Origin of the sequence: Candidatus Clostridium radicumherbarum, from assembly GCF_045310525.1 — a bacterium.
In the GTDB taxonomy this organism is placed as follows: domain Bacteria; phylum Bacillota; class Clostridia; order Clostridiales; family Clostridiaceae; genus Clostridium_AT; species Clostridium_AT radicumherbarum.
Genome location: NZ_JBJHZY010000001.1, coordinates 403,701 through 461,371 on the forward strand (window position 1 = coordinate 403,701; position 57,671 = coordinate 461,371).

At 32.9% G+C, this 57,671-nt stretch carries 57 protein-coding genes (1 of these 57 only partly in view); 34 read left to right on the plus strand and 23 right to left on the minus strand.

What is annotated here, in order from left to right; all coding sequences use genetic code 11:
- The 4 genes from ACJDUH_RS01975 to ACJDUH_RS01990 form a co-directional block, all read left to right on the plus strand.
- Positions 1-561: the 3' end of a sensor histidine kinase gene (locus ACJDUH_RS01975; protein ID WP_406763475.1), read on the plus strand. The gene continues 567 nt to the left of window position 1, outside the view; the window shows 561 of its 1,128 coding nt (coding positions 568-1,128); the start codon falls outside the window, past its left edge; the stop codon is at positions 559-561.
- Positions 562-731: 170 nt separating this feature from the next.
- Positions 732-1,250, plus strand: a complete 519-nt coding sequence (locus tag ACJDUH_RS01980; RefSeq protein ID WP_406763476.1) for an AAA family ATPase — start codon at positions 732-734, stop codon at positions 1,248-1,250.
- Positions 1,251-1,432: 182 nt separating this feature from the next.
- Positions 1,433-2,050, plus strand: a complete 618-nt coding sequence (locus tag ACJDUH_RS01985; protein WP_406763477.1) for a DUF1062 domain-containing protein — start codon at positions 1,433-1,435, stop codon at positions 2,048-2,050.
- Positions 2,051-2,264: 214 nt separating this feature from the next.
- Entirely contained in the window at positions 2,265-2,558 is a 294-nt protein-coding gene (locus tag ACJDUH_RS01990; protein ID WP_406763478.1) for a CD3324 family protein, read from the plus strand.
- Positions 2,559-2,595: 37 nt separating this feature from the next.
- On the opposite strand, the gene ACJDUH_RS01995 is transcribed toward ACJDUH_RS01990, so the two are convergent.
- Entirely contained in the window at positions 2,596-3,780 is a 1,185-nt protein-coding gene (locus ACJDUH_RS01995) for an MFS transporter (protein WP_406763479.1), read from the minus strand.
- A gap of 228 nt (positions 3,781-4,008) precedes the next feature.
- On the opposite strand from ACJDUH_RS01995, the gene ACJDUH_RS02000 reads away from it, so the two are divergent.
- The gene (locus tag ACJDUH_RS02000) at positions 4,009-4,581 is read left to right on the plus strand and encodes a TetR/AcrR family transcriptional regulator (protein WP_406764995.1); all 573 of its coding nucleotides are present in this window, start codon (positions 4,009-4,011) and stop codon (positions 4,579-4,581) included.
- Positions 4,582-4,674: 93 nt separating this feature from the next.
- Here the strand turns inward: ACJDUH_RS02000 and ACJDUH_RS02005 are convergent, their stop codons facing one another.
- Together ACJDUH_RS02005 and ACJDUH_RS02010 are read right to left on the minus strand one after the other, a co-directional pair.
- Positions 4,675-4,995 (minus strand): ArsR/SmtB family transcription factor, encoded by a 321-nt coding sequence (locus ACJDUH_RS02005; RefSeq protein WP_406763480.1) that lies wholly within the window; start codon positions 4,993-4,995, stop codon positions 4,675-4,677.
- Between the two features lies 1 nt (position 4,996).
- Positions 4,997-5,413, minus strand: coding sequence for an SRPBCC family protein (locus ACJDUH_RS02010; protein WP_406763481.1), 417 nt, complete (start codon positions 5,411-5,413; stop codon positions 4,997-4,999).
- A 356-nt stretch (positions 5,414-5,769) separates the two neighbouring features.
- On the opposite strand from ACJDUH_RS02010, the gene ACJDUH_RS02015 reads away from it, so the two are divergent.
- The 3 genes from ACJDUH_RS02015 to ACJDUH_RS02025 all read left to right on the plus strand — a co-directional run bounded on the left by ACJDUH_RS02015 (position 5,770) and on the right by ACJDUH_RS02025 (position 8,543).
- Positions 5,770-7,164 (plus strand): L,D-transpeptidase family protein, encoded by a 1,395-nt coding sequence (locus tag ACJDUH_RS02015; RefSeq protein WP_406763482.1) that lies wholly within the window; start codon positions 5,770-5,772, stop codon positions 7,162-7,164.
- 80 nt (positions 7,165-7,244) lie between these two features.
- Positions 7,245-8,117 carry a DUF1002 domain-containing protein gene (locus ACJDUH_RS02020; RefSeq protein ID WP_406763483.1) on the plus strand — a complete coding sequence of 291 codons (873 nt, stop codon included), beginning with the start codon at positions 7,245-7,247 and terminating at the stop codon, positions 8,115-8,117.
- 36 nt (positions 8,118-8,153) lie between these two features.
- Positions 8,154-8,543 carry a DUF2750 domain-containing protein gene (locus tag ACJDUH_RS02025; protein WP_406763484.1) on the plus strand — a complete coding sequence of 130 codons (390 nt, stop codon included), beginning with the start codon at positions 8,154-8,156 and terminating at the stop codon, positions 8,541-8,543.
- 102 nt (positions 8,544-8,645) lie between these two features.
- Here ACJDUH_RS02025 and ACJDUH_RS02030 read toward each other — a convergent pair whose 3' ends face one another.
- On the minus strand, positions 8,646-9,755 hold the full coding sequence (locus ACJDUH_RS02030; protein ID WP_406763485.1) for an MGDG synthase family glycosyltransferase: 1,110 nt from the start codon (positions 9,753-9,755) through the stop codon (positions 8,646-8,648).
- A 326-nt stretch (positions 9,756-10,081) separates the two neighbouring features.
- On the opposite strand from ACJDUH_RS02030, the gene ACJDUH_RS02035 reads away from it, so the two are divergent.
- The 3 genes from ACJDUH_RS02035 to ACJDUH_RS02045 all read left to right on the plus strand — a co-directional run bounded on the left by ACJDUH_RS02035 (position 10,082) and on the right by ACJDUH_RS02045 (position 13,745).
- The gene (locus ACJDUH_RS02035; RefSeq protein ID WP_479723043.1) at positions 10,082-11,479 is read left to right on the plus strand and encodes an MFS transporter; all 1,398 of its coding nucleotides are present in this window, start codon (positions 10,082-10,084) and stop codon (positions 11,477-11,479) included.
- Between the two features lie 155 nt (positions 11,480-11,634).
- Entirely contained in the window at positions 11,635-12,549 is a 915-nt protein-coding gene (locus ACJDUH_RS02040) for an ABC transporter ATP-binding protein (protein WP_406763486.1), read from the plus strand.
- Positions 12,546-13,745 (plus strand): ABC transporter permease subunit, encoded by a 1,200-nt coding sequence (locus ACJDUH_RS02045; RefSeq protein ID WP_406763487.1) that lies wholly within the window; start codon positions 12,546-12,548, stop codon positions 13,743-13,745. The genes ACJDUH_RS02040 and ACJDUH_RS02045 overlap by 4 nt, the downstream gene beginning before the upstream one ends.
- A 158-nt stretch (positions 13,746-13,903) precedes the next feature.
- Here the strand turns inward: ACJDUH_RS02045 and ACJDUH_RS02050 are convergent, their stop codons facing one another.
- The gene (locus tag ACJDUH_RS02050) at positions 13,904-14,455 is read right to left on the minus strand and encodes a VanZ family protein (protein WP_406763488.1); all 552 of its coding nucleotides are present in this window, start codon (positions 14,453-14,455) and stop codon (positions 13,904-13,906) included.
- A 220-nt stretch (positions 14,456-14,675) separates the two neighbouring features.
- Entirely contained in the window at positions 14,676-15,476 is an 801-nt protein-coding gene (locus ACJDUH_RS02055) for a COG4705 family protein (protein WP_406763489.1), read from the minus strand.
- A 279-nt stretch (positions 15,477-15,755) separates the two neighbouring features.
- Here ACJDUH_RS02055 and ACJDUH_RS02060 point away from each other — a divergent pair, with 279 nt between their 5' ends.
- On the plus strand, positions 15,756-16,583 hold the full coding sequence (locus tag ACJDUH_RS02060) for a class I SAM-dependent methyltransferase (protein WP_406763490.1): 828 nt from the start codon (positions 15,756-15,758) through the stop codon (positions 16,581-16,583).
- Here the strand turns inward: ACJDUH_RS02060 and ACJDUH_RS02065 are convergent.
- Positions 16,567-16,776: a hypothetical protein gene (locus ACJDUH_RS02065; protein WP_406763491.1), complete on the minus strand. Its 210-nt coding sequence runs from the start codon at positions 16,774-16,776 to the stop codon at positions 16,567-16,569. The genes ACJDUH_RS02060 and ACJDUH_RS02065 overlap by 17 nt on opposite strands.
- A 155-nt stretch (positions 16,777-16,931) precedes the next feature.
- Between ACJDUH_RS02065 and ACJDUH_RS02070 the strand changes: the two genes are divergently transcribed.
- Positions 16,932-19,841: an Ig-like domain-containing protein gene (locus tag ACJDUH_RS02070; protein ID WP_406763492.1), complete on the plus strand. Its 2,910-nt coding sequence runs from the start codon at positions 16,932-16,934 to the stop codon at positions 19,839-19,841.
- 91 nt (positions 19,842-19,932) lie between these two features.
- On the opposite strand, the gene ACJDUH_RS02075 is transcribed toward ACJDUH_RS02070, so the two are convergent.
- Entirely contained in the window at positions 19,933-21,126 is a 1,194-nt protein-coding gene (locus tag ACJDUH_RS02075; RefSeq protein WP_406763493.1) for an MFS transporter, read from the minus strand.
- 222 nt (positions 21,127-21,348) lie between these two features.
- On the opposite strand from ACJDUH_RS02075, the gene ACJDUH_RS02080 reads away from it, so the two are divergent.
- Genes ACJDUH_RS02080 through ACJDUH_RS02090 form a run of 3 tightly spaced genes read left to right on the plus strand, consistent with a single transcriptional unit; the run spans position 21,349 to position 23,282 of the window.
- A complete protein-coding gene (locus ACJDUH_RS02080; RefSeq protein WP_406763494.1) occupies positions 21,349-21,915 on the plus strand; it encodes a TetR/AcrR family transcriptional regulator in 567 nt (188 codons plus the stop codon).
- 23 nt (positions 21,916-21,938) lie between these two features.
- Positions 21,939-22,727 (plus strand): sulfite exporter TauE/SafE family protein, encoded by a 789-nt coding sequence (locus ACJDUH_RS02085; protein ID WP_406763495.1) that lies wholly within the window; start codon positions 21,939-21,941, stop codon positions 22,725-22,727.
- Positions 22,728-22,787: 60 nt separating this feature from the next.
- Positions 22,788-23,282 (plus strand): DUF2127 domain-containing protein, encoded by a 495-nt coding sequence (locus tag ACJDUH_RS02090; RefSeq protein ID WP_406763496.1) that lies wholly within the window; start codon positions 22,788-22,790, stop codon positions 23,280-23,282.
- A 189-nt stretch (positions 23,283-23,471) separates the two neighbouring features.
- Here ACJDUH_RS02090 and ACJDUH_RS02095 read toward each other — a convergent pair whose 3' ends face one another.
- Together ACJDUH_RS02095 and ACJDUH_RS02100 are read right to left on the minus strand one after the other, a co-directional pair.
- Complete coding sequence (locus ACJDUH_RS02095) at positions 23,472-23,933, minus strand: phage tail protein (protein ID WP_406763497.1); 462 nt, start codon at positions 23,931-23,933, stop codon at positions 23,472-23,474.
- Between the two features lie 58 nt (positions 23,934-23,991).
- Entirely contained in the window at positions 23,992-24,471 is a 480-nt protein-coding gene (locus tag ACJDUH_RS02100; protein WP_406763498.1) for a GyrI-like domain-containing protein, read from the minus strand.
- Positions 24,472-24,580: 109 nt separating this feature from the next.
- Between ACJDUH_RS02100 and ACJDUH_RS02105 the strand changes: the two genes are divergently transcribed.
- The 8 genes from ACJDUH_RS02105 to ACJDUH_RS02140 all read left to right on the plus strand — a co-directional run bounded on the left by ACJDUH_RS02105 (position 24,581) and on the right by ACJDUH_RS02140 (position 31,504).
- Positions 24,581-25,543, plus strand: a complete 963-nt coding sequence (locus ACJDUH_RS02105; protein ID WP_406763499.1) for a helix-turn-helix transcriptional regulator — start codon at positions 24,581-24,583, stop codon at positions 25,541-25,543.
- Positions 25,544-25,836: 293 nt separating this feature from the next.
- Positions 25,837-27,117: a neutral/alkaline non-lysosomal ceramidase N-terminal domain-containing protein gene (locus ACJDUH_RS02110; RefSeq protein ID WP_406763500.1), complete on the plus strand. Its 1,281-nt coding sequence runs from the start codon at positions 25,837-25,839 to the stop codon at positions 27,115-27,117.
- Between the two features lie 35 nt (positions 27,118-27,152).
- Positions 27,153-27,869 carry an SIS domain-containing protein gene (locus ACJDUH_RS02115; RefSeq protein ID WP_406763501.1) on the plus strand — a complete coding sequence of 239 codons (717 nt, stop codon included), beginning with the start codon at positions 27,153-27,155 and terminating at the stop codon, positions 27,867-27,869.
- Between the two features lie 132 nt (positions 27,870-28,001).
- On the plus strand, positions 28,002-28,724 hold the full coding sequence (locus ACJDUH_RS02120) for a GntR family transcriptional regulator (RefSeq protein ID WP_406763502.1): 723 nt from the start codon (positions 28,002-28,004) through the stop codon (positions 28,722-28,724).
- Between the two features lie 103 nt (positions 28,725-28,827).
- The gene (locus tag ACJDUH_RS02125) at positions 28,828-29,031 is read left to right on the plus strand and encodes a hypothetical protein (RefSeq protein WP_406763503.1); all 204 of its coding nucleotides are present in this window, start codon (positions 28,828-28,830) and stop codon (positions 29,029-29,031) included.
- 378 nt (positions 29,032-29,409) lie between these two features.
- Positions 29,410-29,784 carry a GntR family transcriptional regulator gene (locus tag ACJDUH_RS02130; RefSeq protein WP_406763504.1) on the plus strand — a complete coding sequence of 125 codons (375 nt, stop codon included), beginning with the start codon at positions 29,410-29,412 and terminating at the stop codon, positions 29,782-29,784.
- Positions 29,777-30,859 (plus strand): DUF1648 domain-containing protein, encoded by a 1,083-nt coding sequence (locus tag ACJDUH_RS02135; RefSeq protein ID WP_406763505.1) that lies wholly within the window; start codon positions 29,777-29,779, stop codon positions 30,857-30,859. Before ACJDUH_RS02130 ends, ACJDUH_RS02135 begins: the two co-directional genes overlap by 8 nt.
- Before the next feature lie 15 nt (positions 30,860-30,874).
- Positions 30,875-31,504, plus strand: coding sequence for an alpha/beta hydrolase family protein (locus ACJDUH_RS02140; protein ID WP_406763506.1), 630 nt, complete (start codon positions 30,875-30,877; stop codon positions 31,502-31,504).
- Between the two features lie 162 nt (positions 31,505-31,666).
- On the opposite strand, the gene ACJDUH_RS02145 is transcribed toward ACJDUH_RS02140, so the two are convergent.
- Positions 31,667-32,959: a DUF4317 domain-containing protein gene (locus tag ACJDUH_RS02145; RefSeq protein WP_406763507.1), complete on the minus strand. Its 1,293-nt coding sequence runs from the start codon at positions 32,957-32,959 to the stop codon at positions 31,667-31,669.
- Positions 32,960-33,305: 346 nt separating this feature from the next.
- Here ACJDUH_RS02145 and ACJDUH_RS02150 point away from each other — a divergent pair, with 346 nt between their 5' ends.
- The 6 genes from ACJDUH_RS02150 to ACJDUH_RS02175 all read left to right on the plus strand — a co-directional run bounded on the left by ACJDUH_RS02150 (position 33,306) and on the right by ACJDUH_RS02175 (position 38,006).
- A complete protein-coding gene (locus ACJDUH_RS02150) occupies positions 33,306-33,683 on the plus strand; it encodes a GNAT family N-acetyltransferase (protein ID WP_406764997.1) in 378 nt (125 codons plus the stop codon).
- Positions 33,684-34,147: 464 nt separating this feature from the next.
- Entirely contained in the window at positions 34,148-34,351 is a 204-nt protein-coding gene (locus ACJDUH_RS02155; RefSeq protein ID WP_406763508.1) for a DUF4177 domain-containing protein, read from the plus strand.
- 145 nt (positions 34,352-34,496) lie between these two features.
- The gene (locus ACJDUH_RS02160) at positions 34,497-35,591 is read left to right on the plus strand and encodes an alkaline phosphatase family protein (protein ID WP_406763509.1); all 1,095 of its coding nucleotides are present in this window, start codon (positions 34,497-34,499) and stop codon (positions 35,589-35,591) included.
- 95 nt (positions 35,592-35,686) lie between these two features.
- Complete coding sequence (locus ACJDUH_RS02165; protein WP_406763510.1) at positions 35,687-36,193, plus strand: hypothetical protein; 507 nt, start codon at positions 35,687-35,689, stop codon at positions 36,191-36,193.
- A gap of 178 nt (positions 36,194-36,371) precedes the next feature.
- A complete protein-coding gene (locus tag ACJDUH_RS02170) occupies positions 36,372-37,130 on the plus strand; it encodes a DUF4304 domain-containing protein (RefSeq protein WP_406763511.1) in 759 nt (252 codons plus the stop codon).
- A 135-nt stretch (positions 37,131-37,265) separates the two neighbouring features.
- Entirely contained in the window at positions 37,266-38,006 is a 741-nt protein-coding gene (locus ACJDUH_RS02175; RefSeq protein ID WP_406763512.1) for a DUF169 domain-containing protein, read from the plus strand.
- 175 nt (positions 38,007-38,181) lie between these two features.
- Here ACJDUH_RS02175 and ACJDUH_RS02180 read toward each other — a convergent pair whose 3' ends face one another.
- From ACJDUH_RS02180 to ACJDUH_RS02200, 5 genes are all read right to left on the minus strand, one after another.
- A complete protein-coding gene (locus ACJDUH_RS02180; RefSeq protein WP_406763513.1) occupies positions 38,182-39,009 on the minus strand; it encodes a carbohydrate ABC transporter permease in 828 nt (275 codons plus the stop codon).
- Positions 39,009-39,929: a carbohydrate ABC transporter permease gene (locus ACJDUH_RS02185; RefSeq protein WP_406763514.1), complete on the minus strand. Its 921-nt coding sequence runs from the start codon at positions 39,927-39,929 to the stop codon at positions 39,009-39,011. Before ACJDUH_RS02185 ends, ACJDUH_RS02180 begins: the two co-directional genes overlap by 1 nt.
- Positions 39,930-40,036: 107 nt before the next feature.
- Positions 40,037-41,320 carry an ABC transporter substrate-binding protein gene (locus ACJDUH_RS02190; RefSeq protein ID WP_406763515.1) on the minus strand — a complete coding sequence of 428 codons (1,284 nt, stop codon included), beginning with the start codon at positions 41,318-41,320 and terminating at the stop codon, positions 40,037-40,039.
- Between the two features lie 114 nt (positions 41,321-41,434).
- The gene (locus ACJDUH_RS02195; RefSeq protein ID WP_406763516.1) at positions 41,435-42,508 is read right to left on the minus strand and encodes a response regulator transcription factor; all 1,074 of its coding nucleotides are present in this window, start codon (positions 42,506-42,508) and stop codon (positions 41,435-41,437) included.
- On the minus strand, positions 42,508-44,331 hold the full coding sequence (locus ACJDUH_RS02200) for a sensor histidine kinase (protein ID WP_406763517.1): 1,824 nt from the start codon (positions 44,329-44,331) through the stop codon (positions 42,508-42,510). Before ACJDUH_RS02200 ends, ACJDUH_RS02195 begins: the two co-directional genes overlap by 1 nt.
- Before the next feature lie 239 nt (positions 44,332-44,570).
- Between ACJDUH_RS02200 and ACJDUH_RS02205 the strand changes: the two genes are divergently transcribed.
- A complete protein-coding gene (locus tag ACJDUH_RS02205) occupies positions 44,571-45,908 on the plus strand; it encodes a glycoside hydrolase family 30 protein (protein WP_406763518.1) in 1,338 nt (445 codons plus the stop codon).
- Between the two features lie 420 nt (positions 45,909-46,328).
- Positions 46,329-47,585 carry an MATE family efflux transporter gene (locus tag ACJDUH_RS02210; RefSeq protein WP_406764998.1) on the plus strand — a complete coding sequence of 419 codons (1,257 nt, stop codon included), beginning with the start codon at positions 46,329-46,331 and terminating at the stop codon, positions 47,583-47,585.
- A 128-nt stretch (positions 47,586-47,713) separates the two neighbouring features.
- On the opposite strand, the gene ACJDUH_RS02215 is transcribed toward ACJDUH_RS02210, so the two are convergent.
- From ACJDUH_RS02215 to ACJDUH_RS02240, 6 genes are all read right to left on the minus strand, one after another.
- On the minus strand, positions 47,714-48,286 hold the full coding sequence (locus ACJDUH_RS02215) for a 4Fe-4S binding protein (protein WP_406763519.1): 573 nt from the start codon (positions 48,284-48,286) through the stop codon (positions 47,714-47,716).
- An 11-nt stretch (positions 48,287-48,297) separates the two neighbouring features.
- Positions 48,298-50,262, minus strand: coding sequence for a CoA-disulfide reductase (locus ACJDUH_RS02220; RefSeq protein WP_406763520.1), 1,965 nt, complete (start codon positions 50,260-50,262; stop codon positions 48,298-48,300).
- 108 nt (positions 50,263-50,370) lie between these two features.
- Positions 50,371-51,492 (minus strand): 4Fe-4S binding protein, encoded by a 1,122-nt coding sequence (locus ACJDUH_RS02225; RefSeq protein WP_406763521.1) that lies wholly within the window; start codon positions 51,490-51,492, stop codon positions 50,371-50,373.
- 225 nt (positions 51,493-51,717) lie between these two features.
- Complete coding sequence (htpX, locus tag ACJDUH_RS02230; RefSeq protein ID WP_406763522.1) at positions 51,718-52,626, minus strand: zinc metalloprotease HtpX; 909 nt, start codon at positions 52,624-52,626, stop codon at positions 51,718-51,720.
- A 17-nt stretch (positions 52,627-52,643) separates the two neighbouring features.
- Positions 52,644-53,186, minus strand: coding sequence for a LemA family protein (locus tag ACJDUH_RS02235; protein ID WP_406763523.1), 543 nt, complete (start codon positions 53,184-53,186; stop codon positions 52,644-52,646).
- 175 nt (positions 53,187-53,361) lie between these two features.
- Positions 53,362-54,237 carry a PHP domain-containing protein gene (locus ACJDUH_RS02240; RefSeq protein WP_406763524.1) on the minus strand — a complete coding sequence of 292 codons (876 nt, stop codon included), beginning with the start codon at positions 54,235-54,237 and terminating at the stop codon, positions 53,362-53,364.
- Between the two features lie 240 nt (positions 54,238-54,477).
- Here ACJDUH_RS02240 and ACJDUH_RS02245 point away from each other — a divergent pair, with 240 nt between their 5' ends.
- Entirely contained in the window at positions 54,478-55,371 is an 894-nt protein-coding gene (locus ACJDUH_RS02245; protein WP_406763525.1) for a hypothetical protein, read from the plus strand.
- A 10-nt stretch (positions 55,372-55,381) separates the two neighbouring features.
- Positions 55,382-56,305, plus strand: a complete 924-nt coding sequence (locus ACJDUH_RS02250) for an exonuclease domain-containing protein (RefSeq protein ID WP_406764999.1) — start codon at positions 55,382-55,384, stop codon at positions 56,303-56,305.
- Positions 56,306-56,354: 49 nt separating this feature from the next.
- Here ACJDUH_RS02250 and rsmH read toward each other — a convergent pair whose 3' ends face one another.
- Positions 56,355-57,419 carry a 16S rRNA (cytosine(1402)-N(4))-methyltransferase RsmH gene (gene rsmH, locus ACJDUH_RS02255; protein WP_406763526.1) on the minus strand — a complete coding sequence of 355 codons (1,065 nt, stop codon included), beginning with the start codon at positions 57,417-57,419 and terminating at the stop codon, positions 56,355-56,357.
- Positions 57,420-57,671: the final 252 nt, after the last annotated feature.

Here is a 57,671-nt window from a genome sequence, read left to right on the forward strand (position 1 = left end):
GAAAAGGCAAAAGCTTTAAATTTACTTATTAATGACTTGTTTGAGCTTACTAAAATGCAAAATAATACAATTAAATTAGATAAAGCCGATATCAATTTAGTTGAATTATTAGGTCAGGTGGTTGCATATTTTGAATATCAATTTAAGAATGCAAACATGCAATCACGAATCAACTTTTCTGAGGATAGGCTAATAGTAAATGCAGATGCAGGAAAACTAGTTAGGGCATTTGAAAATTTGCTGTCCAATGCAATTAAGTATAGCCAAGATGGTTTTTATGTTGATGTAACAACAAAACTTGAAGAGAATATGGCAGTAGTTCAAGTTATAAATTATGGTCAATCAATTTCATCAATAGACTTGCCATATATATTTGATAGATTCTATAGAGTAGAAAAATCAAGAAATAGTAATATAGGCGGATCTGGATTAGGTCTAGCTATTACAAAAAATATTGTAGAGCTTCATCATGGAACCATATCAGCCTATAGTAACGATAACAGAACTATATTCGAGATTAAATTGCCAGTGAAATTAGAGTTTGATATGAATATATTATGACAAGCTTTAAATAAAATCTAAATTAGAAAAGTGAAAATTAACAGAAAATGCGTCAATATGATATTATCTTATGGCGCATTTTTATTTCTGAAAAATGTCTTAGGTAGATTAATTATTGTATGCGGTGATATTATTTAAAGTGAAATATGGATTTTATGGAGGAATTATATATGTCAAAAAAACTTATTATAATTAATGGGACTATGGGAGTTGGAAAAACAGCAACAAGCAAGGAGCTCAATAAGAAACTCAATAATTCGGTGTGGCTTGATGGTGATTGGTGCTGGATGATGAATCCTTTTATTGTAAATGATGAAAATAAAGATATGGTTATAAAAAATATAACTTATTTATTAAGGAACTTTCTTACTAATTCATCCTTTGAATATGTTATTTTTAACTGGGTTATACATTATGAGAATATTTTTGATATTGTGCTTCAACCCTTAAGTGATTTAGAATTTGAGGTATTAAAAATAACTCTTCTTTGTTCAGAAAAAACACTTAAGAAGAGAATTTTGAATGATGCCAAGCTTAATTTAAGGGATGGAGAAGAACTAAGTACAAGTCTTGAACGTCTTGAGCTTTATAAAAATATGAACACAGTAAAAATTGATACAACAAATATTTCTATAAATCAAACTGTTGATAAGATACTAAAAATCGTAAGACCTCATTCTTATTTATAAAATAAGAATGAGGTTTTATGCAGTCTATAGAGCTGATAAAATATATTTAGAAAAAAGATTGGAGGAACTTTTTATGACAATAGATATTTTTAATGCGTAGCAGAGGCTATTGCATTATTAGTAAAAAATATGATGAAATAGCCTTTGCAAGTCCTAAATGTTAAATAACTAGGAGGAGCGAAATGAGCTATTTAAATAAATATCAATGGGAACTAGTTCCTGAAAACTTACCAATAGTAAAAAGAAGTTGTCCTAAATGCAATGAAAAAACAAACTATATTAGCAGTGAAAAATTTAGAATAAATGCAAATAAAAATAACCTTGATATTTGGTTAATTTATAAATGTGAAAAATGTAAGTCTACTTGGAATATGACCATATATGAAAGAATAAAGCCTTGTAATATTAGTAAACATGAGTATGATAAATTTCTTTCCAATGACAGTGAATTAGCCAGGAAATATGCCTTTAATTCAAGTGTATATAGTAAGAATAAAGCTGAAGTCATTCTAGACAATATAAACTATAGATTAGTTCAAAGAAAATTAGAAGCATACTATATAAAAGAAGATGAACTTGTAATTGAACTTGTATGTAAGTATCCAATAGAATTGAGAGTAGATAAGCTTTTATGTGATAATCTTGGAATTTCAAGGAGCAAAATAAAAGGTATGCTTAAAGAAGGAGTAGTCTTTATTAATGATGATAAAAATTCATCAAATATAAAAGTAAGAGATGGAATGGAGATACATGTTATAAAGGTAGTAGAAAATATAGAAGTTTTAGAAGCTATAGTATGAGCCTCAACTCTATTGACTGTAGGTAGCTGTTGTATTTATAGAGCAGTTTTGATAAGATTTGTATAAGGGTAGTTATTAAGAAAGGGGCATAGTTTTATGAGAAGATATATTATTTATGCATAGCAGAGGCTATTGCATAAGGATGTTTAATTAATAAGATATAAAAATAGCCTTTGCTAATCCTAAAATAAACTATATTTAGGAGGAGCATAAAATGAGCTATGCAAATGCAAGGGATATTTTCCCTAATGAGATATTAGAAATAATTCAAAACTATATAGATGGTGAATTTATTTATATACCGAAGAAAGAAGAAAATAAAATTCCATGGGGTGAACTTACCAATTGCAAGAATGAACTTTCAAACAGGAATACGAGTATATATGAAGATTATTTGAAAGGAATGTGCACACAATCTCTTTCAGAAAAGTATTATTTATCTTGCAAATCTATACAAAGGATTATTTCAGAAAAGAGAAAATGCCATAACTTAGAATGTGCTACCTAATTTATTTTAGGTGGCACATTTTTGTTATTTTCGAAAATTATTTAGTAACTTTATGGGCAATAATAGCTATAAATTGAGTTATTATACCAAAAATACAAACTCCATACCAACCAAAGTGTGCATAACTATAAGATCCCATAAAAGAACCTAGTGCTCCACCAAGAAAGAAGCTCACCATATATACTGTATTAATTCTGTTGCGCATTTCTTCATTTAGGGAGTGTACTCTTGTTTGGTTGGAAACATTACCTGATTGAACTCCTAAATCTAATAATATAACTCCTATAATCAATCCGGATACCTTAAATCCTAGAAAAAGAAAGAATACATAAGAAATAATTACAACAATTATACAAATTCCTATAACAAATTTAGGACCTTTTTTGTCTGCTATTCTTCCAACTAAGGGGGCAGCCAAAGCACCACTGATCCCTACTAAGCCAAATAGACCAGCTGCTTGAGGCCCCATGTTATAATGAGAACTTTCAAGTAAGAAAGTTAGAGATGTCCAAAATGCACTGAAGGCAGCAAACATCATAGCTCCATTTATAGATGCTTCTCTTAAGACAGATTCGCTCTTTATTAATTGTAATAGTGATTTCAATAATTCATTATATTTAGCGATAGAAACAGGCTTACAAACAGGTATTAATTTTCTTAAAGCAAACATAAGAATTATCATCATAAACGCAGCAATTATATATACCATTCTCCAACCAAAATATCCTCCCAAAATGCCGCTGAAGGTTCGTGATACTAATATACCTATCAATAAACCACTCATGACCGTTCCTATTGTTCGACCTCTTTCCTTTGAATCTGATAGCTGGGCAGCCAAGGGAATGATAAGCTGAGGTATAATGGAAGTAAAACCAACTGCAAAAGAAGAAAGCATTAGCATAGATATATTACTGGAAAAAAACATGCTTCCAAGAGAAAGTGTTGAAAATAAAAGCATTACGGTTATTAAATTTCTTCTTTCTTTAATATCTCCAAGGGGTAATATAAAAATCATTCCAACAGCATATCCTATTTGTGTCAGCATTGCTGCAGAACCGACACTAGTTTCACTGATATGGAAGGTATTGGCTATTGCAGCCAGCAAGGGCTGTATATAATATAGATTTGCAACAGTTAATCCACAGGCAATAGCCATAACCATAATTAGTAAATTGTTTAATGCAGGCTTACTTTCTTTAAAACCATCCTTTAATATTTCCATGATATACACTCCTTTTAATAATAAGATTAGTTTTTGTTTACTAAGTACTTGAATAACTTAAGTAAAGATATAATTTATAGAAACTGAACGTTTAGTTTATAAATATATAATATACTAAACGTTCAGTTTTGTAAAGTGTTATTTTGATTGAAATTTAAAAAAAATAAATATATAATATACGTATAGTTTATTAATTGAATACACATATATATCATGGAGGTAATTATGATGGAAAAAAAATTAGGACGCCCCAGAAGTGAAGAAACTAGAGCGGACATTCTTAATGCTTCATATGAATTGTTAATTGAAAATGGCTTTGCAGCAATAACCGTTGAAAAGATTGCTGAAAGGGCGAAAGTAAGCAAAGCTACTATTTATAAATGGTGGCCTAACAAAGCAGCTGTTGTTATGGACGGATTCTTAAATGCTACTAGTGTGGAATTACCAATACCTGATACAGGTTCAACCATTGAAGATATGTTTATTCAAGTTAATAATTTTGTAAAATTCTTAAGCACAAGAAAAGGAAGGGTAATTACTGAAATAATAGCTGAAGGCCAACATGATCCTCAATTAGCTGATATATATCGTAAAGCATATTTTATTCCGCGTCGGGAAATTTCAAAAAGAATATTAGAGAGTGGAATTTCACGGGGAGAATTAAGAAAGGATTTGGATTTGGAAATAACTATTGACCTAATCTGGGGACCTATATTTTATAGATTGCTTATAACTGGGGAAGTAATTGATGAGGCCTTTGTAAAAAAACTTATAAACTACGCATTTGAAGGAATAAGATAATAAACATTTTAAATTATAACAATGCCCTCACAGATTTTAGCTGTGTGAGGGCATTGGCTTTATGCTGATAAATGTGGAACTTGGGTTAAATACCTACTCATTATTAGTCTCAATGTATTTTTTAAGAGCAGACAGTTTTTCATCCCAATATTGTTCAAAGAAAGTAAGCCATTGTTTTACTTCGAATAGGACTTCTGGCTGGAGTTTATATCTAGTTTCCCGTCCGACTTTCTGACTACTAACTAGTCCAGCATCGGCCAAAATATGCAGATGTTTGTTAATAGCCGTACGGGTAATCTGAAAACTTTCAGTAATTGTAGCAATGGACATCTCCTTTTCTGCAAGTAATTTTAACATCTTGCGGCGAGTAGGGTCAGCAATTGCCTCAAATACATCATGCTGTGATTCAAACAATCTAATCTCCGATATATGATGGAAGCTTTTCTTTAACAGTTTTCTCCCACCCACCGTCCATAATATTACGTATGACAGAGTGAGGTTGCCCAAATTCTGTAGCTTTCTCCGCTACCCAGCCAGAATGAATCAATGTGAACTCAGTTTTTCCACCTTCTAATTCCTTCAATTCAAATACAAGATGCCAATCTCTGCCCCAATCGAAACCTATGCGATTTGGTGGGTCGAGCTCAGTTACTTTACATGGTGAATCACCAAATTGACCTGTATGGAGTATGAAGTCACGTCCTAAAATAGGTTCAATAGAATTAGGCATCCACCAAGCTGCAATACCTTCTGATGTTGAAACAGCTTTCCACACTTTTTCAATGGGAGCATTTAGTATAACTATTTTACGGATTTCTGGTAGTATTTGCATTAAAGCACCTCCGAAATTTAATCTAACACCGTTTGGTGTCATAATTATTATAACACCATATGGTGTTATGTCAATACTGTTTACTCATTATATTCTTCCCATTTGAAATTTAAAATTCTAATGGCGTTACACATAAATTATTTCTATCTATATAATTACTTATTAATACAAAGCTCCAACGAAATAGACTTCTTTAGAATGGATTAAAACTTATCTGGCAGATAAATGGAAAAATATTCATTAATTCAATTATTGGTAAATATGACTATTCTATGTTTTAAAATCTAAAGTACAATCATATTTTTAAAATAGGTGCAATATAAATGAGTGTATTTTGATGAAAGGCATGAAATGGTATGAGGATAATTAATGTAAAAGAACTTTTTAAAAATGAGATTTCAGGAAAAGTTATTATTGTATTAGCTTCAATTGTACTAATTTATATACTTATTTCAGTATACTTTGCAAACCATTTCTTTTTCAATACAAAAATAAACGGAGTTGATGTGTCCTTAAAATCCTATGGAAAGACAGGAAATACAATTAAAAGTTATATTAAGGATTATCAGCTGAAGCTCATAGAGAGAGAGGGTGAAACAGAAGAAATAATTGGACAAGATACAGGAATTAAGTACAATGAGGAAAATAGTATTTCTAAGACCTACCATATTAGAAGTCCTTTTAAGTGGATTATTTCATTATTTGAGGAGCAAAAATACTATGTAAATGATTTGTTTATTTTTAATAAAGAAAATCTAGAAAATAGAATAAATCAGTTAAATTGTCTGCAAGAGGCTGTCACTGAACCCCAAAATGTAAGTTTTAAGTATTTAAATGGTTATTATGAGGCAGTTAAAGAGGTATACGGGAACAAGATAAATAAAGATAGATTAAAGGCTGTAGTTGAAAAGAGCATTTTAGAGGGTGAAACAAAAATAGATTTAAATGAAAAGCTTTGTTACGAAAATCCAAAGTACACTTTAAGCTCTCACAAAACCGTTGAAACAAAAAATTTACTAAATAAGTACATAAAAACAGATATCACTTACATTTTTGAAAATGAAAGAGAAAAACTAGATGCCAGTACAATAAATAAATGGCTTAGCGTTGATGAAAATCTAGATGTTATAATAAGCGAAATAGCAGCTATGAAATATGTGAGAGAATTAAGCAAGAAATATGATACTGTTGGAATAACGAGAAACTTTAAGACCTCTACAGGTAAAATAGTAGGGGTTGAGGGCGGGCTTTACGGCTTTAAAAGCAATCGTGAAAGTGAAGTAAAGGCCTTGCTTAATAATATAAGACATGGTGAAGTGATTGAAAAAGAACCAATATATACTCAAAAGGCATTAGCAAGAGGTGAAGGTGAAATAGGCAACACTTATGTAGAAATTAATATAACAAGGCAGCATCTTTGGTTTTATAAAAATGGAAGAGTTATTGCTCAAGGTTCTGTAATAACGGGTAATGTGAGCAAAGGCTATTCTACTGTGACTGGCACTTTCATGCTTAACTACAAACAAAAGGGAGCTATTTTAGAAGGGCCTGGTTATTCGACATATATAACTTATTGGATGCCCTTTTTCGGAAATACAGGAATACATGAAGCAAGCTGGAGAAATAATTTTGGAGGAGACATATATAAGAACTATGGTAGCCATGGCTGCGTTAATACACCTATATATTTAGCTAAGACTATTTTTGATAACATAGAAGAAGGAACTCCAATTATTTGTTATGAAGAGTAGAAGCTTAAAAACTGTTGCACTAATCCCCATATATATCTATAATCATCTTGTAAAGTCAACTTAAAAAGGAAGGTCTTAATATGAAAACTAAAACAATTTTCAGTAGATTATTAGCAGGTTTTATGGTTGCAGCTTTGGCTATATCTGTTCCTGCAAAGGTAGTTCATGCAGATGCTTATAAGGTTGTAACTTTAGGTGGAGATCTCAGTGATCAGCAAAAGAAGGATATGCTTAAGTATTTTGGAGTTGATGAAAAGACTGCAAATGTAATAACAGTTAATATTGATGAGGAAAGAAAGTATCTAGCAGATTCAGTAAGCAGTGATAAGATTGGAACAAAGTCCATATCCTGTTCTTATGTAGAGCCAACCTCAAGCGGTGGGCTAAATGTGTCCACTAATAATGTATATTGGGTAGACAGCAATATGATAAAAAATGCTCTTATTACAGCAGGAATAACCAATGCAAATGTAAAGGTATCAGCGCCTTTTAATGTATCTGGTACTGCAGCTCTTACTGGAATTATAAAAGGCTTTGAAAACAGCAGCAAGGGCACTAAAATTGATGAAAATAAAAAGCAGGTGGCTAATCAGGAACTTGCAACTACAGCGGCATTAGGAGATAAAATAGGAAAAGATCAGGCTGCAAAGGTTATAAATGATATAAAAACTCAGGTAGTAAAAGATAAGCCTAAAGATGAAGCAGCAGTAAAAAATATAGTTCAAAATGTAGTAAAGAATAATAATTTAAATTTGAGCAGTGAGGATATTGATAAAATAACAAAGCTCATGAATAAAATAAATGGGCTGAATTTAAATTTTGCAGATATAAAGGATCAGTTAAGTCAAGTTTCAAATCAGTTAAAAGGAGTTTTAACTAGTCAGCAAGCACAGGGCTTTTTTGCTAAATTAGTTTCTATAATTAAAAGTATTTTTTCAAAAATCTTTGGGTAATACTGTTTTATGAAATAAATTTCCAAGGAGAAAGTTATGAATTACAGCGAAGTGGAAGAAATATTTTGCTTAACAGAAGATAGAAAATATAAGTATTTTTTTAATAAGGTAGCTGAATCAGAACATGTTTGTGGATTGAAGGATAAAAATGGCTGGATAACTTCAAAGGATGATAAGGGGAGAACTGCCATGCCTTTATGGCCATCTTATGAGTTTGCAAAGTACTGTCAGGAAAATCAATGGAAAGAAACTCAAATAGAGGCTATAGATTTGTATGAGCTTTTGGAATACTGGCTTGAAGGAATGAAGCGGGATGGCTGCAGGATACTTGTATTTGCGGATACAGGCGGAGGAGGAATCTCGGTTGATTCTTTAGAATTAAAAAATGAGCTGCAGCATTTTTTAAGTACAAATTGCACTGACTAAAAGAGTGATAATGGAATGTAATACTTAATAGATTATCATCATCCAACTAAATAAATACGGGAACTGTTAATATAGCAGTTCCCGTATTTTATTTGTTTTATATTAATTAAATAATAGACTAATTAAAAAATCTGCAATATCCTTTGCTACATTTGATGAAGTATATTCTTTTTGTGCAGCCTTTATTTGATTTAACCTTTCTGCGTTATTTTCAAGAAGGCGGGCTATAATTTTTTTAATATCCCTCATACTATAGCAAACTACCCCTAGATTATGTTTTTCAGCATATTCTGGGTTACCCTGCTCTTGGCCTGGCAAGGCACCTGTAATTACAAGGGGAATATTGCAAGAGATGGCTTCCATCATGACATTAGGGCTACCTCTAGTAAAGGCTATGTCGGAGGCTAACATCAAGTCTTGAATGTCTTTGGTAAAGCCATAGATCTCAACTCTATTTCCATATCTTTCAACTAGGGACTTTTCAAGTCTTCTTCTCAAAGCCATGTTTCGGCCTGCCACAATTTTCACTGTACAATTAAAGTTTTCAAGGAGTATTTTTGCTATTCTACTCATATTACCTACACCTTCTCCACCGCTCATAATTAAGCATTTCAGCGGCCTATTTGCATCGTAGATAGTATCTTCGGAGCTTAATTTTCTAGTGAATCTTGAACGTACTGGGAAGCCTAAAACTTTAACTTTGTTAGCTGCAACTCCATACTCAATGGATTTTACCTTAGCTTCTTCAGTTGGGCTAATAATATAGTCCACTCTTGGATCTGCCCAGAGGGGATATATACTTACTAGATCTGCAATAAGTGTAACAAAGGGTATATGTATTTCATTCTGCTCTAAAATATCCAGAACAGAACCGTTAAAATTGGGATGTACAGATAATATTAAATCAGGCTTTGTTTCTTCTATTAAGTTAAGTAGATTATCTTTTATAGCCATTTCAATTATTTCGTTTACCATTGAAGGTGTTTTAGAAGAAAGATCCCAAATAAATTTCCATAAATCCTTTGAGGTCCTTGTTATAGGTCCATAGGATTTTCCAACAGAAAGCAAGGGCTTGCCTCCCAGAGAAAAACCGTCTACCACATGAACCTTCACTGAACCATCCTTTGGGAAAAATTCGCTTATGCTTTCAGTAATGCTTTTATGGCCGTGGCCAGTAAAATCTGAGGAAATAATTAATATGCTCTTGTTCATAATGTCGCTTTATTGTTCCTTTCAGATAATTATTAAGTAAGTATTATTTTTATGTTGTCCAATGGATACTAAATTATTTATGAAGTCAGCTTAATTATTGAGTTAGTATAAAAATAGTATGCTATAATAAATCGACTTAAATATATCATTTCTGCGGAAAAATGTATATATTAAACAAAATATTTAATGTAAATTTAATCTTTTTTGGGGTATTATGAAGAAGACTATCAAAAGCTAATAATATACTTCTAAGTTTTAATAGTCAGAAAGAAAAATACTTTAAAATACTTGATAATATAAAAATCTCTTAAGGGGGCACAGAAACTTTGAATATGACTAAATTTAAGACAGGTTACACCATATTTGTTTTCGTAGCTTTAGCAGCCTTTGACAATATAATTATAGGGCTTTTTCCACCACTTTTCTCTTCAATTGCAAATTCCTTACATGTACAGGTATCGGCACTTGGATTGGCTTCAGGCGTAAACATATTGGTTACATCCATATCCTCTATAATATGGGGGTATCTTGCGGGAAAATTTAATCGCAAAATATTAATTATTATTGGAACAGTTATCTGGTCCATAGCTGTATTTTTTACATCTATAAGCAGCAGCTATGCTCAGCTTTTTATATTTCAAATTTTCACTGGCATAGGCCTTGGCTGCATTGCGTCTATCGGCTTTAGCGTTTTAACAGATTATATTCCACATAAATCTAGAGGTATGCTGCTAAGCCTTTGGGGAATGTCACAGGGACTTGGAGGAATTGCAGGTGCTATTGCTGCTTCACTTATTGCACCATCCTTAGGCTGGAGGAAGCCCTTTGAAATTGTAAGTATAATAGGGTTTTTACTCATAATATTGTACTTATTTATTAAGGAGCCTGCTTTAGGCGAGTCTGAACCTGAACTTAAGCAACTTATTGAGAATGGTTATGACTATAACTATAATATAGAAATTGAGCAGCTGCATGATATTGTGCTAAAGGATAGTAATATTTTATTGTTTCTACAGGCATTTTTTTTCAACATAGCAATTGGAACCTTAATATGGCTTCCAACCTTATATATTTCAAAAATTCAGCATCAAGGCTATAGTCTTAATACATCAATTGTTGCAGCAGGCTACCTATTTGCCATATTCCAGCTGGGAGGTATGAGCTCTGCATATTTCGGGCATCTTGGTGATAAGTTTCAAAGGAAGACCTACAAAGGAAGGGCTATATTAACAGCTGTTTTTACATTTATTATGATGCCGCTTTATGTTTTAATGTTTTTTATGCCGATGAATAATCTTCAATTACCAAACAATAGTAGTGCTATATTAATACTGTTTGCTTTAATAAAACAGATTATTGTAAACCCATGGATGACAGGATTATTTGTAATATCCTTTCTAGCAAGTGCGGCTCAATCGGCAAATACTCCTAACTGGCTGGCTCTAATAACAGATGTAAACTTGCCAGAACACAGGGGAACGGCCTTTAGCATTGCTAATCTTGCCAATGGCCTGGGAAGAACCATTGGCAACTCTGGGGTAGGAATTTTACTTATCATGGTTTCCTCATATAAGGCAGAACCGCAGAACTATATAATTGCCCTGGCAATTTTTCAAATTTTGCTTATTCCTTCTTCAATATGTTATATAAAGATGGCGAAAAACAATGTTAAGGATATTATAGAGGTTAAATCCATTCTTAAAAAACGAGGCAATATTGCATAGCTGCTAGGTATATGATAGTACAGAATATACTTAAGAAAATATTAAGAAAATCATAATAAAATATTATTTGTAACATTAACTAAGAATGCTGTAAAATTATATGTGGCAATATATGTAATTCTGTATCCGTTGAGAATAAGGAAAGGAGTTTTTATATGAATGTTTTAGAAGTTAAAGACGTGAAAAAGCAGCTTAGTAAAAGGGAAATAATAAAGGGAATAAGTTTTTCTGTAAAAGAGGGAGAAATATTTGGCTTTCTTGGACCAAATGGTGCAGGGAAAACTACCACAATAAGAATGCTTGTGGGACTCATTGAGCCAACAGAAGGCAGCATACATATTATGGGGCATAATATAAAGACTGAAAGGGAATTGGCTTTGGAAAATGTGGGAGCAGTGGTTGAGAGCCCCGAATTATATGGTTATCTTTCAGGAATAGAGAATCTTATGCAGATAGCGAGAAACAGGAAGATACCAAGATCCTATGTAGATGAAATGGTTGAATTAGTTGGCCTAAAAGACAGAATTAAAGACCCTGTGAGAAAGTATTCACTGGGGATGAAACAAAGATTGGGACTAGCAGCAGCGTTACTCACAAAGCCTAAGCTTCTTATTCTTGATGAGCCTACTAACGGCCTTGACCCATCAGGAATACTTGATTTTAGAGATATCGTAAAGAAAATAGCAAGAGAAACAAAGACTTCTGTTTTCATTTCTTCTCATATTTTAGGTGAAGTTCAGCAGCTTTGTGATACAGTTGCCTTTATTAACGGCGGTGTCATTAAATCAGTAGAAAGTATAAAGGACGATATTGAGAAGGATGGCGTTGATACAATCTCTTTAACAGTTATAGAAAAAGAAGCATGCCTTGAAATTTTAAAATCTCTGGAATACATAAAAAATATTAACAGTACTGGTGATGCTTTTTATATTAAAATTAAAAAGGGTTATATGTCTGAGCTGATTTTTAAACTCGCAGAAAACAAGATTCATATTGAAGAAGCCTATAAAAAACATCAAGAGCTTGAAGAAAGATATATGGAGCTTGTAGAAGGAGGTATCAGAGCATGATTACACTAATAAAAAATGAATTGATAAAGCTTATGTGCAGAAGAAAAACTCTTGTTACTTTTATTGCCTTTATTCTCCTTACAATCCTTATAGGCTTTGGTTTATACAAGGAAAATCAAACAATGGTAAGAAATCAGGACCCCAATTACAGAATACAGGAAATTCAATCAAACATTGATAAGCTCCAAAGCAGAATAAATTCAGGCAGAACCTCAGAAGATGAAAAGGTAATGTATCAAAGCAACATTAAAAGTCTCCAGGAGGAAATGCAAAAAATAAAAGATAATCCAGCTGCTGCACAGACAGATTGGAAAGAAAATTTGAAATCCGACATTCAAAATATTGAAAAAAGCCTTCAAAACAGCACAATACCAGCAAGGATGAAGGAACAAAATAATAGACAGTTAGAAATGGACAAATATCTGCTTAATAATAATATTAAACCTATTGAGGATTATGTTTTTAATGGAATGAACTACATAATGACTTTATTTAAAACTCTTGGCGTTATATTTTTAGCTGTAGGTATTGGTATTTTTTCTTCGGATATGGTGTCTGGAGAATATACACCAGCCACAGCAAAGTTTCTTTTAATACAACCTATATCAAGAGCAAAGATATTGTTCTCAAAGTATGTAACAGCTGTTTTCTCAGCCATTGTTCTTATCTGCGGTGTAGAACTTATCGCCTTTTTAGTAGTAGGAGCCTTTACGGGCTTTGGAAATATGAGCTATCCAGTTTTAGCAGGTGAAAGATTTCAGTATGATATGTCCTATGTGAACCAGGCTGGGGGACATGACTTAATGACCATTGCTGGATCTGCCTATATGCTGCCTTTTTGGAAATACCTTATAGAAGCTTTTCTGCTGCAGATACTATTTATAATTGCTGCCAGCACATTTGTTTTCATGATTTCAACTGTTTCTAAGAGCAGCATGATTGCAATGAGTGTAAGCATAGCTTCTATAATAGCTGTAAGTGTACTTCAGAATGTTTCTTCAGTTACAAAAGAAATTACATCATTTATTTTTATTATTTATGGAGATGTAACTGCTGCATTATCAGGTACGGCCGCTTATGGTTTGGGGCTTACTTATCCTACGACAGGCTTTATAATATTGATAATGGTAATTTGGACTGTAGTAAGCTATTTGATTGCTCATTTTGTATTTGTAAAAAGAGATGTATTGATTTAATGCATTATTTATCATAAATAATAATATAAAAACAGCGTTAATATTCACAGATATTAACGCTGTTTTTGTCATATTGTGCAAGAAACATACTGTAGATTATGCTTAATTTTTACGTTGTTTTTGTGTAGAGTATCTTCTTGTATATGCAATAAAGATATTCAGAGCCTCAATCTCACCATGAATAATAAATATAATAGAACAGGTAATCCTATGATAGCAGATAGTATTGTGATTGCAGTACGTACTTTTTTCTCATCTCGTAATAGTAACAATAAAAACTTATACCCTAAAATACCAAGCCATCCACCCAAACAATTTAAAATTATGTCATCAATGTCCGATGCTCCGATGCCTAAAATCCCCTGAATTATTTCAACAAATAAACTCACAATAAATATAAACAAAAGATTGGTGAATACTCTTTTATCTTTTTTGAGTAATGGTAAATATATACCAAGGGGAATAAAAATTACAATATTGCCAACCAAATTACTAAAAGCAAATTTTTTTAAATTCGCAGTGCTGCCTGATATATATTCCTTTATACTATGAAAAGGAATGAGATTAATTGACCTATCTAAAGTCCTTTGACTATTAAACAGTTCCAAAAGTGAAACTCTTGATAAGAACAATAATTTAATTAAAAAAAGTATGTAACAAATGAAAACACCATATAAAAAGACTGTTTCAATTCGCCCTCGTTTATTCATAATACCTCCATTTTTCATTTCATCACTGCTTATTCTCTGACGTTCAGTTTATAAATAATCGGTAGTTCGCATTTTAACACAATTGCCAAGCAACTGTTATATGAATTATACCAGTATTTACTACATATTAATATGTTTTATAAATATCGGCATAACTAATTTTAACCTGTGCAGTGGTAGGTACTTGTGCCTTTCAGCATGAAGGGCACGCAATTTTGCGCTAGGCTGCATCTTTATTAGGATTTATATTGTTTTTTACATCTTTACCTGTCACAGCCATGTAGTAAACTAAGCAAAGAATAACAATAGTTAAAGTCAAACTCACCCAGCCAGTTCCTATCCCTAGTCCGCCTCGACTTTTAGGAACCCCTATCCAGTCTGCAAAGCAGGCTCCTAGTGGTCGTGTTATGATGTATGCGAACCAAAAGGTGAAGATTTCGTTGAGGCCTAAAATGAGGTAAGCCACAGCAGGAATTGCAATCAACACGGCAAACAGTATACCTGAGTAGAAATATCCAAGGTGCATTGTAGAAGCTGTCATATCTCCTGCAGCTGTACCAAGGGCGAAGGTAGTAAGTATTGTAGCCCAGTAAAAAATCTCTCTTTTAAAGGTATAAACACTGTGTATGGATAAAGTTTTTTCACTAGCATACCAAACTCCGAATACCACTGCCAGAGCAGCTACGAAAAATATAGTAGATGCCATATATGGAATGCCTAACCCAACATGAAGAACATCAGCAGCCATTGTACCAAAAATACTTACCATAATTACTGTGAGCCAGTATATCCAGGCAACATATTTGCGAACTGAAAACTGCAGCAGCAATGCAGCTGCTAAGCCTACACCAGCAATAGCTACTGCAATTACTGGATTCATATGATTTGCTAGAAAATCAGAGGTTACTTCACCCATTCCTGTAGTCAATATTTTAATAATCCAAAAAAATACAGTGATCTCAGGAACCTTTGATAGAATACTTTTTGCATTGTTCAAGCCTTTAGCTTCTGTAGAATACATATATAATTTCTCCTTTTTATTAAATATCTAATTAATTATAATTAGTAATAATTAAGATAACATTAAATAATGATTAATAATTTAATAAGGTTAATCTTTATATATCACACTTTAGATAATTTAAAGAGACGTTAGTCATGTGGGTTTAATAGAATCTAGCTTAATAAAGTAAATATATGGTATAATTTCTTTATAGCTTCCAATGAAATAGCTCAAAATATGAAAGCTTTTGAGAGAAAAGCAAAGGGATAATATTAATTAATAGAATGGAGTGATTATATGTCCAGAGCAAATGACAGTGATATAGTTAGACTTCAGTATAATTCAGACAAAAATTTATATGCTAGACAAGCTTTGCATAAAGGCTTCAGCACAAATAAATATGGATGGGAAAATTGGGTGTTTGATCAATATATGTTTAAGCCCAATGATATAGTTATTGAATTTGGTAGTGGTAATGGAACTACATGGGTGAGTAATAGAAATAAGATACCAAAGGATATTAAGGTAACTATTACAGATTTATCTGATGGAATGTTAAGTACAGCAAAGGATAATCTTTTTGGAATTGAACAAATAATAGATTATTCCATTATGGATATACAAAATATTAAATATGAAGATAGTTCCTTTGATTGTGCTATTGCCAATCATATGCTTTACCATGTACAAAATAGAGATCTAGCAATAAGTGAGATTGCTAGGATACTTAAATCAGATGGAACTTTTCACGCTACGACTAATAGCATTTATAATATGAAAGGACTTAAAGATTTAGTGAGAAATTTTGATTCTCGACTTGATTATGCTTCCTTTTCTGTTGCAAATGAATTCGGATTAGAAAATGGAGCAAAGCAGTTATCTAAGCACTTTGAGTCAGTTGAAAAGTTAGTATATGAAGATTCTCTCCATATAACAGAAGCAAAGCCTTTAGCTGATTATGTTTTGTCGCTTGAAGGACACATAAACATACATGATATAATGACTGAGAATAGAATAAAAGACTTTTATGAATACCTGAATAATATTATATTAAGAGAAGGAAGTATTGATATACCTAAAGCCAGCGGAATGTTTATAGCTAAGAAACCTAAGAAACTGGCATAAAAATTAACCCGCAAGAATCATCACTAAATTTGACATTCTTGCGGGTATAAGAACCTTTACCTTTTTTATTTTTCTCTATTCCAGTTCCTCTGGCAATTTCATTTGAATTAAATTTCCGCCTATTAAGGTTAAGCTTATTGACATCGATGGTAAAGCTTAAGTTCTCAGTGATTTTCTTTTTTGAGCTTCTCATAAAATCTCATCTCCTAACTATTTATTTATAATATATTATGACAAGTTTTAAGCAAAATGCAATACCATTAAATAAATAAAAATATTAGCATGATAGTAGTAAGAATTTCATATTAATGTAATACCTATCTAGTAAATTAATATATGGGGGTTAATATGAAGGGTAAAAATTTCAAGAAAAAGACTGCTTTTGGAATTTGCTTATTATTTATAGCATTACAATTTAACCTTTTCCTGCCACAAAAAATAACTGTAGCTGCAGCTAACTATAGTTGGAACAACACCGTACCTGTAAAATATCCTGCACCAGGAACTAATAATGGGAAACTTGTTCTTTTCGATAATTCTCATGGAGAAACTACAGGACAAGCAGACTGGGTTTTAGATGGCGGTTTTTCAGATTTTGCCGATGATTTAGTAAGTCATGGCTATACGGTTCAGGAATATAGGGGTGTTGATAAAAATGGTGATGGGTGCATACGTTACTATGATGACAGACAAGCGGCAAATGTTGATACTAATGAAGCAGTTATTACTTATGATGCAATTAAAAATGCAGACGTTTTTGTAATGGCAGAGGTAAATAGGCCTTTTACAGCTGCTGAGCATGCAGCATTAAAGCAATTTGTTGACTCAGGGAAAGGAATATATTTCATTGCGGATCATTATAATGCAGATAGAAATATGAATACTTGGGACTCAACGGAAACCTATGATGGTTATAACAGATCTACAAGTTCAACCTACAATATGGGTGGAGCATACGGTGATTTAAGAAATACCCAGGATGCAACAAAGGGGTGGCTAGCAGAGAATTTTGGATTAAGGTATAGATTTAATGCGATAGATTTAACTGCTGGCTTTAGTGGTATAAAATCAGTCAGCGATTCCGAGGGAATAACTGATGGAGTTCAACCAATATTGATGGCAGCAGGCTCAACATTATCAATAGTTGATGGAAATAAAGCAAAGGGAATTGTTTATTTAGCACCAACAGATAATCCAACAAAATGGTCTAGTGCAGTAGATTCAGGAATATATTTCGGTGGGGAAGCCGAGGGCCCTTATGTTGCAATATCTAAGCCAAGTCTTGGTAAAGCAGCCTTTATTGGAGATTCATCACCAATAGAAGATATCACACCAAAATATAAAAATGAAGGCTCAGGTAGTACAAAGTCACTTCATGATGGCTATAAAAGCGCTGGAAATGCAGCGACACTATCAGTTAATATTGTCAATTGGCTAGCAAATACGGAATCCTATGTTGGATTTGATGGAGTAAATCATACAAAGGGTGTTATTACACCTACTCCAATGGCTGACATAGAAAAAAATCAGACACAAGCAGAACCATGGGCTACACCAACCTATGATCCTTGGAACACAGATACCTTTGCCTATGGCGCCTATAATGCTCCAACTGGACCAAGCAGTGGAATTATTAACGTAACAGGTGTTACCTTAGATAAATCAACTATAACAATAGGTGCAGGTAGTTCACAAACTTTAACCGCCACAATAACCCCCTCCAATGCTACTGATAAATCAGTAACCTGGTCAAGCAGCAATACTGCAGCAGCAACTGTTTCTAATGGTGTTGTGACTGGAATTGCTGCTGGTTCGGCTGTAATTACGGTTACCACAACAGATGGGGGGAAGACAGCGAGCTGTAATGTTACTGTTACTAATAATCAGGGTACATCATTAATTAACGAAGGCTTTGATAGTGTGGTTGGAACAAGTTCCTCAATTACATCTGGGATTCCAGCTGGTTGGACTTTCTCATCTGGAATGGCAATATATAATACAACTGGCAACTACGGGACTTCATCCCCTTCCATAAAGCTGCAGACTACAGGAAACCAAATAACTACACCTGCATTTAATTTGACATCCCAAGGAACTTTATCCTTCTGGATAAAAGGAAATGGTACAGACACTGTTTCGCATTTACTTGTAGAGAAGTATGATGGGACCAGCTGGGCAGCTATAGAAGATATAAAACCATTGCCTACAACAGGAACAGTGAAAACCTACTCATTACCTCAAAACATTAAGCAAATTAGGTATACATTTACAAAGAGTGCTGGGAATTTAGCCCTGGATGATGTTAATATTTCTTCAGCTACAAATCAGATTAATGTAACAGGAGTGTCCTTAGATCAAACAACTTTAACTATGAATCCAGGAAACACACAAACCTTAACAGCAACTGTTGCTCCTAGTAATGCAACCGATAAAACTGTTACCTGGTCAAGTAGTAATACAGCAGTCGCTTCTGTTGCAAACGGTGTTGTGACAGCAAATGGTTCAGGATCAACTATAATAACAGTTACTACTGTTGATGGTGGTAAAACCGCTTCTTGTAATGTAAATGTAATAATAAACGTAACAGGTGTTACTTTAGATCAATCAAATATAACAATAAGTGCAGGCAGTTCACAAACTTTGACTGCTGCAATAACCCCAACCGATGCTACAGATAAATCAGTAATCTGGTCAAGCAGTAATACTGCAGCAGCAACTGTTTCTAATGGTGTTGTGACTGGAATTGCTGCTGGTTCAGCTGTAATTACGGTTACCACAACTGATGGGGGAAAGACAGCGACCTGTAATGTTACAGTTACTAATAATCAAGGGCCTACATCGATTAACGAAGGTTTTGATAGTGTGGTTGGAACAAGCTCCTCAATTACATCTGGAATTCCAGCTGGTTGGACTTTCTCATCTGGAATGGCGATCTATAATACAACTGGTAACTACGGAACTTCATCGCCTTCCATTAAGCTGCAGGCTACTGGAAACCAAATAACAACACCTGTATTTACTTTGACAGCCCAAGGAACCTTATCCTTCTGGATAAAAGGAAATGGTACAGACACAGCCTCACATTTACTTGTAGAAAAGTACGATGGGACCAGCTGGGCAACTATAGAAGATATAAAACCATTACCTACAACAGCAGCGGTAAAAACCTATTCATTAACACAAAACATAAAACAAATAAGATTCACCTATACAAAGAGTGTTGGAAATGCAGCACTAGATGATGTAAAGATACAATAATTGGCAGATAGTTTTTAGTCATTTGATAAAATTAATATGCATCATTAATGAAACCCTCGGCAGACGTAGAGGGTTATTGTTTTCCATTGATTTAGTATATTACTTTTGTTTTATTTGAGGAAAGTCTGGTCAAAAGTACAAGAGCTAGGATAATAAAGCAAATGATAAGGCCAACCACGCCTTTCCATCCATATAACGCCCAGAAGGTTCCACCTGCAGTGCCACCTATACTTGAGCCTACATAGTAGAAAAAGAGATAAAGGGAAGCGGCCTGTGCCTTGTCATGGACTGCAAGGCGCCCAACTAAGCTGCTGGCGATGGAATGACCTCCGAAGAAACCAAAGGTTAACAGAGCAACCCCTAAAATCTTCAGAATAAGACTGATACTCAGTGTTATTGATACGCCAACAAACATTATTAAAAGTGCACTAAAGAGTATCTTTTGCTGACCATGCTTATCTGCCAGTCGTCCCATCCAAGTGGAACTAAAGGTTCCCATGAGATAGAGTATAAAAATAAAACTTACAAGTGTCTGACTTAGGGAATAGGGTGGAGCTATCAATTGAAAGCCTATGTAATTATATAACGTAACAAAACTTCCTAATAGCAGGAACCCAATGCCAAAAAGAGAAAGCAAGCTTGGTTTTTTTAGATGGCTGATTAAGGATTTAAATAATTTCCTTATTTCCAGAGTGCGAGGCTGAAAATGCTTTGAGGCAGGAAGCTCAATTACGAATATCATGCTTGCTGCCAAGCTCAATACACCTACACTTATAAGTGCAACACGCCAATTGAAAATATCCGTAATAATACCTATGATAATACGCCCAAACATTCCACCAAGAGAGTTCCCACTAATGAATATACCCATTGCTACTCCAAGGCTCTTTTGTTCAATCTCTTCACTTAAGTAAGCCATGGCAATTGCAGACAAGCCTGATAAAACAAAACCTTGCAGTATACGCAGCGCCAAAAGAAAGTGAAAATTTGGAGCAAATCCAGTAAGTACTGCCAATATGGATACCGAAAACATAGAAAAGGTCATAATTGGCTTTCGACCTAATGCCTCTGATAATGAGCCAACAATAAGGAGACTTACTGCCAGTGAAATAGTTGCAGCTGATAGGGAAAGACTGGAGGCTGCAGGAGAAATGTGAAATTCCTTGGAAAGATAGGGAAGCAGAGGCTGTGTACTGTATAAAACTGCAAAGGTGCTGAAACCACCTGCAAAAAGTGCGATGTTTGTTTTTTTGAATTCATCTGAACCATTCTTAATATAATTCATAATTATTTAACCTCAATTCTGCAATATTTAGTGACGCAATTTTCAGTAAAGGTGACTCATAATTAATATCATTATACCATTATATAATATCAGCCTTTGATTTAGCTTAATATATACGGCAATTAATTTTAAAAATTAAAATAAATTTACAAATAGAAAGGAAGAGTATATAATAAGGTTGTGTTTTAAATGAACCATGATTCATAATAAGGAGGCAATGCAGTGCCAAAGATAATAAAAGATGTTGAGAAAACTATTAGAAATTCTGCTGTAGAATTGTTTATCGAGCATAGCTATACTGATGTTGATATGAAAATGATATCTAAAAAATCTGGTGTAGCTGTTGGAACTCTATATAATTACTATGGAAATAAGAAACAGCTTTATCTAAGTATACTTAAAGAGAGTTGGCAAAATACCTTTAATAAGCTTGACGTTATAAGTGAGCTTGCCATTTCTTCAAGAGAGAAACTTAGAAAATTTATAAGTACACTTTATGAAGACATTCAGGAAAGAAATGGGTTAGGAAAAATTTTGATAAATACTTCAGCAGATGAACTGAAAGAAGATAAGGAAATTAAAGATTTAAAAGGCATCTTAATTTTAAAAGTAGAAAACTTCCTTTATAATCTGGACAAAGTAGATAATCTTAGTATATGTTCTAACATTAATACTAAATTAACAGAGTCATTACTAATAACCACATTAGTAATGTATGAATTACATCCAAAAGACAAAGAAGAAAATATAACTTTTTTAGTTGAATTTATTGGTTTATCTATAAAATAGATACGCAAAGGAGATTGATTTTTATGAATATAATATTTTATTTATTAGCAATAGTTATTGGTATCATTACTGGTAGTATAACAAGTCTTATAGGGGCTAGCGGAGTTATGATTATAGTTCCTATTTTAACTTTATTCTTTAAAGTTAGTGTCCACACAGCAATAGGCACAAGCCTTTTTGTGGATGTTATAGCTTCTTTAACTGTAGCTTATTCTTATTACAAAAATGGCAATATAGACCTTAAATCAGGTATTTGGATAGCTTTAACTTCTATTTTAGGAGCTCAATTAGGTGCATCATTTGCAAGTAAGATGGGGGAAGGTAACCTATCATCAAGTTTTGGAGTGGTGTTAGTTATTGCTGGTTTATTAATGCTCCGTAAGAGCTATAAAAAGGAAAGTGATCCATCAAATACCTCCATTAAACTTAACTTTAAAAAAGAATGGGAAAAAATATTAGCAGCTTTAATTATAGGCTTAGGTATAGGAATATTAAGTGGTATATTTGGAGCCGGCGGTGGAGTTATGATACTTTTAGCATTAATAGTATTAATGTCATTTCCGCTTCATAAAGCTATAGGTACTTCTACTCTTATAATGGCAATAACAGCTCTTTCCTCTACTATTGGTTATGCTGCTAGAGGTAAAATAGATTTTACATTAGGTGTTTTGCTATCTGTGGGGGCAGTTCTTGGAGGGGTTATAGGTTCACGTTATGCTAATAAGGTTAATGAAAAGACATTGCAAAAGATTGTAGGTATATGCTTTATGGCCATGGGTGTAGTTATGACTGTAATACAAATAATAAAATAAATATTTTATCCTCGCAAAGATTATTTATATTTTCAACGTATATATATGGAGGTAAAAGCCTTGAATAATAAATTAGATAATAGAAATATACATTTAGGTTTCCATATTGGTTTGATTTTAAAGGGTTTATATGATACGGGAGAAGTATTATGTGGTTTTTTTCTTATTTTTCTAACACCTGAAAGAATGAGCAAACTTATAACATTTATTTCGAAAAATGAACTGCAAGAAGATCCAAATGATCTTGTAATGAATTATCTTCTTTCTTTTAGGCATGTATTTTCAATCAGTATGCAGCATTTTACCTCCTTTTATTTATTGTCCCATGGATTAGTTAAAATTTTGCTTTTAGTTCTTTTATGGAGAAAAAAATTATGGGCATATCCCATGTCTTGTGTAGTATTTATGATTTTTGTTATTATACAAATACAGCGTTTCAGCCAAACTCATTCAATAATGCTATTGGTTTTAACAATAATTGATATTGCAATGATTGCACTGACAATTTTAGAATATAAGAATATTAAAACAGATAAAGTCATCAATACAAAATAAGTATTATATAAGATGATTTTCATTGTTTCTTTTATTATGATAATTAATTAGACTTTCATCAAGAGGCAATAAGGTTATTCCCAATTAAAAAATACAACAGTAACTAATACTGTTGTATTTTTTAATAAATTTAAGTATAACAATTATATTTAATACAAAACTATAGACGTTATCACTTTTATAAGGGTTTTAATATTCTCCCTTAATTACGAAAAACGAACCACGAATTGTTCCAGCTAGTTTAGATTTCTGTCTAGCGAATTTAAACTTTCCTTCTAACTCCTTTGGTATCTCCATACCTTCAGAAAGCTTTAAGCCAACAGCTCGCTTCTTGGGATCATCAACTGTATACATAACGTTAATAGCAAGGCCATCCTCATAAAAGACATAGGCAAATTTGATATTTTCCACTTGAAAACGGGAGGTTTCTAAAGGCTTTGCTGCAAACTCGATATTACGTTCTTTCAAAATTCGGTTTACATAATCAAGAGTTTCCTTACTTTCACTAGCTGGTACAACTGTAAATTCATGCTTGTATTTGTTCATATAGTAGCGGGCTTCATTAGCACGTAAACCTGCAAGTGCTTCGGCTACAGGCGAAGACTCTAAACCAACCGTAGATACATTTTTAAAATCAACAATATAGGACATTTCTTTCCTCCTTTAGTTTAAGTTACTCGCTTCCCTTCGGGCACTAGGCAACTTAAAATTATTTCCTAACAACAGGAATCCACATTTCACCAAAAACTAAGCCGTTTCGCTGACCCATTTCAACAGCTGCGTTTGGGCCACCCACATAGGCAAAATTACTTGCTGCAGGCAGAACTTGACCAAAGGCAATACCTGTAAGCATATTATTTAATTCTTCGGAGTTTTTCCCTTCACCTTTAACAACTAAGTATTCACTCTTAGGAAATGGGATAACTCTTGCTTCTTCAGGTGCTGATGCTTCTGACATAACGCCAGCATAGTGCATCATCTTGTTATTTACCGCTTCGTTCACTGCAAAAATATAGTCATTTGTAGCTAAGTCTTTTAAAGTGTCAAGTCTTCCATCTTGGCTAACAGATAGCCAAAAATCTGATTTTTCCTTATTTAAGCCGGCGAAATCAGTGTAATGGCTCTTAAGTTCAGTTCCAAAACCTAAAACAGTAAAGCTTTCTTTTTCTTCTAAGGTATAATTAGCCATATTCAACCTTCCTTTTCTTAAAATTAGTCAAATTACTTTATATTCTTCACTTGATAGGTATATAATATTCTTAAATCATGTCAAAAAATGATACTATTTAGGAGAAGCTATGAAAAAAGTTGAACGGATTAATATAATTATGCGATATATCAATAATCGCGCACACTTTACAATTTCTGAAATAATGCGCGAATTTAACATCTCACGTTCCACAGCTATTAGAGATATAAGAGAAATTGAGGATATGGGAATGCCATTTGTCGCTGAAGTTGGAAGAGATGGGGGCTATTTTGTCATGCACAACTCTGTTCTGCCCGATGTCCGGTTTACCGATAATGAGGTCAAAGCACTTTTTATTGCCTTTATGGCTACCAGGAATCAACAACTCCCTTATCTAAAGAGCCGCCAGTCATTAGCTGAAAAATTGCTAGGCCTAATCTCAGAAAACCAGCAGGATGACCTTGTGCTTTTAAATCAAGTTCTGATTTTTGAAGGAACCAACCCCAATAATCCTGACCTGCTTGAGCTTTCAGACCTTCCTCATCCAATGCTAGAAAAACTCATTCAAATCCTTCTTTTAGATAGGTATTTATTGATTACTATGGAAGAAGGGGAGGCTGTAAAGTCTTACCAAGTTTATCTCCTGCACCTTTATCATGAAAAAAGCCTTTGGCTTATGGAAGGCTTTGATTTAAAGGAAGAAAGGAAACAGATTTTTCCTATTGACCATATCATCGATGTGAAACCCTACGACATGAAAAAAAGATTAAGTAAGAAAAAGATTTTAGAAGAACTAAGTAAGAGGGGAGTGCTAATTAACCTTGTTATAGAACTTGGTCCAAAAGCCATTGTTCAGTTCAAAAAATATCATCCTTTAAATGTATCAATTTCCTATACCAATCCTTACCAAACCACAGCTATTCTAAAGACTTTTATTAATGTTAATGAGAGGGATGAATTGACCGAAATAACAAATTGGCTGCTTTTTCTAGGTGAGGATATCAAGGTGAGGGAAGTGCCAGAAGAAGTTCTAGAAGGGTTACAAAAGAGACTAAGTCTTTACCGCCCATAAGCAGTGGCTAGTTATATTCATGTAAAAAATTCAAGGCGCCCAATAATGTCTTGAATTTTTATCCTTTTACTGCACAAGAAACAATGCCTTTTACAATATATTTTTGGAATAGGCTGTAGAATATTAGTACTAAGTATTATTGACATGAATTTTAGAAAAACATATAATATGTATATACAATTTGTATATACATATTATATGTTTTTTTAGTTACTTTAGTAGATAGAGATATGTATATATATAAATTAATTATTAAAAGTATAAATTTAAGTGTTATGGAAAGGAGAAATTATATGACTACAAGAGTTGGATTTTTACAGGTAAATATAACACCGCCAACTGGGGTATTGCTTGCAGGATATGACCATTTTAGATTATCAAAAGGTATACATGATGAGTTATTTGGCAGGATATTAATAATTGATCACAAAGATGAATTATTATGTTTTATACAAATGGATCTCATCTGTGTAGAAAGTTATTTTGTTCAAAAGGTATATGACAAAGTCAAATATTTAGGAATAAAGAAAAACAATATAATAGTTGGAGCTACACATACTCATTCGGGTCCTAAAGGTGTTTCTGATAATATAAACGGAATACTTAAAGGATTAGAAGGAGTTTTTGGAGATTATAATAAAGAATTAGTTGAAGATTATGTTAGTAAGTTAGCAGACGGAGTAAAAGTTGCCTTAGATAATAGAGAAAAGTGTGAAATACAAATAGGAATTTCAAATGTCTATGATGTATGTAGTGAAAGACATAGTATTGAATTTCCTTGGGATACAGGACTATTTACAATGGAGTTTTTACTTAATAGTGGCAAAAAAATATTAATGTATAATTTTTCATGTCATCCAACAATAATGAATCAAGAAAACTTGTATATTACAGCGGATCTTCCAGCTGGTGTCTTGAAATATTTAGAAGATTCATATGATATGGTTATTTTCACTAATGGAAGTGCTGGTGATATAAGTACTAGATTTACAAGAAAAGGATCCTCCTTTGACGAAGTAAATAGGCTTGGGGAAAATTTAGCAAATGCAATTAAGAATAGTTTAGAAAATCCAATATATAAAGGATCTATATATGATGTGAAAGTTAAAAATTACAACTTAGATGTAGAAATTAGAGATATAGATAGTGTTGAAGATGCTGAAAAGGTTGTATGTAAGTTAAAAGAAAAAGTAGCAGAAGCTAAGAAAAAGGGTATTAATCCTAATGATTTGAGACTAATAGAATCAGAGTATGAAGGAGCTTGTACAAATTTAAGATTCGCTAAGTATATAGATAAAATGGAAAAGGTAAGTTTAGAAATAAATATAATAAAAATAAATGATTGGAACTTTGTAACGATACCTGGAGAGCTCTTTTCAAGTTTAGGTAAGAATATAAAAGATACTGGAAAGAACATAATTTTAGGATTTACAAATGGGTATTACTTATATTTTTCCGACAAAAAATCTTATGACGATAAAGCTTATGAAGCTTCTTCAAGTATTATAAAAAGAGGACAAGGAGAAAAAATAATTTCATTTGTTTTAGATAAATTAAAAAAGGATTTTTCATGATAAATAAAATATTCAATAATAAGGGGTGTAAAAAGATGATAACAAATAAATATTTAGAATTTGTAATGTCAAAATTAAAAGAAGTACAAGAGACTCAAAGTGAAAACATAGAAAAAGCAGCAGATCTAATAGTAGAATCTTGTAAGAAAGGCGGAAGATTTTACGTATTTGGGTCAGGACATTCTCATATGGTAGCTGAAGAATTATATATTCGAGCTGGGGGATTAGCGTATGTACAAGGAATATTACCTCCAGAATTAATGCTGCATGAAATGCCTAATAAAAGCACATATTTGGAGAGGTTAGATGGATACGCAAAAAGTATTTTAGATTTATATAAGGTAAACAAAAATGACACTATAATGATTGTTTCTAATTCAGGAAGAAATAATGTCCCTGTTGAAATGTGTTTATATTCAAAAGAAATAGGTGCTAGTGTTATTGCTTTAACATCTCTTAAGCATTCAACTCAAGTTGAATCAAGACATAAGTCAGGAAAAAATATATATGAAATAGCTGATGTAGTAATAGATAATTGTGCTGAAAAGGGTGATGCTGCATTTTATGTAGAAGGATTTAATATTCCAACAGGACCTACTTCAGATGCAACAGGAATAGCAATAGCTCAAGTAATAGTAGTAACTGTTATTGATAAATTAGTTAAAGAAGGCATAGATGTGCCAGTATTTAAAAGTTCAAACCTAGATGGAGCAGATGAATATAATAACGAATTATTCAATAAGTATTATTAATGTTGGAATAAGGGAATATATATAAGAATTATATTAAGTTTTAAGTCTTATTGACTAATATACTACATGAATATAGAATATATACAAAATGTATATATAATTATATTAAGTTTACAAGCAGGGGACTAGATAATGAAAGATTCAGGTAAGCCTATTTATAGAGAAATTATTGATTATATTAAAGATGCAATAAAAGATGGTAGATATGGAAAAGGAGAACTTATTCCTACAGAAGAGGAATTTTGTAATCTTTTTAACACAAGCAGAATGACAGTAAGAAGAGCCATTGATGATTTAGTTAGCAAGGGAATGTTAACTCGTATAAGGGGAAAAGGAACTTTTGTAGCTCGCTTTAATATTGAAAAAACAATGAACTCTGTTTCTAAAGGGTGGAGTGAAACAATGGAAGCTTTAGGTTTTAAAACATATTCTAAAGTTTTAATGTTTAATAAGATTAAAGCAGATGAATATATTTCAGATAATTTAAAAATACCTCTAAATAGCGAAGTTTATGTTTTAGAAAGATTAAGATATGCAGATGATAATCCAGCGGTTATAGAAAAAGTATTTATATCAGCCGATAGGTTTCCTGTTCTTAATCAATATACTTTTGAGAATGAATCATTTTACGATATATTAAGAAGAAATTATAATATTAAGATAAATCATTCTTATCAAAAGCTAAAAGCAGTGCAACTAGTAGGGGAAAAGGCTAAATTATTTTCGAAAACAGGAAAAGCAATTGTTATTGAAATAACTAGCACAAATTATGACCAATATTCTAAACCAATAGAATTTGGCATAGATTATGTAAATAGCGATATTTATGTTTTAAGATACGTAATTAAGGAATAGAGAAGTTTATTAAAGGTAAGATAGATATATAATCTATTTTACCTTTTCTCATTTAAATGTGTTACGGTGAATCGTATTGTATGTAAATAAGGTCTTGTAATACATGAGAAAACTCTGGCTGTTCCCAGGCGGCAAAGTAGCCTCCCTTGTCGAACTTGTAGTAATACATAAGTTTAGGATAGGCCTGCTTCATCCAACTCAGTGGGGCATGATAGAGCTCATCAGGAAAGACGCTTACGGCAACCGGAATAGATACGCCCTTTACACCGAAGAAGGAGAATTTGTTTTCCCAATAAAGACGAGCTGAAGAAATCGCCGTTTTGGTCAACCAGTAGAGCGTGATGTTGTCGAGGATATCGTCTCTCGTAAGACCGACCGGGTGTCCTGAGGCTCCTGTACGGCCATGAGATCTGTGATAATAGCACCCCAGTCTCCGTCCTGAGCCACATATTCGTATATCACGCCTTATGATGCATCCTCTACCGTTTCCTTCTCAGGCCATTTTGTCGCCTTTATGCGACTACGCAATTCGGTAAGCTCCGATTCTGGAGTATTCACGCAAAAAGGACCCCTGATTGCGTTTTTGTCTTAACTTAAAATAAGATTGACTAATCTTATTATATTTGTTATAGTTGATATATAACAAATATATAAAGGAGGCATATTAATGTTAATCGAAATTGATATGCACAGTTCGATTCCGATTTACAAGCAACTGAAAACAGCTATTGTAAGCGGAATATTATCAGGAGAACTACATGAAGGGGATAATTTACCATCAATTCGGCAACTTGCAAGTGACCTTGGAATCAACCTGCACACAGTGCGAAAAGTATATGAGATGCTTTGTGACGAAGGGTATATCAAAATACATCGAAGCAAAGGTGCAGAGATTTGCAGTCCGCCAAAGTTGGATAAAGAGGATTTGTCTGTATTTGAGAAACTGCTCTTGCCCATTATCATTGAGCTTCGGGCTCGGGATATTGGTAAAGAACGGTTTGCAATTTTAATGAAAGATCTATGGGATAAAAGTATAGAAGGAGGAAACTGTCATGAATAATAGTTTGAATTTTATTATTGGAGTTATGGGACTTTCATGGCTTCTTGTTGTGCTTGCTATATCTTTTACCCCTTATTTTATACGGAAAAACATCTGCTTTGGCATTTCCGTGCCAGAAAGTGAATATTACAATCCACAATTAAAAACATTGCGGCGTAATTATTGTATAGGCTGTCTTTGGGTAGGCTTAGCCTTGGGAATCGGAAGCTCTGTCTGTTATATCTGGATATCAGCAGAAAATACAATGTGGATTCAAATTGCCGGCTTGTTCTTGTATTTTATAATCAGTATACTAATATATTTTTTCATGCGTTCAAAGATTAAGGCTATCAAACAAGATAGCGACTGGGAAATTGAAACTAAGTCAGTGGCAGAAATCAGCGAAAAGTCCGATAAAACCATCCATACTGCGTGGTACCTTTTATATCTTGTCGTTATTGTTATCACCGTTATTGCGTCGGTGCTGAAATACCCATCTCTGCCAGAACAAATTCCTATGCATTATAACATTGCTGGCGAGGTGGACCGCTATGCTATAAAATCCATGGGAACAATTGGCATAATGCCTGTGATGCAACTTTTAATTGGTTTGCTGTTTGCAGGAATCAACCTTGCCATCGGTACATCCAAGCGTCAACGGGATTTTAAGAGAAACAGCGCTTTCCGTGGAGTTATGAGTATTACTTTATTTGCCATCGGATTTATGGTAAGCCTGTTGTTCACCTGCATTCAGCTTTCCATGCTTACCATCTTAAATGAAAAATTGATGATGTTTCTGCCTATTGCTTTTTTGGTTGCTACCTTTATTATCTGCATTTATCTTGCAGTAAAAGTAGGTCAGGGCGGAAGCCGATTGAAAACAACGGATGATGCTCTTGTAAATAAGGTGGATGACGACCGTTATTGGATCGGTGGATTTCTGTACTGCAATAAAAACGACTCATCTCTTTTTGTAGAAAAACGATTTGGAATGGGTTATACTTTGAATTTTGGAAATTCTAAAAGTTTAATTGCCATTGGCATTCTTGTTATTCTGATTATTGCGCTTATGGTGTTGCCATTAATTTTGAAATAAACGGAGGTGTCTCATATGGACGAAAAAATAATCGTCGGAAAAGAAACAGACTATCCCTTGGATGGAATTTTGTCAATGCCAAATGAATCTCAACATAAGTTTCCTGCCGTTGTACTCGTACACGGTTCTGGGCCTTTAGATAAAGATGAAACTATTATGGCAAACAAACCGTTTCGAGATATTGCCGAATATCTGTCTGGCAAAGGTATTGCCGTACTGCGTTACGATAAACGTACTAAAATTTATGGGAAAAAGATGCTTAAACAAAAAAATAGAGGCAGTATGTCAGTGGAAGATGAAACGATTGAAGATACCATTCTCGCCGCCAACCTTTTAAGAAGTGATATTCGAATTGACCATGATAAGGTTTTTATCATTGATCATAGTCTTGGAGGTATGCTTGCGCCTAGAATAGATGCTGAAGGCGGAAATTTTGCTGGAATTATAATTATGGCCGGTTCTCCCCGAAATTTAAGTGAAATTATGCTTTCTCAGAACGAAGATATGATTGGTCAACTTAATAAAATTCTGCAAAAGTTAGCAGTAAAACAGATTGCATCGCTCAAAGCAAAATTCGATGCTATTTCTGTGATGTCTGATGAAGGGGCCAGAACAAAAAAATACTCGGACTATAAAGGAATTTAAAAAAGAATATAAGATACCATCAAAAGTGGATTTTCATGTGCTTGAAGATATAGCTGAATGGATTTTATCCCACTGAAGGAAATGATATTTTCTTTGTAGACAACTTAAATCAAGCAATTACAAAAAGCATAGATTGGCTTCTATGCTTTTTGTCAGTATTAATTATATTATATCATCTAAGCCATTAACAGTAGCCTGTTCATTCTCATTAATAGGAATAACTATGCATTTTTTGCCGTCAATTATTTGAGACTTTATTTGAGGTATTTTTTCGGGTTTTACTTGAAGTATAACATCGTAGTCAGGAGTAGCCTTGTAATCTTCTAGAACCTCATTATCCGACCATGGCAGTTGAGTTTCATTAGCTGCAGCAACCTCATAGTTTACTTGCTCAAGCCTGGTTTGAAGCATTTCCACCTGTTTCTGAAGACGTTCTTCCTTCTTTCTTTGCTCTTTTACCTTAAGTACCTTTGAGTCAATTAGGCTTTCTGCTAAAGGAATATCATCCCCAAAGCTTTCTATATAGGATTCTTCAATTTTAGCTGTAACTTCTTCAGGAACTCCGCTTTCTATTAAAAGGTTTTGCATAACCTTATTTGTCAAGGTTATAGGATCAGGATCTGTATCCTCATAGGTGGCATTGTATTCTTCTATCATTATATTTAGATTATCTTGTACTTCCATAAAGATTTTATCTGCCTTATCTTCATCAGCGCTAAAGGTATCTTTAATAATTGAAGCAAAGACTTCCTTTTGTATAGCAGCTGTCTGTCTTGAATAACAGCCTAAAGCATTTTCCATTAGTTCAGGATGCGTATCCTTTGCATTTTTTGTGTAATACATAATAGAGTTAACATCCGAGCTGCGATCAATAAAAGCAGGAAATACAAAACCGTTAGTAGGGGCATCAACTACCCAATCTCTAACACGTGCTCCTATCTTGTTTTCTTCTTCAAAGTATCTAAGACCTGGCTCTGAAAGTGAAACAGGGCATATTGCACATAACACATATTCATATACTTCTTCAGATTCATCTACTTTTAAATTATCATTGGTTTTAGTAATAACATCATAAGCATCATGAAAAACAAGTATTAAATAGTTACCTGTATAATCATAATTATTTATAATCAAATCATAAAAGTCATTAAGAAGGTCATCATCTTTTAATTGACTTCTTTTAAGCTGTGCAAGAAAGGTTTGCTTTTCATTTACAAGCTCCTCATTAAGTGGAAAGTTAAGCTCTAAAATATTATTTCCCAAGCTTCCAGACAACACTTTTTTAGAAATTTCCAAGTACTTAAAGTATTCCTCTTCTTCTAAATTTAGAAAGGTTTCTCTAAATTTTAAGAGAATATGTTTTTCTCCACTAACATAGCAGCCGCACATTTTAGTGAAGGTGCAGTAATCTTTTTTTAAACGTCTTTTTAACTCAAGTATATCTTTTTTTCTCATATATAAACCCCTCGATCCAGTAATTTGTATTTAACTAAATATATCGGCATCATTAAGTATAGTATCTTTTTTAAATTAATAAAAGTGGTTTGCTAAGAATGGTGTTGAAAATCATCTACTCAAATTATGTACAAACTTATCCAATTTTTATATAATAGAACTAATTCGCAATTGTAAGATACTACGATGTTAAGGAGGCTTTTATGTCAGATATAATTATCAAATTACTTGAGGAGTCAGATGCAGAGGAACTTTTTACATTTGAACTTAAAAATAGGCCTTTTTTGAGAGTGTAGGTTTCCCAAGAGGAGATAACTTTTATGAATTAAATAAATTCAATACAATAATAAAGGAGCTAGTTGAGGAACAAAAAAAAGGATTAGTATATATGTATTTAATAAAGAATCATTCTGGAATGATTCTTGGCAGAATAAATTTAGTATCAATAGTAAGAGGAAGTTTTAATAAAGCTGAACTAGGTTATAGAATGGGCGTGGAACATCAGGGAAAGGGATATGCAACAAGAGCTGTAAAACTTGTTTTAGATGAAGCAGTCAATAAGCATAAGCTTCATAGGATAGAGGCTGGGACATCACCTAGTAATATAGGATCTCAAATAGTATTAATAAAGAATGATTTCCAGTTTGTTGGGCGTTTTAGTAAATATATCTATAAGAATGGAGAATGGTGTGACAGCATATATTTTGAAAGAATACTTGATTAAACCGCTCGGTTGCGGTTTTTCTGTAGTTAAAAAATCAGAACTGTATGTAGCGCCTGCAAATATAAACATATGTGTGACATCATTTCCGTCCATGTCAAGATACTACCTACGGATGATACCGGACAATAGAAAAAAGCCTTTGTTTTTCTCACTGTAATTGTATCTTATAATAGCATTTACATCATTAACATATGTTAATTTTAAGTGATATTTTTATTGCGCTGAGTTAGAAAGAAGCTTATGGTATATCAACTGCAGTGAATTATACCATAAGTTGGTTAATACTATATATTAACTTCTTATTATCCATATTATCAATTGTTAAGTCGTCTGTGATCATAATGATTACGGGCTTTTTTATTGGCGTTTTTATTCCACAAGTTGTATAATTTATATATTAATGTAATTCTGACTTGTAATAAAATGAGCACTAAAGATAATTTTAAATTAAGGGGGGGTAAAAGATGAAAAAGAAATGGGAATATAAAGTAATAGGAATTGATTCAATTATTAAAGCTAGTGATGATTCTATGTTAGAAACCAAATTAAATCTTTTAGGAGAAGAAGGTTGGGAACTTGTTGGAATATTGGATCAAGTAAATTCTGGATGGGGAACTCAACCTAAAGTTGAATATAATATTATGATGCTAAAAAGAGAAAAGGGATAGAAAAGATATCATTATGATAGTTCTTATTTAGTAAATATGATTCTTATAGTCTTAATTAACCAGACTTATTGGATAATGAAGATTTGTAATAAATGGTGAACTTAAGATTAATGATAATAAGCTGTTAAAAGTAGAGGGGAAAAATATGGTTGTTGATTATCATAATAGTATCGTGAATCTAGCTTGCTCTATCTTAGAATATTTTGGTGCTGAGAGTGAACATAGTACACTAAAAGAAGTGGATGAGCTTTTGAAATATCAATATAAAAATGTAGTTATCTTGCTATTGGATGGATTAGGGGTTGATGCATTACAATATCATTTATCGGAAAATGGTTTTTTCCGAAAGAATTTGATTAAGAAATATTCATCTGTGTTTCCTCCAACTACGACATCAGCAACGACATCTATTGAAAGTGGTTTAACCCCTTTGGAACATGGGTGGCTAGGATGGAGTTTATATTTTAGTGAAATAAATAAAATTGTAAACGCATTTATTAACACGGAAAAAGACACAGAAATTCATGCGGCGGATTATCATGTTGCCAGTCAAATTTTACCGTATAAAAGTATTTACGAAAAAATAAGAGATGCTGGGATGGCTAACGCATATAGTGTGTCGAAATTCGGAAGTAATAAAATAAAAACATTTGATGAATTGACGCATGAAGTAGAACGGTTGTGTGCTACCTCCGAGAAAAAATACATATATGGATATTGGGAAAATCCTGATAGCTTAATGCATGAGTTTGGTTGCTATAACAGTCTGGTTACTGAGAATATAAAAGAACTCGAAGAAAAAGTAACAGATATGTGCAAAAGATTATCCGATACATTGGTTATAGTTACTGCAGACCATGGACATTGTAATTTGAAGCACTATATTTTGAGTGATTATCCTAAGTTAATTACTATGTTAAAACGTCCAACTTCTATCGAAACAAGAGCTACAGCATTCTATATAAAAGATGAATATTTGAATGATTTTCCCATTGAATTCAATTATAATTTTGGCGACGACTTTTTATTGTACTCAAAAGAAGAGGTTATCAAAAAGAATATATTTGGTGTTGGAAAAATGCATCCTAAGTTTGAAGAATTCATAGGAGATTATTTAGCAGTAGCAATTAGTGACAAAGGTATTGTATATTCTCAAAAATCAAATCAATTTATTTCCAATCATGCTGGGATGACTGAACAGGAAATGAAGATACCACTTATAGCAATATCTAAAAAATGAGCATTTTCAAAAGTTAGTTCGCAATATTCATATTCAATTGCATAATGTATCAAACTTTCAATATCATTAATCTTATCAGAAAGTGGGTGTGAATTTTGAAAAGAAATTTATTTATACTTATATGTATTATTATTCTTATTATTACTGGTTTTGTTGCATATAAAACTTATGAAAGTAATAGTATTTATCATTTTTCTTCTTTTGATAAAAAATATTTTAGTGACATGGGATTTGTAATAAAGTCCACAAATATAAAACCGAAAGTTGATAAAAATGAAATACTAAGAATTACTAAAGCCATGCAACAACAATCATCATCACATCCCAAGGGTATATATATGCAATATGGACTTATATCCACTAATACATTTACCATAAATGCTATTTCAGAAGATGCAATAAATGCTGACCCAATTCTTAAAGAAAAAGATTCTATATCCGATATACCAGTTTGGATTATTACTTTTAGTGGACTTCTACCAGATAATTATAAACCTGATAAGAATGTAATTGGTAAACAACCATTAGATACAACCAATACCATCATAGATGCCATATCCGGGAAAATTCTATTAGAATTTGGTAGTGGAAAAAGACCTTAATACATAAAAATAATTATAACCATAATAAATTGTTAAGTAGTCTGTGATTATAATGATCACGGGCTTTTTTATTGGTGTTTTTATTCCATAAGTTGTATAATTTATATATTAAAGTAATTTAACTTGTAAACTATGGTGAAGCAAAGTCTTTATACACTTTATATGGGGAGTGATTAATATGGATGGTTTTTCTTATGGTAGTCCTTATCTTGACAGCCTTTCTGAAAAATATAATTATGTAGAGATGATTCATGAAACCTTTGACAATATTATTGTTCCAGGTTTTAAAGGAAGAGGATTTAGAAAAAACGGAAAGACATTTTATCGTCAGCGTGATGGTCTTATAGAAGTATGCAAGGTTAAATATTCAAGGGATAATAGTAGAGTTCATGCCAGATTTTCTTTAGATGTACAGATAGCTATACCTTCTTTTTATGATTCGATTGGTAAAAAGTATGATAATAAATGGGATGCTACTATATTTTACGTAACTCCTGGTTCACTTATTGGATGGGAGAACGGCTTAGCTAATTGTGGTGATTTATACTATATGTTAGATTTATGGGGGTATTCAGTAAGCAGTACATTTCAAAATGAACTTGCTAGAGGCAATAAAAGATATTTATTTCTTGAAAAGCTAGAAAATAGATATAATAGACAGACTGGAGAAGGATTTAATGAAGTTGTTGCTTCTGATATAGAAAATGTGATAATCAAATTTTTTAGCACGATACCAAGTGCCGAACAATTATTAAACCATATTAACAATGATGAACCCAGCAGATGTGCTGATGAAGTAATGATGAATAATGTAGCACACCTTTATCTCAGTTATGGAGAACAGGAAAAAGCCAAAGAAATATTTAGAAGAATACAGAATGGCTTTTTAAAAGACTCAATTCAGAAATTTATTGATAATATAGGAATTGTTTTGTAAACTGCCTATTAGGCTAATAATGAGAAGTACTTCCTTGAAAGTTTTTATATAAATTATTGTCAGTTGTCATAACAACTATAACGAATTGGTATAAATTATTTATAAGATTACAAATAAAGAGAGCGAGGAAATTATATGGAAAGTTCTTTAGTTAAAAGTTTAGGTCTGAATTATGAGCCAGTAGCTGTTATACTAAGTAACGAGAAGCCAGAAGGAGCACTTCAAGGTAAAGAAGGGCAGAGGAGTTGCACAATTCCATTATTTATTGCCGCTGCCAAAGGAAAAATAGCAGTTTTCGAACGTAAAACGGTAACATGTAATGGTGGTAAAACAGGATTTGGGTTTGGGCAATTTCCTAATTATCCAAATGGAATCGAATATTTTTTAACAGTTGGTAAGGAAGGTAAATTTGAAGGGGAAGGATATATGAAAAATCCAGAACTAGGTGATGATTTTGTTAAGTGTTTACCAATAACTGATATTCCATATGAGTATGTCATATTTAAGCCCTTATCAAAAGTAGATATTACTAAAGAAAAACCTGAAATAATAGTGTTTTATGTTAATACAGATCAATTATCAGCACTTACAGTACTTGCCAACTATTATAGACCAGGCTATGAAAATGTAGTAATACCATTTGCTTCAGGATGTCAGTCTATCTTTCTTTTGCCCTATGATGAAGCTAAGAAAGATAATCCAAGAGCAGTAATAGGATTAATTGATATTACAGTACGTCCTATGATAGAACCTGATATGTTGTCATTTTCTGTTCCTTATAAGATGTTTCTGGACATGGAGGAAAATGTAGAAGGAAGTTTCTTAAAGAAGCATTTATGGAATAGTTTGGCGGACAGAATGGCAAAAAGTAAATAGAATACATTAAACATAATTATGTCAACAACTTCATGAATAGTGACATTAACCATAAATGAGTAATATTACATTGAAAGTCTATTTATCAACTTCAAATTATACCTTTACTCCCCATAAGCTGTGGCCAGTAAAATTCATGAAAAAATTCAAGACACCCAATGGATGTCTTGAATTTTTATCCCTTCACTGCACCTGAAACAATGCCTTTTACTATATATTTTTGGAATAGGCTATAGAATATTAGTACTGGTATCCAGGTACAAACTAAACCTGCCAAGATACTTGGCCAATCTACAGTATATTTTCCAAAGAACATATTTGTTTCTAAAACTAAGGTGTAATTTTTAGGATTAGTAATCATAATAAGAGGAAGCATGAAGTCGTTCCAAATCCAAAGTACATCTAGGATTGCAATAGTTGCTGTTATTGGCTTTAGTAATGGGAAAATGATTTTAAAGAACATTTGTGCTTCGTTGCATCCGTCTATTAATGCTGCTTCTTCCAGCTCCTTTGGAATTGATTTAGAAAATCCGTGATAAAGAAATATAGCCATATTTATTCCAAGGCCCATATAAATTAAAGTTATCCCTGTCTTGGATCCTGTTAAATGCATATTTTTAGCTAATCTATATAAGGGTATCATTATAGTTTGAAAAGGTATTAGCATTGAAGATGTAAAAAATAAGAAGAAAAATGCACTTACTTTTCCTGAGGTCTTTGCGAGCTTATAGCCTGCTAGTGATCCAACTATAATTATACCTACTACAGATATTAAGGTTATATAGAAGGTATTAAAGGTTATTTTAAGGAAATTCATTTTATTAATTGCATTTATATAGTTATCAAAATTAATCTTGCCTGGTAATGCCAAAACAGATTTATATAGTTCAGGCTGGGTTTTAAAGGAGTTTAGAATAGCAATGTAAACTGGAAACAAGGTGATTATTCCCAGGGTAATTAAAATTAAAGTAGTAATAATGGGAATTATTTTAATCTTTTTCATTATGCTTCAATCTCCTTTCTCTTCAGCACTCCAAGTTGTATAAGGGTTATAACTAATATGATGAGGAATAAAATTATTGATTTAGCACTTGCATAGGCAAATCTCATGTTTCCATTGAAGGCTTCATTGTAGATATTAAGGCCCATAACAGTTGTAGATCTTACAGGTCCGCCGCCAGTTAAGGCATATATAATATCAAAAGCCTTAAAGCCTGTACTTAATGTTAAGAAGGTGCAGATGGTTATTGCATGCATAATTAGCGGCAGAGTTATCTTAAAAAAGGTCTGAAAAGGAGAGGCTCCATCTATTATCGAAGCTTCCTTTAGTTCCTGGGGCACTCCCTGCAGTGCTGCTAAATAAATGAGCATCATATATCCAACTCCAACCCATAGTGATACTATTAAAATGGCTATAAAGGCTAATTTAGGTTCTCCAAGCCAGGAGCTATTTAAGAAAGCTATGTGAGTTTTTGTTGATATTTCTGAAAGAACCTTAGTGAATATAAATACCCAAACAAAGGAAGATATAATCATGCTTATCATGTTTGGTATGAAAAATATTGTTCTGAAGAATCCATTTCCTCTTTTCTTTGAGTCTATTAAAACTGCCAAGGCTATGGCAAAAATGTTTTGTGAAACAACCAGAACAACGGCATACTTCAAAGTAAATATTATTGAATCCATAAAATATTTATCATCTTTAATCGCTTCAATATAATTTTTTAATCCAAGAAACTTAAATGTTTGATTTAATGCATTCCAATCTGTAAAGCTGTAATAAACTCCACTAATCATTGGTATAACAAAAAATGTAATATATAATATCAAAGCCGGTGCAATAAAGAAGAGCAAAGATAGGTATTTCTTATTTATAAGGTGCTTTGACTTCGATACTTTTGTATTTTTTGTAATGTTTATCACAGGAACCACCTCTTAAACTTAATAATACTTTTTTTAAAAAATTAAGCTACCCTTTTAAGATAGCTTAATCCACTAACCTTTTTAATCTTTAATTATCTAGTATAAGCTTATTTACTTGCTTTTACTGAATCTGCCCATACTTTATCTAAGTCTTTAATAACATCGTCTTTAGACATGCTCTTTAAATAATAGCCTTGAAGAGCTTTACCTACTTCATCCTTAACTGCTTGAGGCATTGAAGGATCTACGTATGCCTTACCAGCTTTAACGTATGCTGTTGCATCTTCAACAAAGGATTCAACCTTATAGTTATGAATTGTTGCTACAGGAGCAAACTGACATGCTTGAAAGAACCCAGCAGAGTCTTGATCATCATACATGTAGTTTAATAGAGCCTTTGCAACTTCCTTGTTCTTGCTGTGTGTTGAAAGTGCTAGAGAAGTGGAAACACCTAGGTTTACCATGGTTTGACTTGGATCATCACTGATTGGAAGTGCTGCAACTCCAAGTTCAAAATTAGGATTTGCCTTCAAAATCTGTGCTGATTCCCATGGCCCTTGAAGCCACATAGCTGCCTTTCCATTTGCGAAGTCTCCGCAAGCTGGATCTGCGCCAAGGTCAAGAGGCTTTGGAGTTCCGTTGGCATTTATTAAATCCATAACGTCAAACATGCCTTGAATTTCTTTATAAGAACCTTGTCCTTTATTCATTCTATCTATAAAGTCTTTATCTGTAGTATTTACATAAGCTCCAACTGCCAAGGAGTTAACTAATTGTGGAACCCAGCTGTCTTTATAAGATAGCAGCCATGGAGTAATACCTTTTGCCTTAAGCTGAGCAGTAACTGCCTTTAATTCTGATAAGGTTGTAGGAACGGTTATATTATTGTCTTTAAATATTTTCTTGTTGTATATATATCCCCAGCTGCTGTTTTCAAGAGGTACTGCAACAATCTTTCCATTATATGAAACTGGTCCCTTAATTTTTTCTATAATCTTTGAAGCAAAGGGTTGATCATTTAAGTCTTCTAGGTATCCTGCTTTTCCAAAGTCAGGTATTTGATTGGCAGCATGAACTGCAAATATGTCCATATCATCTCCGCCAGCAAGTCTAGTCTTTAAAAGCTGGTCTGATGTATTTGCATCTGGCATTTCAAGGTCATAGGTTACCTTAACGCCTTTTTCTTTTTCATACTTAGCTGCAAATTGATCAAAGTACTTAGTATATTGTTCTTTAAATCTCGCTTGTCCTTGTCCGATGAATAACTTCAAATGTACTTCTTTTGCTGAACTTCCCGTATTTGAGTTTGCTGGTGTACTTGAGCAGCCTGCAAGGATAGATGCTAGCAGTAATCCACTTGTAATTATTGAAAGCAACTTTTTAGTTTTCATAATATTAAATACCCCCCTTAAACTATGTAATCTTTTCTCAAGATTATAAAATCATTATAAACGTTTTCAAAATTATTGTAATTGATTAGCATTGTACTTAATTATTGTAAAATATTAACCTTCTTTTCTCATATCACCAGGTGAGGAGCCATAATAATTTTTAAAAACATGATAGAAGTGAGTTAAATCATCATAGCCTACTACTTTAGCTATGTTTTTAATGCTTATATCTTTAATTTCAAGCATTTCCTTAGCCCTCATCATTCTTAAATCTAAGACATAATTCATTAAGTTCTTATTATATTTTGATTTAAAGGCCTTTGATAAATACTCCTTGCTTAAGAAAAACAAGCTAGATAGCTTATCTAAGGAAATGTGTTCCGTGTAATGTAATTCTATATATGCTTTCACTTGAGCTATTGTATTCATGCTGTTACACCTTGTATTTTCATTAACATATATAATAGCTTTTTCAATATTTGAATATATTAATGTAAAAACTTCATGAAGGCTTTTTTTCTCTAAATCCTCTATATTTAGCGCTATTATATTTTGCTCTGCTTCAGCATTTATTAAGTTTTCCGTAGTTAGAATATACTCTTCCATCATCTCTTTAAAAACCTTTATGGTTATCTTTATAACTGTCTTTTCCTGAATCTTATTTTGAATAATATTATCATATAGTCTTTTTAAAGTATTTTTGATTCCCCAAAGGTTTCTTTCCACAAGCAGTCTTTCTATAACTTTTTTTTCGTTCATAATTAAGCTCAAGGTATTTTTATCAATTTCCTTACCTAAACCATAAATTGATTGAGCCTTTATTTCCGATACACACTTTCCAATTGCTGCATTTAGTTCCTGCTTATCTATAGGCTTTAAAATATAGTCTATTGCCTTTGATTTAATGGCTTGTTTTGTAAATTCAAAATCATTGTAGCCACTGATAACAATAAGCTTTATGTTTGGAAAATCCTCATTAAGTATTCTTAGTAAATCTACACCACCTAATCCAGGCATATTCATATCAGTTATGACTATTTGAGGATTATTTTCTTTTATAAGTCCGAGGCCTTCAATGCCATCATATGCTTCATCGATGGCTGTAATCTCATGCCTATCCCAATCCCCGAAAGCTCTTACAGTTTTTCTTGTCCATATTTCATCATCAATTATTAGTACTTTTAGCATTATTCTTCTCCTTCCTTTAAAGCCTTAAAGATCATTGTAATTTTCGTTCCCTTATCTTTTTCACTGTAAAGCTTTATACCATAGTCATTGCCAAAATACAGCTTCAGCCTGGCATCCACATTTTTTAAGCCCATACTTCCTTCTATTTCAAGTACATTATTTATATTGTTTTGAAGCAGCTTATCTATCTCTTCAATTCTTTTTTCCTCAATACCTAATCCATTATCCTCAACAATAATCATTATATCCTTTTCACTTTTTATAGCCTGTACGCTTAGCTTCCAAATACCAGCTTTCTTTTCCAAGCCGTGTTTAAAAGAGTTTTCTATAATAGGCTGAAGGCTTAACTTAGGTAATAAATAATCATTTAGCCCTTCCTCAATATTAAGCTCAATATCAATCCTATCTGTAAATCTCATTTGCTGAATTAATAAATAATCCTTAAGATGTAAAATCTCTTGCTTAATGGTAACTAAATCTTCTTTTACCTTAATAGAGTAAAGTAGCATATTGCTTATAGCTTTAATTAAGGTATATATTTCAGGTACATTTTTTGAAATTGCAATGCCGCCGATAAGCTGCAGTGAATTATTCATGAAATGTGGATTTATTTGTGCCTGTAATGCCTTAAATTGAGCGTTTCTTTTTTCCATCTTTACTTTATAATCGCTATCAATTAAATTTCTAATCTTCTCGATCATAATGGAATAGCTTTGTTCAAGGATTCCAATTTCATCTTTTCTGCCTGTTGGTTTAAAATTCACTGAATATATATCATTTATATTCTTCATGGACTTCGAAAGACTTCTAATAGGGCTTGTTGTCCCATGAGCAATGGCAATAGAAATTAAAATGCATATTATTAAAGAGATGACCATAATCAGGATGCTTATATTTAAGGTATCTCTTGCGCCTTTAACTATAAAGGAGTTTGGAATTATTTTTAAGGCTATTAGAGAATCATTTGAAATTCTATAATAAAAAATAGAATAATCTTTTGTTTTGATATAAGAATTGCCAGAAGTTTTGTTTTGATTTATTAAATCAACTGCTTCCTTTATCTGAGGATTGTCCTCTTTAGCTCCAAAAGGATTATATATAACCTTGCCCTCAGTATCTGTAATTAAGATATTACTTTCATCTTCAGTTTTTAATATATTTAAGATATCATCCATCTGTTTCCACTTTACATTGAGAAAAATCACACCTTGAAAATCATTTGCAAATTTGGATAATCTCCTATATACAAAAAAATTTTTATCCTTTACATTGAAGGTATCCTTCAAGTTATCTGGGATAAAGTTATTGTTAGTAATAATAGTATTTAAAGCATTTTGCTTACTGGAAGAGTACCAAATTTCATCCATTAATTTATAATCAGAGGTGTAATTATAAACTCCATCTGATAAATAAAAAAGCTGAGACTTACTTTCATTAAAGAATAATAGACCATTAAAATTTTTATTAGAGTAAATTAGTGAAAACATCTTACTTAATATATAGTTTTTAGAATCAACTTGAGTTAAATAGTTACTGTCATCAATTTTATTCATATTTTTTGAAACATTAGGGTCAATTAAGAAATTCAGCAGCAAATCGTTGAGCTGTGTAATAGTGTTATCTATGTACTTACCAGTCCAAACTATAGATCTGCTATTTGAATTTATTATTTCACTTTCCATAGAATCACTAGAACGAGTAAAGGATAATAGCGTAATTATTGCAAGGGGCACAGCTAAGGAAAGGCTTATAATTACAATTAATCGAAATTTAATACTTTCCTCCAAGCGTGCCTTAATTGATTTTCTTATAATATGCTTCATAAAAAACATCCTTTACATTTTAATATATATCACCTTTTGATGGGGAAAATGAAAAGACTATGAGATATGTAAAATTATTAAAATTTAGATTGAATTTACATTATCAAATCTATTACAATAGTGTTAACGATATCATTTTACTACAAAATTATACATATGTTAAGCTATAGAGAGGTTTCAATTGTGAAAACAATGAAAAGATATAGCCAAGAATATTAACCTAAAGGGAGTGAAAAATTGTGAAGAATGTAAAAGTAATTTTAACCTCAAAGAATACTGATGACAGACTTACAGAAAAGGAAGCTTTAAGCTTTGAAAGTAAAGAATCAGAAAAGGTTGATGTTAAGCTTGATGCTTCGAGGACATATCAAAGCATAATAGGCTTTGGGGGCGCCTTTACTGAAGCTGCTGCTTATACCCTTTCTAGGATGAGTGAAGACAAGAGACAAAAGGTAATCACTAGCTATTTTGACAAAGAAAAAGGCCTAGGCTACAGTATAGGAAGAGTACATATTCATAGCTGCGACTTTGCCTTAGAAAATTATACTTACACCGAAGCTTACGATACTGAATTAAACTCCTTTGATATTTCTAGAGATAGAAAGTGGATAATTCCTTTGATAAAGGATGCAGTGGAAACAAGAGGAGAGAATATAAGTCTCCTTGCATCACCTTGGAGTCCACCAGCATGGATGAAATCAAACAATGACATGAATCACGGTGGAAATTTATTACCGGAATATAGAAAAGCATGGGCAAGTTATTATACAAAATTTATTAGAGCCTATGAAAATGAAGGCCTAAATATTTGGGCTATTACAGTACAAAATGAGCCAGAAGCTGTACAAACCTGGGATTCTTGTATATACACAGAGTTTGAAGAGAGAGATTTCGTTAGAGATTATCTAGGACCTATTTTGTTTTCAGAAGGTTTTCAACATGTAAAACTGTTAATATGGGATCATAACAGAGATGTAATTGTTAGAAGAGCCTCTGGAGTACTGTCAGATCCAGAAGCAGCAAAATATGTATGGGGTACTGCATTTCACTGGTATGTAACCGAGGAGTTTGAAAACGTAGGAAAGGTTCATGATCTATTTCCAGATAAGCACCTTTTATTTACAGAAGGCTGTCAAGAGGGTGGAACAAAGCTAGGAGAATGGCTTACCGGAGAAAGATACGGAAGAAATATGATTGGAGACTTAAATAACTGGACTGAAGGCTATTTAGATTGGAATATTGTTCTTGATGAAGAAGGCGGCCCGAACCATGTAGGCAACTTTTGCGATGCTCCAATAATTGCAGATACTAAAACTAATGAATTGCATTATGAGAGCTCATATTACTATATTGGACATTTTAGCAAGTACATAAAACCAGGAGCTGTTAGAATTGGTGTAGATAATTCAAATGATAAGCTTTATGTGACAGCTTTCTTAAATGTTGATGGAACTATAGCTGTTGTAGCAATGAATGAAAAGGATGAGGCTATTGAATTTAAATTAGGCTACGAAGATAAGATATTAAACTTAAAATTAGACCCACATTCTATTGTAACTTATTTATTTGAAAAATAATTTTTGCAAATACTTCTGAGGTGCTTAATTTTCAGGCGTTTAAATATTTATGGCTAAATAGCTTATTGTATAAATTAAAGGTGCTAAATATCATTAGATTTAGCACCTTTTTATTTATGAAGGCATAGTATAAGTATTAGTTTTCAAATACTTAATTTGAAGTTGTATTAGTAAATAGCTTGTATTAAAATAAAAAGTGGAATTTAAGGATCATTTTAAATAACATGATTATTAATGGATAAATAAAACGAATTATAGCGAATTATAAGTTAAATCAATGCAAAGGAAGCGAATGCTCTTATGACTTTACGAAAACGTAATATGGATATGTGCAGTGGTCCACTGTTTAGTAAGATATTGGTCTTTGCCCTGCCAATCATGGCAATGTATATCCTTCAGTTAATGTTCAATACTGCTGATATGGTAGTCGTAGGGCGTTTTTCTGGAAGCAAGGCGCTGGCAGCGGTAGGCGCAACAGGTTCACTCATTAACCTCATCATCACCTTGTTTATGGGCTTATCAGTAGGTACCACTGTAGTTGTGGCACAAGATTTTGGTGCTAATAATCGGGACTCCGTAAGCAAATCTGTTCACACTTCCATAGCTGTCAGCATCATTGGTGGTCTGATTGTCATGGTGATGGGCATTGTTCTTTGTAAACCATTGCTGATAATGATGGGTACCCCAAAAGACATTATCGGTCTTGCGGTGCTATATATGGAAATTTATTTTATCAGCACACCTGCTACTATGGTATACAACTTCGCAGCAGCTATCCTACGTGCAGCAGGTGATAGCCGCCGACCAATGTACTACCTCATCATTACTGGCACTTTACACGTGATATTAAACCTGTTTTTGGTCATTGTTCTGCATATGAGTGTAGCAGGTGTTGCAACTGCCACAGTTATTTCAGAGTATTTATCGGTACTGCTTATTATGATGAGCCTTTCAAGGTGCGACGGAGCAATACGCTTCATACCACAGAAGATGCGTATTGATGGGAATAAACTGAAGGAAATTATAAGGATTGGTCTGCCTGCAGGTATGCAGGGACTTTTATTCTCTATTTCAAATGTGCTTATTCAGTCAGCCGTCAATTCCTTTGGCTCCACTATGGTTGCAGCTAGTGCCGCTGCAGGAAATGTGGAAAACTATATAGGCACTACTATGAACGCCTATTATAATGCGGCTATTGCCTTTACGGGACAGAACATGGGTGCGAAGAAGTATGATAGAATTGATACCATAGCAAAGGTGAGCACGGTATTAATCTTCGCCACTTGGATTGTATTGGGCGGCGGTATATTGCTTTTCGGAAGGCCGCTGATTAATATCTTTACCTCCGACCCTGAGGTAATTAAACTGGGCATGCTGAGATTAAATATTATGATAGCTGCATTCTTTACCTGCGGCATGATGAATGTATTTCCGGGACTTACCAGAGGGATGGGTTATTCTATTCTCCCTATGCTTTGCACTCTGGTAGGTGCCTGTATCTTGCGAATTGTTTGGCTTGCTACTATCTTTACTTGGCATCATACAGAAATTATGCTTTTTCTCTGCTATCCTGTTACTTGGGCGCTGGCTGGACTTGGTCAGGTTGTTATTTACTTATATGCACGTCGGCAGATTCGTAAGCCTGCAGCGCAAGTGGTTGAGGCTGTTGGAATATAAGGTTGTATTACTTTGTTAAAGATTATTATATTTTAAATAATACTTATAATTTACTAATAAATTCACTATTTATATATTAAATTGATAGGCATGAAAGTCTCACATAGACCTTCATGCCTTTATTGTACTCAGTTCTTCTTTTTAATATTAATAGCTAAATCTGATATTGTATTAATAGGACATATTGTGCACCAGGTTCTAGGCATATAGATAAGACCAAGAACCATGCCTATAACAGTTGTTGTAAACATCATAGAATAAACTCTAAAGGATAAATGTACTATCCAATCAGGTATAGAGTTTATATTTAAGAGTTGAGGCATATTCCATGGAAGCTTAAATGCGATCATAAATCTCACCTTTTCCATGGGAGCAATCCTACCCTTGTATACCATTATAGTTGACATAAATAGAATAAATAAATTGAAGCTAAAATAAGTTAAGAAAAACCATCTTCCATCACCGTTTGTAAGCCATTTAGGCAGAGTCTTGCCTTTAATAGACTTGTTTTTAAATAAGAAAGTAAAAAAGTGTGCTCTTGGACAATAATTCTGACACCAGGTTTTTTTACCATCCTTTGCTAACAGGATAAATGGAATAATCATGCAGGCAAAACCAAGCCATGCAAAAATAATATTAAAAAATCCAAGAGTGAAAAATAGTATGGTTACTATATATAATTTGTTTGTCCATCTCTTCATTTATATCTATATTAATTCTTTTTAATAAAGGCGATTACATTTCCCTTATCTTTAATTAAATTAACCAGCTCATTCTTAGATTTCTCACACCATGATTTTATATCATCATAGAAACCTGGGTCAGAAGAGGTTACCTTAAGAATTTCACCAACCCTTAAGTCATCCATAGATGCCTTAACTTGTACAAGTGGACCAGGGCAGCAGAGACCACAAACATCTATACTTTTATCGTAATTTGAAGTATCTAAAGCTGCTTCTGATATTACTCTTTGTGTGTCTTGATCTATTATTTGTTTTTTAGAATTACTACTTTCTTCTTTTTGCTGTTTCGGTACATAGTTTATGGATGATAGGCTCTTATATCCGCCAGTTACATTTTTAACTCTATATCCATGTTCTGAAAGAATTCTAGCAGCAACATAGCCTCTTAAACCAACTTGGCAGTACTCAATTATTTCTTTGTCTTTATCTAATTCATTTAGTCTTTCTCTTAAATTATCAACAGGAATATTTAAGGCTCCTTCAATGTGACCATTATTATATTCCATTTCAGTACGAACGTCTAAAAGAATAGTGCTTTCTTTATTATAATTTAAAAACTCTTCTGGAGTAATAACATCCATCTTGCCAGTAATAACATTTTCAGCTACAAAACCTGCCATATTGACTGGATCCTTTGCTGAGGAGAATGGTGGAGCATAGCTTAGTTCAAGTTCTGTAAGGTCAAAAACAGTTCCTCCAAGTCTTATAGCTGAAGCAATAACATCAATTCTTTTGTCAACGCCATCATATCCTATAGCTTGTGCACCTAGTATTTTACCATCATTATTAAATAATAATTTTAATGATAATGATAGTGCTGCAGGATAATAGGAAGCATGAGAAACTGGATGAATGGTAATTGCTTTATACGGTATATTAAATCTTTTTAGGGTTCTTTCATTATTTCCAGTACTTGCTGCAGTTAATTCGAAAACTTTAATAATTGAGGTACCTTGAGTACCTTTATAGATTGAATCTAGGCCGGCTATATTGTTTGCGGCAATTCTTCCTTGTTTATTTGCTGGACCAGCTAGTGGTACAGTAGCATTTTGCTTATTAATAAAATCTACTACTTCAATAGCATCACCAACTGCATAAATATTTTCAATATTTGTCTGCAATTTATTGCTTACTAATATATGACCTCTAGCTCCAAGCTCAATCCCAGTTTCTCTTAAAAAGCTTGTGTCAGGGGCAACTCCAATAGCTAAAATAACTAAATCAGCAGTGATTTTTTTATTACTGCTTAAATTAATTTCAACATTTTTATCAGTATCTTTAAATGATTTTACACCATCATTTATTATAAGTTCTATACCATTTTCCGTAAGTTCTTTTTCGGCAATAACTACCATGTCTGAATCAAAAGGTGCAAGTATGTGAGGCGCAGCTTCCACTAGGGTAACCTTAAGTCCTCTTTCTTTTAAGTTCTCTGCCATTTCAATTCCTACGAATCCGCCGCCTATAACCACAACATTATTGATGTCCTTCTTATCAACTAAGGTTTTTATTTTATCTGTATCAGGAATATTTCTTAAAGTTAATATTTTATCGCTATTTATACCTTCAATATTTGGTTTAATTGCCTTTGCACCAGGAGATAGAACCAAGTAGTCGTAGCTTTCCTCATAGATTCCTTTAACTTTAGAGTTTACTTTAACAGTCTTTTTAGAAGGGTCAACACCTATAATTTCACTATTTATTCTTACGTCTATATTAAATCTATCATGCATACCCTCAGGCGTTTGTACTAAAAGTTTATCCCTATCTTTAATGGTTTCACCTATATAATAAGGCAAACCACAATTAGCAAAAGATATATATTCATCTCTCTCAAACATTACAATTTCAGCACTTTCATCTAATCTTCTTAATCGAGCAGCTGCAGAGGCACCACCTGCAACACCGCCAACAATTAATATTTTTTTACTCATAGAAATTCCTCCCTCATTAAGGCTTAATTAATTGTATTAGTATATAAGTATATTATTATATAGTTATGTTTTTGTCAATATAGAAATATTAATATATATTAAATAATTTTACTTTTCATTAAGTTTTGTTTTTGCAGCCTCAACCTCAAAGCCGTTCACAAAGTTTTTTACATCCTTTAACTTTGAGGATTCCGGAACTGAAGCAGGAATTTCTAATTTTTTATATAAATCATCTATTTTTATCCCAGTACCTATTGAAACTTCTTTTATAGTCATATAACCTTTAATTTCATCAACACTTAGCTGTGCATTTGAATTTATTTTTTCAGGTAATACTTCAAATAACCCCGCAGATTTACTTATAAATAATCCGCCAATGAAAATTACTACTACAAGTATAATAACTGTTAGCGGCTTCACAACTTTTCCTGTTGTTTTATAACTTAGTGCATCTTTTTTAGGACAGGAAAGTACGCAATTTTGACAACCTATGCATTCAGCAGAAGTAACTTTATCAATATGAGCAACGTCAATATTAACAGGACAATTTTTACTGCATAAGTTACAATTTATGCACTTGTCTTTATTTCGCACAATACTTGAAGGACTAAGTTTAGAGAAGATTCCATACACCGCACCCATAGGACAAAGATATTTACAGAAGAATCTGTCGTAGAGCATTGAGCCTATAACTGTAACAATTAATAATATTAAACCAATTATGTATTCACTAGATAATGATTGCCAGCCAGATGATATATGGCCATAAGCTGACCATGGATCATATGGATCTACCCATAAGCCTGCGGTTTTCCATGCAAATAATATTGTAATAACTAGCACAGCATATTTTATATATCTTAAAGGTATGTCTACCTTTGCAGGAATAACAAATCTTTTATTAAAGATTTTCCTTCCTATTATTGAAAAAAGTTCTTGAAGGGTTCCAAAGGGACATATATATCCGCAAAAGCTTCTTCTAAAAATTATTGATAAGAGAATAGTAATTCCAAGTAAGGTTATAGTTCCAAGAAATATTTTTTGAACATACGTACCACTGAAAATTATATTATATAATGATTCAAGTCCGCCATAGGGGCACAATGCATGGATAGATGGAGAAACTCCACCTCCATTTAATTGATGCAGATATGTCACAGCTGTTATTACTAGTAGAAAAGCAGCCAGTATTATTAAGCGTACATATTTGATATGTTTTTTGTTATACATAGTGTAATGCTCCTTTCATCTATACTTTTTTTAGAAATAGGGAATAAATCATCTTTTTTTAAATACTAAGTTTTTTTAATTAATTAAACCTATACTTAAATAATATTTTTATTTCTTGATAGAAATTTGTGGGAAGTGTGATAGACTTGTGAATACTTGCAGTAATGCAAAAAATAAAAACAGCCAGTTCAAAAAACTAGCTGTATGGAACAGTTTCATATTATATTACATACTTCTTAATCGCTTAATTCTTTCCTCTGTTGGTGGGTGTGTTGAAAACCAGTTTCGTCCTTCTGCAAAGGGGTTTGAAATATAGAGGCCCATAAGCTCTTTTCCACCGAGAGCTTCCTTTTGCCTATCGTTTATTTCATATCCGGATATCTTTTCTAAAGCTGAGGCCAGACCTTCAGGATAACCTGTAAGCTGTGCTGCTGTAGCATCAGCTTGAAACTCCCTTTGTCTTGAGATTGCAGATTGGATGAGAGAACTTATTATTGGGGCTAGTATTGCAAATATTAAGGAAAATATGAGTAAAATTGCTCCAATACCACCATTGTCATTCTTACGATCTCTGCTATCTCTTCTTCCATAGCCTGAATAGAAACCCATCCTTAAGAATAACCTGCTAAGAATTATTAATACTCCACCAAGGGCAACAACAATGGTAGAGGTACGTATATCACGATTTCTCACATGGGACATTTCGTGGGCAATTACACCTTCTAGTTCTTCCCTGTTTAGTTTATTAAGTATTCCACTGGTTACAGCAACGGCAGCATTTGACTCTTTATAGCCTGTTGCAAATGCGTTTGGTACATCTGTGTCAACAATATATACTTCCGGCATAGGTACACCTGCTGAAATACTGAGTCCCTCAACTGTATTCCATAAAAAGGGGTTGTCTTCTTTTTCAATTTTTCTGGCATGTGCCAGGGACATTACCATGTTCTTACCTTGACTGATACATATTAAACAGTAGATTAAAGCTATTACCAGGGCAAATAAAAGGCCTCCTGACTCAGAACCCCACCAGCTGCCAATTGCTAAGCCTAATAATGATAAAATTGCTACAAATATTATAAGTAAAACAATAGTTTTACGATCATTCCTGCGTATTTGTTCTTCAAGCAGCATACTAATCAATCTCCTTACTAGAACTGAACTTTTGGAACTTCTTTTTCCTCTTCTTTAACTTCAAAATAGACATTTTTCTGGAATCCAAATATACCTGCTATAATGTTGCTTGGAAACATCTCAACTTTTGTATTGTACTGTCTTACAACTTCATTATAATGTTTCCTTGCATAGGCTATCTTGTTTTCAGTACCAGAAAGCTCCTCCTGCAAAAGTAGAAAGTTTTTGTTTGCTTTCAAATCAGGATATGCCTCTGATACTGCAAAAAGTGACTTAAGACTTTGGCTTATCATATTATTTGCATCGATAGCTTCTTCTTTATTTCCGCTTAAAAGCATGCTTCGTGCCTGCACTATTTCAGTAAGCACCTTTTCCTCATAATTCATGTATCCTTTTACAGTTTCAATAAGATTAGGTATAAGGTCGTATCTTCTCTTTAATTGTGCGTCTATTTGAGACCATGACTCATTAACGTAGTTTCTTAGCCTTACAAGACTGTTATATCCACCTATTAAGTAAAGTATTATAAGTGCTGCTATAATGATTATTGCATATTGCATATAAATCCCTCCATTTTATAAATCTTAAAATTTCTTTAAGAATAGAATCAATCATATAAGATGAAAGTGAAACATATATGTCGAATTTGTTAATAATGTGTAAATTAATATTTGTAGTCAAGAGTGTTAAATATTCTTTGCTCAATCCTAGCTACATTAAATAACACGGACTTTCCTATAACACATTACCAGGAAGCCATTCTTTTAATATATTATAGGGGATTTTAGTATTAATTATACTTTCTCCCATTTTTACATTAGGCTTGAGTTTTCCATGATAGTCACTTCCGCCAGATGCATTTAGATTATGAGCATTGCAATAATTAAGTAAAAATTTTGTTCTTTCAGCTGAATGTAGAGAATGATAACATTCTATACCATCAAGGGCATTTAAGGATACTATTGAGTTAAGAAAATCTTCATGATTTTCTACGAAATATCCATAAAGATGAGCAAGAAATGATTTGCCACCTGCTTTTTTAATGAGGGCAGCAGCTTCTTGTACAGTTAAATAATCTTTCATTTGGTCCAGAAAAAATGGACTATCTGGATTGTTTACGCAAGTTCTGTAAAATGCATTAAGACTTTCCCATATATCTTTAGCAAAGTATTTTTCATTTTCAGGATAATTCCTAAGATCTGCATGCATTATTTGAGTTGCAAAATACTTTCCCCTAATTGATAAATCGTGACTATATTTAAGATTAAGATTTTGGCATACCTCCATCAATTTTTTCAGATAAGTATTTTCTCTTTCATAAAATTTATCATCTGAAACAATTCCAGTCGAACTTATTATGTCTAAATCTATACCATACCCTAATATTTCAATTGGTTTTCCATTGTGAACAGCAGAAAATTCACAGCCAGGAATAAGCTTTCCCTTATAGTAGCTATGAATATTAATATCTTTTAATTTTTTATAAGCCCCAATTGAATCATGATCTGTAATAGATATATATTTTAGCCCTAATTGCTCTGCTTTAATAAGAATATCTTTAGGTTCGTCAGAACCATCTGATGTTGTTGTATGTAAGTGTAGATCTATCATAGTTGTACAGCTCCTTATTTGTATTTATATACTTTATTTTATATAACTTTATAAGGTTAAGGCAATAACTAAAAAGATATATTTTATAAATGCTGCTCTGAACCTTGACATAAATAACGTAGTTTTTTATGTATAATGCTAGGTACAAAAGGTAGTACGTGCTTTATTTTCCATTGAAAAGGCTTGTCTAATAACTTAAACTTAAGATAAGTTTTACAATAAGTTATAAGGAGAAGCTAAATGACTTCAAAGACTAAAATAACTATAGCTAGTTTAATAATAATTGCGCTTGCTGCAGTAATTTTCTTTACATTATCGGGGCATACTTTCAAAAAAACTACCAAGGCAGTTAATTCCTCTGATAAATCTGCTAAGGTTAATGGATCTGTTCCAGCGGTTCAAAAGAATGACAATCCTAATGCTGCTTCCTCTGTTAAGCCTGACGCAGCTGCTACAAAAGCAGATGTACAAGCTATGGCCTTGAAATCAGATTTAAATAATTATGTGCTAAAGGTAATAACTTCCTATGAAGGAGGAAATTATCCTTATCTTTTAAATACCGATTATGATCATTATAATGGAGTAACACAAAATATAATTTATAAGGGTTCTATAATGGCTAAGGCTGACCCGGATGGAAGCAGGTCAAGCCATTGTGTAGGCTTAACCTATGAAGTATTCTTTAAGGCAATGCAGGAAAGAAACATGGAAGCAGGAATATCTGGAGATAACTTCAATAATATGACTATTAATAATATGAAGGACTTTATGCTGACCTGGTATAATGCAGAAGGAACGCCTAAGTCAGAAGGGGATCAGCTGGCAGGGGCAATAGTCAAATATGGACTTGGAACTCAAGTTAAAAGACTTGAAGATGCAAAAGCTGGAGATTTCATAGATTTTAGCAGAACAAAGTCGGGACATGCTGCTGTATTTGTTAATTGGATTAGGGATAACAATGGTAATATAGTAGGTTTTAAGTACTGGTCAACTCAGGAGTCTACTAATGGAATTGCCTATAAGGTGGAATACTTTAGCGATAACTCTGAAAGTGCATTTAAGGGCACTGTGGACAGAAAGGAATTGTATATTGGAAGAATTGGATCAATTTCTAATTACAAATCCTTCCAATAGAAGAAAAGAAATGAATTATATAGCTATAGATTTTGAAACTGCAAATGAAAAAAGAAATAGTCCATGCTCCATTGGTATTGTGGTTGTGAAAAATGGACATGTTGTAGAAAAAATACATCATTTAATAAAGCCTAAAGAAATGAGATTTATGCCAATTAATATTGGAATTCATGGAATAAGGCCAGCTATGGTTGAGAATGAGCCAGAATTCGATAAAGTATGGGAGAAAATTAAGCATTATTTTAATGAAAATCTAGTAATAGCACACAATGCTTCTTTTGATATATCAGTTTTAAGAAAGAGTGCAGAGCTTTATAATATAGAACTGCCTTGTTTTGAATACATTTGTACCATGAAACTTGATAGAAACTTCTATAAGGGTCTTGAAAATGCAAAATTAAATACAGTAAATGATTTTTTAGGATATGAGTTTAAGCACCATGATGCACTATATGATGCCCTTGCCTGTAGTAATATATTGCTTAATATATCAGAAGAATTAAAGTGTAATGATATTAAGGAGATATCTAAATTAATAGGCGTAGCTATTGGAACCGTAACTAGTAGTGGATATAAGCCATCATCAAATAAAGGCAGAATTCTCAAAATATCTAATAGAATTAATAATCCTAAAAAAGAAAATAAATTTGCAAGATTAGAATATGATGCATATAAAGATGAAGTTGTGGTATTTACCGGGAAATTAAACTCTATGTCCAGGGATGAAGCAATGAGATTAGTTAGAAGACTTGGTGGAACCACAGGGAGTTCTGTTACAAGAAGCACTACAATCTTAGTGACTAATATGAAGGATATAAAGGATTTACGTAGAGAAGAAATGAGTAATAAGCTTAAAAAAGCAACAGACTTAGATGCAAAAGGTCAGAATATAAAGTTTTTAAATGAAGAGGAGTTTTTGCAAATAGGAGAATAGCTATAAAAAAACTGGATTCCTACCTTAAGAAATCCAGTTAAAATACACCTTATGCTTTGATTGCCCATCGCAATTTAGCTGAACGTGCACGACTATTAACATGACATTCTTCTGCGGTGGGACGAATAGGCTCGGGTGCTATTTCTGAATAAACTCCTTCACGAAAAAAGTGTTGAAAAGATTTTTTAACGCGGCGATCTTCTCCTGAGTGAAATGTAAGTATGGCAACACGCCCACCCTTAGCAAGTACATCAGGAAGTTTTTCCAAAAACTCATCTAGCACTTCAAACTCGCTATTTACATCAATTCTGAGTGCTTGAAAGGTTCGCTGACAAGACTTTTTAATATCCTTCTCATTGATTTTTGGAACATATTTCAAAGCCTCTTTGATGATGTTGCGAAGTTGTGTTGTTGTGGTTATATCCATTCCTTTTTTTATGGTAGAAAGAATGGCACGAGCGATTACCTCGGCATGAGGCTCATCAGAATTTTCTATCAACATATCTTCTATTTCAAATAGTGTCATTTCTTTTAAACGATCCGCTGCAGAGGTACCTGCATTTGGATTAAGTCTTAAGTCCAATGGCCCTTCAGCCTTAAATGTAAACCCTCTTTCAGGATTGTCTATTTGCATAGAAGAAACACCTAAATCTGCTAATACAAAGTTAAAGGGCTCTGATTTGGAGGTGACTTGATCTAACTCAGAAAAGTTCATTTGCTTAATCTCTAGAATTTCTGAGCCATAACCCAAACCTTCTAAACGCTCTCTGGTGCGTGGCAATTCAATTGGATCTACATCAAGTGCATACAAGCGCCCCTTTGAATCCAAACATTTAAGCATCTCTAAAGTATGGCCACCATAGCCTAGAGTTGCATCCAAGCCGATTTGACCTGGTTTAATTTGCAGGAATTCCAATATTTCTTTAACGCAAATGGAAATATGCATACCCGCAGGAGTATTGCCCTTTTGAATAATCTTTGCAATATCATTAGCATATTTCTCTGGATTCAGTTCCTTGTATTTTTCTTTATAATTCTTAGGGTGAGTGCCTTTATATCGAGGACGCCTCTGATGTTTGGGCTCTTTCTCATCCAATATGTTATCTGGGCTCATTCGATTCCCTCATTTTTATAATATATTTTTGTATTTTTATTATGAATTATATGATAGCAGATACAATTTGTTAAAGCAATACCAACAGTTTAGCTACTGATTATCCAGAGTTGTAATTGTATCAAATTAAGTTTGATTTTTTTGTTATTCCTTCAATATGATATGTATTATTTAAGAAAATAACAATAATTTCCTAAAGTACTTGTTTTTCTACTACCATGTGGTACAGTATAGTTAAGAACTACTATGTAG

Excerpts from the sequence above, each read along its gene's own strand:
- ACJDUH_RS01980 (WP_406763476.1), top strand. The coding sequence starts at position 732 with ATGTCAAAAAAACTTATTATAATTAATGGGACTATGGGAGTTGGAAAA.
- ACJDUH_RS01985 (WP_406763477.1), top strand. The coding sequence starts at position 1,433 with ATGAGCTATTTAAATAAATATCAATGGGAACTAGTTCCTGAAAACTTA.
- ACJDUH_RS01990 (WP_406763478.1), top strand. The coding sequence starts at position 2,265 with ATGAGCTATGCAAATGCAAGGGATATTTTCCCTAATGAGATATTAGAA.
- ACJDUH_RS01995 (WP_406763479.1), bottom strand. The coding sequence starts at position 3,780 with ATGGAAATATTAAAGGATGGTTTTAAAGAAAGTAAGCCTGCATTAAAC.
- ACJDUH_RS02000 (WP_406764995.1), top strand. The coding sequence starts at position 4,009 with ATGGAAAAAAAATTAGGACGCCCCAGAAGTGAAGAAACTAGAGCGGAC.
- ACJDUH_RS02010 (WP_406763481.1), bottom strand. The coding sequence starts at position 5,413 with ATGCAAATACTACCAGAAATCCGTAAAATAGTTATACTAAATGCTCCC.
- ACJDUH_RS02015 (WP_406763482.1), top strand. The coding sequence starts at position 5,770 with ATGAGGATAATTAATGTAAAAGAACTTTTTAAAAATGAGATTTCAGGA.
- ACJDUH_RS02020 (WP_406763483.1), top strand. The coding sequence starts at position 7,245 with ATGAAAACTAAAACAATTTTCAGTAGATTATTAGCAGGTTTTATGGTT.
- ACJDUH_RS02025 (WP_406763484.1), top strand. The coding sequence starts at position 8,154 with ATGAATTACAGCGAAGTGGAAGAAATATTTTGCTTAACAGAAGATAGA.
- ACJDUH_RS02030 (WP_406763485.1), bottom strand. The coding sequence starts at position 9,755 with ATGAACAAGAGCATATTAATTATTTCCTCAGATTTTACTGGCCACGGC.
- ACJDUH_RS02040 (WP_406763486.1), top strand. The coding sequence starts at position 11,635 with ATGAATGTTTTAGAAGTTAAAGACGTGAAAAAGCAGCTTAGTAAAAGG.
- ACJDUH_RS02045 (WP_406763487.1), top strand. The coding sequence starts at position 12,546 with ATGATTACACTAATAAAAAATGAATTGATAAAGCTTATGTGCAGAAGA.
- ACJDUH_RS02050 (WP_406763488.1), bottom strand. The coding sequence starts at position 14,455 with ATGAATAAACGAGGGCGAATTGAAACAGTCTTTTTATATGGTGTTTTC.
- ACJDUH_RS02055 (WP_406763489.1), bottom strand. The coding sequence starts at position 15,476 with ATGTATTCTACAGAAGCTAAAGGCTTGAACAATGCAAAAAGTATTCTA.
- ACJDUH_RS02060 (WP_406763490.1), top strand. The coding sequence starts at position 15,756 with ATGTCCAGAGCAAATGACAGTGATATAGTTAGACTTCAGTATAATTCA.
- ACJDUH_RS02065 (WP_406763491.1), bottom strand. The coding sequence starts at position 16,776 with ATGAGAAGCTCAAAAAAGAAAATCACTGAGAACTTAAGCTTTACCATC.
- ACJDUH_RS02070 (WP_406763492.1), top strand. The coding sequence starts at position 16,932 with ATGAAGGGTAAAAATTTCAAGAAAAAGACTGCTTTTGGAATTTGCTTA.
- ACJDUH_RS02075 (WP_406763493.1), bottom strand. The coding sequence starts at position 21,126 with ATGAATTATATTAAGAATGGTTCAGATGAATTCAAAAAAACAAACATC.
- ACJDUH_RS02085 (WP_406763495.1), top strand. The coding sequence starts at position 21,939 with ATGAATATAATATTTTATTTATTAGCAATAGTTATTGGTATCATTACT.
- ACJDUH_RS02095 (WP_406763497.1), bottom strand. The coding sequence starts at position 23,933 with ATGTCCTATATTGTTGATTTTAAAAATGTATCTACGGTTGGTTTAGAG.
- ACJDUH_RS02100 (WP_406763498.1), bottom strand. The coding sequence starts at position 24,471 with ATGGCTAATTATACCTTAGAAGAAAAAGAAAGCTTTACTGTTTTAGGT.
- ACJDUH_RS02105 (WP_406763499.1), top strand. The coding sequence starts at position 24,581 with ATGAAAAAAGTTGAACGGATTAATATAATTATGCGATATATCAATAAT.
- ACJDUH_RS02110 (WP_406763500.1), top strand. The coding sequence starts at position 25,837 with ATGACTACAAGAGTTGGATTTTTACAGGTAAATATAACACCGCCAACT.
- ACJDUH_RS02115 (WP_406763501.1), top strand. The coding sequence starts at position 27,153 with ATGATAACAAATAAATATTTAGAATTTGTAATGTCAAAATTAAAAGAA.
- ACJDUH_RS02120 (WP_406763502.1), top strand. The coding sequence starts at position 28,002 with ATGAAAGATTCAGGTAAGCCTATTTATAGAGAAATTATTGATTATATT.
- ACJDUH_RS02125 (WP_406763503.1), top strand. The coding sequence starts at position 28,828 with ATGAGAAAACTCTGGCTGTTCCCAGGCGGCAAAGTAGCCTCCCTTGTC.
- ACJDUH_RS02130 (WP_406763504.1), top strand. The coding sequence starts at position 29,410 with ATGCACAGTTCGATTCCGATTTACAAGCAACTGAAAACAGCTATTGTA.
- ACJDUH_RS02135 (WP_406763505.1), top strand. The coding sequence starts at position 29,777 with ATGAATAATAGTTTGAATTTTATTATTGGAGTTATGGGACTTTCATGG.
- ACJDUH_RS02140 (WP_406763506.1), top strand. The coding sequence starts at position 30,875 with ATGGACGAAAAAATAATCGTCGGAAAAGAAACAGACTATCCCTTGGAT.
- ACJDUH_RS02145 (WP_406763507.1), bottom strand. The coding sequence starts at position 32,959 with ATGAGAAAAAAAGATATACTTGAGTTAAAAAGACGTTTAAAAAAAGAT.
- ACJDUH_RS02155 (WP_406763508.1), top strand. The coding sequence starts at position 34,148 with ATGAAAAAGAAATGGGAATATAAAGTAATAGGAATTGATTCAATTATT.
- ACJDUH_RS02160 (WP_406763509.1), top strand. The coding sequence starts at position 34,497 with ATGGTTGTTGATTATCATAATAGTATCGTGAATCTAGCTTGCTCTATC.
- ACJDUH_RS02170 (WP_406763511.1), top strand. The coding sequence starts at position 36,372 with ATGGATGGTTTTTCTTATGGTAGTCCTTATCTTGACAGCCTTTCTGAA.
- ACJDUH_RS02175 (WP_406763512.1), top strand. The coding sequence starts at position 37,266 with ATGGAAAGTTCTTTAGTTAAAAGTTTAGGTCTGAATTATGAGCCAGTA.
- ACJDUH_RS02180 (WP_406763513.1), bottom strand. The coding sequence starts at position 39,009 with ATGAAAAAGATTAAAATAATTCCCATTATTACTACTTTAATTTTAATT.
- ACJDUH_RS02190 (WP_406763515.1), bottom strand. The coding sequence starts at position 41,320 with ATGAAAACTAAAAAGTTGCTTTCAATAATTACAAGTGGATTACTGCTA.
- ACJDUH_RS02195 (WP_406763516.1), bottom strand. The coding sequence starts at position 42,508 with ATGCTAAAAGTACTAATAATTGATGATGAAATATGGACAAGAAAAACT.
- ACJDUH_RS02200 (WP_406763517.1), bottom strand. The coding sequence starts at position 44,331 with ATGAAGCATATTATAAGAAAATCAATTAAGGCACGCTTGGAGGAAAGT.
- ACJDUH_RS02210 (WP_406764998.1), top strand. The coding sequence starts at position 46,329 with ATGGTAGTCGTAGGGCGTTTTTCTGGAAGCAAGGCGCTGGCAGCGGTA.
- ACJDUH_RS02215 (WP_406763519.1), bottom strand. The coding sequence starts at position 48,286 with ATGAAGAGATGGACAAACAAATTATATATAGTAACCATACTATTTTTC.
- ACJDUH_RS02220 (WP_406763520.1), bottom strand. The coding sequence starts at position 50,262 with ATGAGTAAAAAAATATTAATTGTTGGCGGTGTTGCAGGTGGTGCCTCT.
- ACJDUH_RS02225 (WP_406763521.1), bottom strand. The coding sequence starts at position 51,492 with ATGTATAACAAAAAACATATCAAATATGTACGCTTAATAATACTGGCT.
- htpX (WP_406763522.1), bottom strand. The coding sequence starts at position 52,626 with ATGCTGCTTGAAGAACAAATACGCAGGAATGATCGTAAAACTATTGTT.
- ACJDUH_RS02235 (WP_406763523.1), bottom strand. The coding sequence starts at position 53,186 with ATGCAATATGCAATAATCATTATAGCAGCACTTATAATACTTTACTTA.
- ACJDUH_RS02240 (WP_406763524.1), bottom strand. The coding sequence starts at position 54,237 with ATGATAGATCTACACTTACATACAACAACATCAGATGGTTCTGACGAA.
- ACJDUH_RS02245 (WP_406763525.1), top strand. The coding sequence starts at position 54,478 with ATGACTTCAAAGACTAAAATAACTATAGCTAGTTTAATAATAATTGCG.
- ACJDUH_RS02250 (WP_406764999.1), top strand. The coding sequence starts at position 55,382 with ATGAATTATATAGCTATAGATTTTGAAACTGCAAATGAAAAAAGAAAT.
- rsmH (WP_406763526.1), bottom strand. The coding sequence starts at position 57,419 with ATGAGCCCAGATAACATATTGGATGAGAAAGAGCCCAAACATCAGAGG.